This is a genomic window from Bacillus sp. THAF10, from assembly GCF_009363695.1.
GTDB lineage: Bacteria > Bacillota > Bacilli > Bacillales > Bacillaceae_I > Sutcliffiella_A.
This window is the reverse complement of sequence record NZ_CP045403.1, coordinates 3,403,187-3,460,857: the sequence shown is the minus strand read 5'-3', so window position 1 is coordinate 3,460,857 and position 57,671 is coordinate 3,403,187. Positions and strand designations below refer to the sequence as shown.

60 protein-coding genes, 1 tRNA gene and 1 riboswitch (1 of these 62 cut by a window edge) are annotated in these 57,671 nt (G+C 42.3%); of the genes, 52 read left to right on the top strand and 9 right to left on the bottom strand.

Annotation, left to right across the window (positions count from 1 at the left end):
• Positions 1-801, top strand: partial view of a GntP family permease gene (locus tag FIU87_RS17900; RefSeq protein ID WP_152445829.1) — the 3' portion only. Its footprint begins 543 nt before the window's first position; the window shows 801 of its 1,344 coding nt (coding positions 544-1,344); the start codon falls outside the window, past its left edge; its stop codon occupies positions 799-801.
• A 64-nt stretch (positions 802-865) separates the two neighbouring features.
• Positions 866-2,401, top strand: a complete 1,536-nt coding sequence (gntK, locus tag FIU87_RS17895; protein ID WP_152445828.1) for a gluconokinase — start codon at positions 866-868, stop codon at positions 2,399-2,401.
• A gap of 118 nt (positions 2,402-2,519) precedes the next feature.
• Here the strand turns inward: gntK and FIU87_RS21475 are convergent, their stop codons facing one another.
• Positions 2,520-2,855: a hypothetical protein gene (locus tag FIU87_RS21475; RefSeq protein WP_152445827.1), complete on the bottom strand. Its 336-nt coding sequence runs from the start codon at positions 2,853-2,855 to the stop codon at positions 2,520-2,522.
• A 149-nt stretch (positions 2,856-3,004) separates the two neighbouring features.
• Between FIU87_RS21475 and FIU87_RS17885 the strand changes: the two genes are divergently transcribed.
• The 5 genes from FIU87_RS17885 (at position 3,005) to FIU87_RS17865 (ending at position 6,825) form a co-directional block, all read left to right on the top strand.
• A complete protein-coding gene (locus FIU87_RS17885; RefSeq protein ID WP_152445826.1) occupies positions 3,005-4,576 on the top strand; it encodes a peptide chain release factor 3 in 1,572 nt (523 codons plus the stop codon).
• A gap of 150 nt (positions 4,577-4,726) precedes the next feature.
• Positions 4,727-5,158 (top strand): hypothetical protein, encoded by a 432-nt coding sequence (locus FIU87_RS17880; protein ID WP_152445825.1) that lies wholly within the window; start codon positions 4,727-4,729, stop codon positions 5,156-5,158.
• Between the two features lie 253 nt (positions 5,159-5,411).
• On the top strand, positions 5,412-5,969 hold the full coding sequence (locus FIU87_RS17875) for a sigma-70 family RNA polymerase sigma factor (protein WP_172971099.1): 558 nt from the start codon (positions 5,412-5,414) through the stop codon (positions 5,967-5,969).
• A complete protein-coding gene (locus tag FIU87_RS17870; protein WP_152445823.1) occupies positions 5,938-6,534 on the top strand; it encodes a hypothetical protein in 597 nt (198 codons plus the stop codon). Before FIU87_RS17875 ends, FIU87_RS17870 begins: the two co-directional genes overlap by 32 nt.
• 60 nt (positions 6,535-6,594) lie before the next feature.
• The gene (locus FIU87_RS17865) at positions 6,595-6,825 is read left to right on the top strand and encodes a DUF2198 family protein (protein ID WP_367643896.1); all 231 of its coding nucleotides are present in this window, start codon (positions 6,595-6,597) and stop codon (positions 6,823-6,825) included.
• Between the two features lie 403 nt (positions 6,826-7,228).
• Here FIU87_RS17865 and FIU87_RS17860 read toward each other — a convergent pair whose 3' ends face one another.
• The gene (locus FIU87_RS17860) at positions 7,229-7,684 is read right to left on the bottom strand and encodes a hypothetical protein (protein ID WP_216647497.1); all 456 of its coding nucleotides are present in this window, start codon (positions 7,682-7,684) and stop codon (positions 7,229-7,231) included.
• 255 nt (positions 7,685-7,939) lie between these two features.
• Here FIU87_RS17860 and uvrB point away from each other — a divergent pair, with 255 nt between their 5' ends.
• Both uvrB and uvrA read left to right on the top strand, forming a co-directional pair.
• Positions 7,940-9,922 (top strand): excinuclease ABC subunit UvrB, encoded by a 1,983-nt coding sequence (gene uvrB, locus FIU87_RS17855; protein ID WP_152445821.1) that lies wholly within the window; start codon positions 7,940-7,942, stop codon positions 9,920-9,922.
• Between the two features lie 7 nt (positions 9,923-9,929).
• Positions 9,930-12,806, top strand: coding sequence for an excinuclease ABC subunit UvrA (gene uvrA / locus FIU87_RS17850; protein ID WP_152445820.1), 2,877 nt, complete (start codon positions 9,930-9,932; stop codon positions 12,804-12,806).
• A 38-nt stretch (positions 12,807-12,844) separates the two neighbouring features.
• Here uvrA and FIU87_RS17845 read toward each other — a convergent pair whose 3' ends face one another.
• On the bottom strand, positions 12,845-13,249 hold the full coding sequence (locus FIU87_RS17845; protein WP_152445819.1) for a hypothetical protein: 405 nt from the start codon (positions 13,247-13,249) through the stop codon (positions 12,845-12,847).
• Between the two features lie 238 nt (positions 13,250-13,487).
• Between FIU87_RS17845 and FIU87_RS17840 the strand changes: the two genes are divergently transcribed.
• The 23 genes from FIU87_RS17840 to FIU87_RS17730 all read left to right on the top strand — a co-directional run bounded on the left by FIU87_RS17840 (position 13,488) and on the right by FIU87_RS17730 (position 32,950).
• On the top strand, positions 13,488-14,681 hold the full coding sequence (locus tag FIU87_RS17840; protein WP_152445818.1) for a DUF4097 family beta strand repeat-containing protein: 1,194 nt from the start codon (positions 13,488-13,490) through the stop codon (positions 14,679-14,681).
• Positions 14,678-14,878: a PspC domain-containing protein gene (locus tag FIU87_RS17835; RefSeq protein WP_152445817.1), complete on the top strand. Its 201-nt coding sequence runs from the start codon at positions 14,678-14,680 to the stop codon at positions 14,876-14,878. Before FIU87_RS17840 ends, FIU87_RS17835 begins: the two co-directional genes overlap by 4 nt.
• Positions 14,878-15,234 carry a phage holin family protein gene (locus FIU87_RS17830; RefSeq protein ID WP_152445816.1) on the top strand — a complete coding sequence of 119 codons (357 nt, stop codon included), beginning with the start codon at positions 14,878-14,880 and terminating at the stop codon, positions 15,232-15,234. Before FIU87_RS17835 ends, FIU87_RS17830 begins: the two co-directional genes overlap by 1 nt.
• Positions 15,235-15,515: 281 nt before the next feature.
• The gene (gene hprK / locus FIU87_RS17825) at positions 15,516-16,454 is read left to right on the top strand and encodes an HPr(Ser) kinase/phosphatase (RefSeq protein ID WP_152445815.1); all 939 of its coding nucleotides are present in this window, start codon (positions 15,516-15,518) and stop codon (positions 16,452-16,454) included.
• 23 nt (positions 16,455-16,477) lie between these two features.
• Positions 16,478-17,317 (top strand): prolipoprotein diacylglyceryl transferase, encoded by an 840-nt coding sequence (gene lgt / locus FIU87_RS17820; RefSeq protein ID WP_152445814.1) that lies wholly within the window; start codon positions 16,478-16,480, stop codon positions 17,315-17,317.
• A gap of 51 nt (positions 17,318-17,368) precedes the next feature.
• On the top strand, positions 17,369-18,313 hold the full coding sequence (locus FIU87_RS17815) for a nucleoside recognition domain-containing protein (RefSeq protein WP_152445813.1): 945 nt from the start codon (positions 17,369-17,371) through the stop codon (positions 18,311-18,313).
• Positions 18,303-18,953 carry a pyrophosphatase PpaX gene (gene ppaX / locus FIU87_RS17810; RefSeq protein ID WP_152445812.1) on the top strand — a complete coding sequence of 217 codons (651 nt, stop codon included), beginning with the start codon at positions 18,303-18,305 and terminating at the stop codon, positions 18,951-18,953. The genes FIU87_RS17815 and ppaX overlap by 11 nt, the downstream gene beginning before the upstream one ends.
• Complete coding sequence (locus FIU87_RS17805; protein WP_152445811.1) at positions 18,946-19,458, top strand: acyltransferase; 513 nt, start codon at positions 18,946-18,948, stop codon at positions 19,456-19,458. Before ppaX ends, FIU87_RS17805 begins: the two co-directional genes overlap by 8 nt.
• 224 nt (positions 19,459-19,682) lie before the next feature.
• Complete coding sequence (locus FIU87_RS17800; RefSeq protein ID WP_152445810.1) at positions 19,683-20,867, top strand: ATP phosphoribosyltransferase regulatory subunit; 1,185 nt, start codon at positions 19,683-19,685, stop codon at positions 20,865-20,867.
• Positions 20,864-21,493, top strand: coding sequence for an ATP phosphoribosyltransferase (hisG, locus tag FIU87_RS17795; RefSeq protein WP_152445809.1), 630 nt, complete (start codon positions 20,864-20,866; stop codon positions 21,491-21,493). The genes FIU87_RS17800 and hisG overlap by 4 nt, the downstream gene beginning before the upstream one ends.
• Positions 21,494-21,496: 3 nt before the next feature.
• The gene (gene hisD, locus FIU87_RS17790) at positions 21,497-22,774 is read left to right on the top strand and encodes a histidinol dehydrogenase (protein ID WP_152445808.1); all 1,278 of its coding nucleotides are present in this window, start codon (positions 21,497-21,499) and stop codon (positions 22,772-22,774) included.
• 12 nt (positions 22,775-22,786) lie between these two features.
• Positions 22,787-23,374, top strand: coding sequence for an imidazoleglycerol-phosphate dehydratase HisB (hisB, locus tag FIU87_RS21295; protein WP_152445807.1), 588 nt, complete (start codon positions 22,787-22,789; stop codon positions 23,372-23,374).
• Positions 23,375-24,007 (top strand): imidazole glycerol phosphate synthase subunit HisH, encoded by a 633-nt coding sequence (gene hisH, locus FIU87_RS21290; RefSeq protein ID WP_152445806.1) that lies wholly within the window; start codon positions 23,375-23,377, stop codon positions 24,005-24,007.
• Between the two features lies 1 nt (position 24,008).
• Positions 24,009-24,737 (top strand): 1-(5-phosphoribosyl)-5-[(5-phosphoribosylamino)methylideneamino]imidazole-4-carboxamide isomerase, encoded by a 729-nt coding sequence (hisA, locus tag FIU87_RS17775; RefSeq protein WP_152445805.1) that lies wholly within the window; start codon positions 24,009-24,011, stop codon positions 24,735-24,737.
• Complete coding sequence (gene hisF / locus FIU87_RS17770) at positions 24,738-25,496, top strand: imidazole glycerol phosphate synthase subunit HisF (protein ID WP_152445804.1); 759 nt, start codon at positions 24,738-24,740, stop codon at positions 25,494-25,496. It abuts the gene before it with no gap.
• Complete coding sequence (gene hisIE / locus FIU87_RS17765; protein ID WP_152445803.1) at positions 25,493-26,113, top strand: bifunctional phosphoribosyl-AMP cyclohydrolase/phosphoribosyl-ATP diphosphatase HisIE; 621 nt, start codon at positions 25,493-25,495, stop codon at positions 26,111-26,113. Before hisF ends, hisIE begins: the two co-directional genes overlap by 4 nt.
• A gap of 101 nt (positions 26,114-26,214) precedes the next feature.
• Complete coding sequence (locus FIU87_RS17760; protein WP_172971098.1) at positions 26,215-27,690, top strand: tetratricopeptide repeat protein; 1,476 nt, start codon at positions 26,215-26,217, stop codon at positions 27,688-27,690.
• Between the two features lie 184 nt (positions 27,691-27,874).
• Positions 27,875-28,834 (top strand): thioredoxin-disulfide reductase, encoded by a 960-nt coding sequence (trxB, locus tag FIU87_RS17755; protein ID WP_152445801.1) that lies wholly within the window; start codon positions 27,875-27,877, stop codon positions 28,832-28,834.
• A 427-nt stretch (positions 28,835-29,261) separates the two neighbouring features.
• A complete protein-coding gene (locus tag FIU87_RS17750) occupies positions 29,262-29,720 on the top strand; it encodes an 8-oxo-dGTP diphosphatase (RefSeq protein ID WP_152446644.1) in 459 nt (152 codons plus the stop codon).
• Positions 29,721-29,746: 26 nt separating this feature from the next.
• On the top strand, positions 29,747-30,637 hold the full coding sequence (gene rapZ, locus FIU87_RS17745) for an RNase adapter RapZ (protein WP_152445800.1): 891 nt from the start codon (positions 29,747-29,749) through the stop codon (positions 30,635-30,637).
• Positions 30,637-31,608, top strand: coding sequence for a gluconeogenesis factor YvcK family protein (gene yvcK / locus FIU87_RS17740; protein WP_152445799.1), 972 nt, complete (start codon positions 30,637-30,639; stop codon positions 31,606-31,608). The genes rapZ and yvcK overlap by 1 nt, the downstream gene beginning before the upstream one ends.
• A 61-nt stretch (positions 31,609-31,669) precedes the next feature.
• Positions 31,670-32,611 carry a DNA-binding protein WhiA gene (gene whiA / locus FIU87_RS17735; RefSeq protein ID WP_152445798.1) on the top strand — a complete coding sequence of 314 codons (942 nt, stop codon included), beginning with the start codon at positions 31,670-31,672 and terminating at the stop codon, positions 32,609-32,611.
• A gap of 81 nt (positions 32,612-32,692) precedes the next feature.
• On the top strand, positions 32,693-32,950 hold the full coding sequence (locus FIU87_RS17730) for an HPr family phosphocarrier protein (protein WP_152445797.1): 258 nt from the start codon (positions 32,693-32,695) through the stop codon (positions 32,948-32,950).
• Positions 32,951-32,991: 41 nt separating this feature from the next.
• Here the strand turns inward: FIU87_RS17730 and clpP are convergent, their stop codons facing one another.
• Positions 32,992-33,573 (bottom strand): ATP-dependent Clp endopeptidase proteolytic subunit ClpP, encoded by a 582-nt coding sequence (gene clpP / locus FIU87_RS17725; protein ID WP_152445796.1) that lies wholly within the window; start codon positions 33,571-33,573, stop codon positions 32,992-32,994.
• Positions 33,574-33,859: 286 nt separating this feature from the next.
• Here clpP and FIU87_RS17720 point away from each other — a divergent pair.
• The 12 genes from FIU87_RS17720 to eno all read left to right on the top strand — a co-directional run bounded on the left by FIU87_RS17720 (position 33,860) and on the right by eno (position 47,688).
• Positions 33,860-33,935 (top strand) — tRNA-Arg (locus FIU87_RS17720).
• Between the two features lie 712 nt (positions 33,936-34,647).
• Positions 34,648-35,586: a nuclease-related domain-containing protein gene (locus tag FIU87_RS17715; RefSeq protein WP_152445795.1), complete on the top strand. Its 939-nt coding sequence runs from the start codon at positions 34,648-34,650 to the stop codon at positions 35,584-35,586.
• 253 nt (positions 35,587-35,839) lie between these two features.
• A complete protein-coding gene (locus FIU87_RS17710) occupies positions 35,840-37,174 on the top strand; it encodes a copper amine oxidase (protein WP_253905457.1) in 1,335 nt (444 codons plus the stop codon).
• A 60-nt stretch (positions 37,175-37,234) separates the two neighbouring features.
• A complete protein-coding gene (locus tag FIU87_RS17705) occupies positions 37,235-38,164 on the top strand; it encodes a class F sortase (RefSeq protein ID WP_172971096.1) in 930 nt (309 codons plus the stop codon).
• Between the two features lie 362 nt (positions 38,165-38,526).
• Positions 38,527-39,861, top strand: a complete 1,335-nt coding sequence (gene rpoN, locus FIU87_RS17700; RefSeq protein WP_152445792.1) for an RNA polymerase factor sigma-54 — start codon at positions 38,527-38,529, stop codon at positions 39,859-39,861.
• Between the two features lie 18 nt (positions 39,862-39,879).
• Positions 39,880-40,122, top strand: coding sequence for a glutaredoxin family protein (locus FIU87_RS17695; protein WP_152445791.1), 243 nt, complete (start codon positions 39,880-39,882; stop codon positions 40,120-40,122).
• Between the two features lie 155 nt (positions 40,123-40,277).
• Positions 40,278-41,297, top strand: coding sequence for a sugar-binding transcriptional regulator (locus tag FIU87_RS17690; RefSeq protein WP_152445790.1), 1,020 nt, complete (start codon positions 40,278-40,280; stop codon positions 41,295-41,297).
• A gap of 239 nt (positions 41,298-41,536) precedes the next feature.
• Positions 41,537-42,544, top strand: coding sequence for a type I glyceraldehyde-3-phosphate dehydrogenase (gap, locus tag FIU87_RS17685; RefSeq protein ID WP_152445789.1), 1,008 nt, complete (start codon positions 41,537-41,539; stop codon positions 42,542-42,544).
• A gap of 130 nt (positions 42,545-42,674) precedes the next feature.
• Entirely contained in the window at positions 42,675-43,859 is a 1,185-nt protein-coding gene (gene pgk / locus FIU87_RS17680; protein ID WP_152445788.1) for a phosphoglycerate kinase, read from the top strand.
• Positions 43,860-43,883: 24 nt separating this feature from the next.
• Positions 43,884-44,645 (top strand): triose-phosphate isomerase, encoded by a 762-nt coding sequence (gene tpiA / locus FIU87_RS17675; RefSeq protein ID WP_152445787.1) that lies wholly within the window; start codon positions 43,884-43,886, stop codon positions 44,643-44,645.
• Positions 44,638-46,173, top strand: a complete 1,536-nt coding sequence (gene gpmI, locus FIU87_RS17670) for a 2,3-bisphosphoglycerate-independent phosphoglycerate mutase (RefSeq protein WP_152445786.1) — start codon at positions 44,638-44,640, stop codon at positions 46,171-46,173. The genes tpiA and gpmI overlap by 8 nt, the downstream gene beginning before the upstream one ends.
• A gap of 219 nt (positions 46,174-46,392) precedes the next feature.
• Positions 46,393-47,688, top strand: a complete 1,296-nt coding sequence (gene eno, locus FIU87_RS17665; protein ID WP_152445785.1) for a phosphopyruvate hydratase — start codon at positions 46,393-46,395, stop codon at positions 47,686-47,688.
• Between the two features lie 160 nt (positions 47,689-47,848).
• On the opposite strand, the gene FIU87_RS21285 is transcribed toward eno, so the two are convergent.
• Complete coding sequence (locus tag FIU87_RS21285; RefSeq protein ID WP_216647495.1) at positions 47,849-48,097, bottom strand: hypothetical protein; 249 nt, start codon at positions 48,095-48,097, stop codon at positions 47,849-47,851.
• Here FIU87_RS21285 and secG point away from each other — a divergent pair.
• Positions 48,096-48,326, top strand: coding sequence for a preprotein translocase subunit SecG (gene secG, locus FIU87_RS17660; protein WP_152445784.1), 231 nt, complete (start codon positions 48,096-48,098; stop codon positions 48,324-48,326). The genes FIU87_RS21285 and secG overlap by 2 nt on opposite strands.
• Positions 48,327-48,560: 234 nt before the next feature.
• Here the strand turns inward: secG and FIU87_RS17655 are convergent, their stop codons facing one another.
• Both FIU87_RS17655 and FIU87_RS17650 read right to left on the bottom strand, forming a co-directional pair.
• A complete protein-coding gene (locus FIU87_RS17655; protein WP_152445783.1) occupies positions 48,561-48,695 on the bottom strand; it encodes an anti-repressor SinI family protein in 135 nt (44 codons plus the stop codon).
• The gene (locus FIU87_RS17650) at positions 48,692-49,075 is read right to left on the bottom strand and encodes a helix-turn-helix domain-containing protein (RefSeq protein ID WP_152445782.1); all 384 of its coding nucleotides are present in this window, start codon (positions 49,073-49,075) and stop codon (positions 48,692-48,694) included. Before FIU87_RS17650 ends, FIU87_RS17655 begins: the two co-directional genes overlap by 4 nt.
• Before the next feature lie 231 nt (positions 49,076-49,306).
• On the opposite strand from FIU87_RS17650, the gene tapA reads away from it, so the two are divergent.
• The 5 genes from tapA to FIU87_RS17625 all read left to right on the top strand — a co-directional run bounded on the left by tapA (position 49,307) and on the right by FIU87_RS17625 (position 52,866).
• Entirely contained in the window at positions 49,307-50,134 is an 828-nt protein-coding gene (gene tapA / locus FIU87_RS17645; RefSeq protein ID WP_152445781.1) for an amyloid fiber anchoring/assembly protein TapA, read from the top strand.
• Positions 50,135-50,153: 19 nt separating this feature from the next.
• Positions 50,154-50,744, top strand: coding sequence for a signal peptidase I SipW (gene sipW / locus FIU87_RS17640; protein WP_253905455.1), 591 nt, complete (start codon positions 50,154-50,156; stop codon positions 50,742-50,744).
• Between the two features lie 78 nt (positions 50,745-50,822).
• Positions 50,823-51,332 (top strand): TasA family protein, encoded by a 510-nt coding sequence (locus tag FIU87_RS17635; protein WP_152445779.1) that lies wholly within the window; start codon positions 50,823-50,825, stop codon positions 51,330-51,332.
• Between the two features lie 54 nt (positions 51,333-51,386).
• The gene (locus tag FIU87_RS17630; protein WP_152445778.1) at positions 51,387-52,175 is read left to right on the top strand and encodes a TasA family protein; all 789 of its coding nucleotides are present in this window, start codon (positions 51,387-51,389) and stop codon (positions 52,173-52,175) included.
• Positions 52,176-52,251: 76 nt separating this feature from the next.
• Entirely contained in the window at positions 52,252-52,866 is a 615-nt protein-coding gene (locus FIU87_RS17625) for an LPXTG cell wall anchor domain-containing protein (protein ID WP_152445777.1), read from the top strand.
• Between the two features lie 435 nt (positions 52,867-53,301).
• On the opposite strand, the gene FIU87_RS17620 is transcribed toward FIU87_RS17625, so the two are convergent.
• Positions 53,302-53,637: a helix-turn-helix domain-containing protein gene (locus FIU87_RS17620; RefSeq protein WP_152445776.1), complete on the bottom strand. Its 336-nt coding sequence runs from the start codon at positions 53,635-53,637 to the stop codon at positions 53,302-53,304.
• Positions 53,638-53,728: 91 nt separating this feature from the next.
• Entirely contained in the window at positions 53,729-53,878 is a 150-nt protein-coding gene (locus tag FIU87_RS17615; RefSeq protein ID WP_253905454.1) for an anti-repressor SinI family protein, read from the bottom strand.
• A gap of 29 nt (positions 53,879-53,907) precedes the next feature.
• Positions 53,908-54,018: riboswitch (cyclic di-GMP riboswitch) on the bottom strand.
• A 447-nt stretch (positions 54,019-54,465) separates the two neighbouring features.
• Here FIU87_RS17615 and FIU87_RS17610 point away from each other — a divergent pair.
• Complete coding sequence (locus FIU87_RS17610; RefSeq protein WP_152445775.1) at positions 54,466-55,206, top strand: alpha/beta hydrolase; 741 nt, start codon at positions 54,466-54,468, stop codon at positions 55,204-55,206.
• A 42-nt stretch (positions 55,207-55,248) separates the two neighbouring features.
• Complete coding sequence (gene rnr, locus FIU87_RS17605; protein ID WP_152445774.1) at positions 55,249-57,606, top strand: ribonuclease R; 2,358 nt, start codon at positions 55,249-55,251, stop codon at positions 57,604-57,606.
• The last annotated feature ends 65 nt before the right edge of the window (positions 57,607-57,671 follow it).

The window sequence follows — 57,671 nt, the reverse complement described above, 5'->3', positions numbered from 1 at the left end:
GGTGTCATTGCAGGTATCCCGTCTATGATTCTAGCAGGACCCGTTTTCGGTAAATATATTGGCAAAAAGATTCACGTGATCGTACCTAAGTACATGGAAATGGAAGAAAAAGAATATAGCAAGGACCTTCCAGGCTTTGGACTCATTGCTTCTATTATTCTCGTACCTTTAGTGTTGATTTTAGTGAATACGTTTTCAACGGTTATCTATGAAGAGGGACATATTGTTCGAGAGATAACGACGTTTATAGGTCATCCATTTGTCGCCTTGACGATTGCGACCTTGCTGACCTTCTATTTCTTAGGAACAAAGCGCGGCTATACGAAACAGGATGTACAGGACATTGCGACAAAAGCGCTTGAGCCTGCAGGAATCATCATCCTTGTCACAGGTGCTGGTGGGGTGTTCAAACAGGTACTAATTGATTCTGGTGTTGGCGATGTGCTCGGTGAAATGATGGCAGGCTCTGCTCTTCCCCCAATCGTCCTAGCGTTCATCATAGCAGCAGCCGTTCGTGTTGCGCAAGGCTCTGCAACAGTTTCGATGGTAACAGCAGCTGGTTTAATTACACCTTTGATTGGCATCATGGAGCTAGACGGACCAGTTCTCGGACTAATCGTCATTTCGATTGCCTCCGGTGCAACGGTTCTCTCCCACGTAAACGATTCAGGATTCTGGCTTGTGAACAGATACTTTGGCCTTGATGTAAAAGACACACTCAAATCATGGACAGTGATGGAAACCATCATAGGACTTGTCGGTTTCGCGGTCGCAGTAACACTTGGTATTTTTATAGGATAAATGCTACATTGGGTCAAGGAGCTCGTTTCCTTGACCCGATATTTGTTTTGGATTGTGAGGAGGAATACAGATGACAACTTACATGCTTGGTGTGGATATAGGAACAACTAGTACAAAGGCAGTGCTTTTTACAAAGGCTGGTAAAGTAGTAAACCAGCATGCAGTGGAGTACCCGTTACATACGCCCGAAATGGGAGCTGCAGAACAGGATCCGGATGAGATTATGGATGCCGTAGCAGCTTCGATTCGAGAAGCGGTCGCAGGGATCGAAATTTCAGAGCTTTCGCATGTGAGCTTTAGTGCGGCGATGCATAGCCTGATTGCGGTGGATGCTGCCGGACGTCCTTTAACGAATAGTATCACATGGGCTGATCAACGGAGTGAAAAATGGGCAAAGAAAATCAAGAAAGAATGGGACGGACACGGGATATACTTACGTACCGGAACACCGATACACCCCATGTCCCCACTCGCAAAATTGGTTTGGCTCCGCAATGAACACTCGGAAATTTTTGAGACGGCCGATCGTTTTATTTCGATCAAAGAATACGTGTTTTATCAATTATTCGGAGAGTACGTAGTGGACCATTCAATTGCCTCTGCCACTGGATTGCTGAATTTGGAAAAGCTCGACTGGGATGAAGGTGCATTGCTGGTGGCTGGTGTGGCACCAGAGAAATTGTCGCTACTTGTGCCGACAACCGAAGTGATGACTGGATTGAAGCAGGAGTGGGCATCTCGGCTAGGCTTGTCTGCTTGCACTAAATTTGTTGTTGGTGCCAATGATGGCGTGCTTTCGAACCTGGGTGTGAATGCAGTTCAGCCAGGTGTAGTGGCGTTAACCATTGGGACGAGTGGTGCGATTCGTACGGTTACGAATCGACCGGTTACCGATCCCAAGGGGCGGACGTTTTGCTATGCGCTAACGGAAAATCATTGGGTAATCGGCGGTCCGGTAAATAACGGCGGCATGATTATGCGTTGGTTGCGCGATGAGTTATGTCAGGCTGAGGTGGAAGAGGCTTATCGGCTAGGTGTGGACCCATATGATGTGATGACGGCAAAAATAGCTAGTGTGCGTCCTGGAGCAGAAGGTGTGTTGTTCCACCCGTATTTGACTGGCGAGCGCGCGCCGCTATGGAATGGGAATGCCCGTGGGAGCTTTTTTGGTCTTGGCATTCACCATAAGCGCGAGCACATGATGCGCGCGGTGTTAGAAGGCATCAATTTAAACTTGTATACCGTGTTGCTAGCGTTGGAAGAGATCATTGGCATTCCAGAGAAAATACATGCCACTGGCGGATTTGCCCGTTCAGCGGTTTGGTGCCAGATGCTTGCGAATATTTTCAATCAGGAGGTCAGTATCCCTGAGAGCGTGGAGAGTTCTTGTTTAGGTGCAGCGGTGCTTGGCTTGTACGCGCTTGGTGAGATTGACTCCTTTGATGTAATGGGAGATATGGTGGGCACGACGAGTGGATATGAGCCAGATTTGGCTGAAGTGGAGGTTTATAAGGAGCTGACACCGCTATTTATCCGGTTAAGTCGCATGTTTGAGCAGGAATTTGATGCGGTGGTGGAGTTTCAGCGGAAACATAGGTAGTTTTGGTTGGTGAGGTTGGGTGAGTTAGGGTGGTTTGTTTGATAATTTAGCCAAGTTTTCATTTATTTGTCCACTTTAACAATAATTAAGCCACTTCTTGCATTTTTCTGTCCGCTTTTCAATTTTTCTGTCCACTTTTCAATTTTTTAAGCCATTTGAGGGGAGATAAAGGCCATTCGACACTAGACGACAAATTTCGCGCCTTGTATCCGTACTCATATAAAATTTCACCCGAGCCCCTCACCCAACTAAAAAGAACGACATTCTCCCTGGTTTCCTCACCATACCGAGATTGTCGTTCTTTTTTATATACCTTATTCAGTTTTTCCTGCTTAGTCTTCGTCGTTCGAGTTCTTAGATCCGCCATCGCGTATGCACTGCGGTCATTCTCTGGGTTGCGACGACCTTCACGAACAAGCTTTTCACGCAATTTTTTTGCTTTGCTTTTTGCCACTTTTATCACCTCTAACATATATTTACAAATAGTATACTCGATAACCGAAAAATTTGAAATAGGTTTCCAGCGAAATGACTATATTTTTCTCCCCTTAGTTTCTGCTATAATAACACTATTGTGTAATTTTTGAGAGGCAGGTACAAACAGTGAAACAAGAACTTTTAAATAAAGAAATAGACCGCCGCCGAACGTTTGCGATTATCTCGCATCCAGATGCGGGGAAAACAACGTTAACGGAGAAGCTGCTGTTATTTGGTAATGTCATAAGGTCAGCAGGTACCGTAAAAGGGAAAAAATCTGGAAAGTTTGCGACCTCTGACTGGATGGAGATTGAGAAAAAACGTGGAATTTCCGTTACTTCAAGTGTTATGAGCTTTGAATATATGGATAAACACATCAATATCCTTGATACGCCAGGCCACGAAGATTTCAGTGAAGATACGTACCGTACGTTAACTGCGGTCGATAGTGCGGTGATGATAATCGACTGCACCAAAGGGGTCGAGCCGCAGACGATTAAGCTTTTCAAGGTATGTCGTATGCGCGGGATTCCGATTTTCACGTTCATCAACAAGCTCGATCGTGAAGGAAAAGAGCCACTTGCGCTTCTCGAGGAAATTGAAGAGGTGCTTGGCATTGAATCGTATGCGATGAACTGGCCGGTGGGAATGGGGAAACGCTTCTTAGGTGTGTATGACCGTTATAATGAAGTGTTCATTCGCTACCAAGGGAAGGATGAGGAAGACCGTATTCCGTTTACTGAACTTGACGCTGTCGAGGAAATTTCCACTCATCCAACGTTCATTCAAGCCAAAGAGGATTTTGAGCTGCTTGAGGAAGCTGGCAATGATTTTGACATCGAAAAAGTAAAAAATGGCTTGCAAACACCAGTGTTTTTCGGAAGTGCGATTTCGAACTTCGGTGTGGAAATGTTCTTCCGTACGTTCCTTGACTTGGCAAGTGAGCCGCAGCCTCGTCAAACAGAAACAGACAAAGTGGAACCTGGGTCGCCTGAGTTCTCTGGATTTATTTTTAAAATCCAAGCAAACATGAATCCAGCGCACCGAGATCGTCTTGCATTTTTAAGAATCTGCTCTGGCGTGTTTGAGCGTGGCATGACAGTAACGGTTAGTCGTACTGGAAAGGCCATTAAGATGACTCAGTCCCAGCAATTCCTAGCATCGGATCGTGAAACGGTCGATCAGGCTTACCCTGGGGATATTATCGGAATTTATGATCCAGGCGTATACCAAATTGGGGATTCGTTGTTTGGTGGCAATCAGAATGTGGAGTTTGATGAAATCCCAACGTTTGCTCCTGAGCTTTTTGTAAAAGTGGAAGCGAAAAACGTAATGAAAGGGAAGCAATTCGGTAAAGGGATAACCCAGCTTGTGCAGGAGGGTGCAATTCAGCTGTTCCGTCAATATGGAACAGACGCGTACATTCTCGGTGCCGTTGGGCAGCTTCAGCTCGATGTGTTTGAGTACCGAATGAAGGGTGAGTACAACGTGGAAGTGGTATACACCATGATAGGCTCAAAAATTCCGCGCTGGCTCGAAAAGCAGGATGTGGACACTTCCCTATTTGACTCGCGAAATATTTTAGTGAAGGACCGTAACGAACAATATGTGGCGCTATTTGACAGCGACTTTGCGTTACGATGGTTTAAAGATAAAAACCCTGATGTGGGTCTAATTGATATAATGGCAGAAGAATAAGAGGTGCCCAAAGCTTACAAACGGTAAGTTTTGGGTATTTTTTAATGCAAAATACCTATTTTATCCGATAAATTCCGATTTGTCTAAAAATTATATGCCTTTGTTCCGATAATAATCAAAAAGCGCCAAAAGGGAACTAGGGGGAGTCTTGTGCCAGATCAAATAACTACGGATAATAAATGGATGCTCGAAAAGCTGTATCGGACCAGACAATATGTTGTCGGTTACATGTCTATCGTAAGTGTGAATGAAATGCCGGTCACGACTGGAAAAACAAAAATTTACTTAGAAGAATTAAGTGCAGAGAAGCTACGGTTTATTTGTCGAGTGCAAATTCCTGAAAATAGTAATGTAGTCCTGGGAATACGGTTTACCGTTGCTGGACAGGATCTAATCATGAAAGCATCCATACTCGGCATGCACGCCAATGCCAAAAAAAGAAAGTATACCTATTTAGTAGAATTACATAGAGAGACAGACAAAGATGAGCAGGATATTCTTACGCTTGTAAACAAAATCCAGCTGGCAAACAAGCAGAAGAAGTTGCGTAGCGTCACAGAGACTGCAGTGGAAATAGAATAGCATTTGAATGAAGCCACCTATTATGGGTGGTTTATTTTTTCTTAAAATGAAACCGACTCGTACTCCAAGCCGTCAAACAATAAAGCTCTTTTCTAAAAATTGTTGCTAAAAACCTAAGAAAAAGTCGACTTTAAGACTTACTCAGAAAAATTGCCATATGTTTAAATCTACCTCCATGACGGCTTTCATAACTATACGCAGTTGCAACAAAATTTTGCGAAAACAGCCAACAATAAAAAAAGGGAGGGAGCTAATGGGGAGGGAAAAGGAAATGTCAGAGGACAAGCGGGAAGAAATGGTTGTCTGGGCCATGGATCAGTTCGGGGAAGAAATCAAGCGCCTCATTTTCACCTATGTCCGCAATCATAGTGTGGTGGATGACCTGTCTCAGGAGGTGTTTGTAAAGGTTTACAAAAACCTGCCCCTTTTTAGAGGCGATAGCACAATGAAAACGTGGATATATCGAATTGCCATTAACACTTGTAAGGACTACTTAAGTAGCTTGAAGCACCGTGTTCAACAGCTTGTACAACCGCTTCTCTCGGTTGGAACACTGCCAGAGGAAATGGTGGTGCAAACAGAAGAACGCAGACAGCTTGCACAAGTGGTGATGCTTCTACCGCTAAAATATAGAGAAGTACTTATATTACATTATTATCGAGATTTTTCCGTAGAAGAGATTTCAGATTTGCTCACCTTAAATTCAAATACTGTAAAAACCCGTTTACGAAGAGGTCGCGAAAAAATAAAAGAATACATGGTGGAAGGAGGAAACAGCTATGAACAGGAATCCAGAAAGCGAACACTTTAAAAAGCAATTGGATGACTATATTTCCCCCAACTCCTTGTTTACACAAATAGATCGCCAGCGTATCTTAGAACGAATTGAAGGCGCAAAAAGGCGCAAGAAGTGGTGGGGAAAACCGCGGCTTGTTCTAAGTTTTCTTCTTCTTCTTATTTTTTCAGGTGCAGTCTATGGATTTTTAAAGCCGGCTGAACAAGAGCTAGCCAGCCACCCTTCCGCTAAGGAAATGATAGACAGCCTCTATGTAGGAATGAGTCAGGAAGAGGTTTGGACGCGGCTTGGAACTGACTACTCAGAAGTGGAAGGTGCCATGGACAGCGAGCCTATTTATGATATTCATCGCTACGATTATCCGTTAGAGGAAGGCTATCAGTTTATTACAGACATGGATGGATTTGATGTGGAAGGCTTTAAATCTGGGAAGATGGGGATGCAGGTGTTTGTAGATTACGATGACAATCATCTTGTCGCAGGCTATGCCGTTGTCTATAAAAAAGAAAATGGAGAAACGGTCATTTACGATGTTTTTGGAGATAAGGTCCAAGAAATCGTGGCTATTCCAGTAGATTGATGCTGTGAAAAACTGCTATACTAGCACTAGTAGAATTTTCGGTACTGTGGAAATGAGGTAGTGGGTTTGTTAGTAAAAGTGTTATTAGCAGTTTTTGTACCAGCCTTGTTAGTTGTGCTGTTCACCCGGGTTACCTATAGCCTGTATGTGGGAACAGGGTTGGCTGTGGCATTGTTGGTGGTTTCTATTTACAAAGGTCACGGCAACGAATGGTACATTATTTTAGTGGATATCGTGTCACTTGCCATTGGATTTTGGTACGCACGGCGGATGGTAGGGAAATTTAAGTGAAAAAAGCAGCCGCGGGGCTGCTTTTTTGGTGGGAAAATCCCGGATAAGCTGGGTGAGCAGGGGGATTGGATGACTTTGGGTGGTTATTGCATCACTATCCGGAGTTATTGCATCACTTTCTGGAGTTATTGCATCACTATCCGGGGTTATTGCAACACTTTCCCAAGTTATTGCGACACTCTCCCGAGTTATTGCGACACTTTCCCGAGTTATTGCGACACTTTCCCGAGTTATTGTGACACTTTTCGGAGTTATTGTAACACTTTCCCGAGTTATTGTGACACTTTTCGGAGTTATTGCAACACTTTCTCGAGGTATTGTGACACTTCCCAGGTTTATTGCGACACTTCCCCATCTACCCCCATCTACCACACCTACCTCACTCACTCCTCATCCATCTACCTCACTCTCCACCAACAACCCCCCGCGCCTTTTCCTGGTAAGCCTCCAGCTCCGCGAGCTCTTCAGCAGTCGTTTCCTCCACCTGCGCCGGACGCACCACCCACACAGGATCCTTTCCGAACGTCTCGCCGTAACCGATCAGCACGCCACGAAAGGTCAACACATCACCTACAGCAACCTTTTCCTCAAACTCCTCCGAAAAAGTAACGAGAATAGAGGGTAGCAGAGGCTCACCTAGCTCTATCGTCGTTTCGCTGTCCACCCTTACCACCGTTGCCGTCCAACGCACAGATTTATCCTTGTTTTCCTTAATAAAATCATGCACATATTCCCCATCTATCTCACTGTAGGTTAACTGACCACCATCACCAGCATCCACAAAAGCTCGATCATCCAAATAGTCAAAAGCTAACTCAACATCTGGAATTTCCCCTGCACAGCCAACCAATCCGAGCACTAAACACCAACAAAAAGCTACCAACAAAAACTTTTTCATGACAAATCCTCCAAAAATCGGTTTCCGAACCTAAAATACTGACAATGATAACAATATAGAATGAACCTATAAATCGCAACATAAGCGGGTATAGACAAACAAGTAACCGAAAAAAATGAAAAACCGAATATAAGTTCGCATATTTCTTGTTTTACAGTAGGAATGTGGTAGAATATTGGTAGAAAACAGTTGAACGGAAATGGAGGCTTTTTGTGGATGGAACAGTTTGAATTAGTGTCCGGTTATCAGCCGGGCGGGGATCAGCCAACCGCCATTGCAGAGATAGTGGAAGGCATCAATAATGGAAAAAAGCATCAAACACTGCTTGGAGCCACTGGTACAGGAAAAACCTTTACCGTTTCCAACGTGATAAAGGCTGTCAACAAACCGACACTAATCATTGCCCATAACAAAACGTTGGCAGGCCAGTTGTATAGCGAGTTTAAAGAGTTTTTTCCTAACAATGCAGTAGAATACTTTGTCAGTTACTATGATTACTATCAACCAGAGGCCTATGTTCCCTCTACCGATACATTTATTGAAAAGGATGCAAGCATAAACGATGAAATTGATAAGCTGCGCCACTCGGCAACGGCAGCTCTTTTTGAGCGAAACGATGTTATTATCATTGCCAGTGTATCCTGCATCTATGGTTTAGGGTCACCGGAAGAATATCGTGACCTTGTCGTTTCTCTTCGTCCAGGCATGGAAAAGGAACGTAATGTTCTTCTCCGTGACCTAGTAGATATTCAATATGCGAGAAATGATATTGATTTTAAGCGTGGAACGTTCCGTGTTCGAGGTGATGTGGTCGAGATTTTCCCGGCATCACGTGATGAACACTGCATTCGAGTGGAATTTTTCGGAGATGAGATAGACAGAATCAGAGAGGTGGATGCCTTAACAGGAGAAATTCTTGGCGACCGCACGCATGTCTCCATTTTCCCTGCTTCCCACTTCGTTACCCGTGAGGAAAAAATGAAAAAAGCGATTGTGAACATTCAGGCGGAGTTAGAAGAGCGTTTAGAAGAACTTCGAGAAGCGGGTCAGCTCTTAGAAGCGCAGCGCCTCGAACAGCGCACACGCTATGACCTGGAAATGATGGCAGAGATGGGTTTTTGCTCAGGAATTGAGAACTATTCCAGACATTTAACGCTACGACCGGCAGGCTCTACTCCTTACACATTGATAGATTTCTTCCCAAAGGATTTCCTGCTGGTAATAGATGAGTCGCATGTGACCTTGCCACAAGTGAGAGGAATGTTTAATGGGGACCAGGCACGAAAGCAGGTGCTTGTCGATCACGGCTTCCGTCTTCCTTCTGCTAAAGACAACCGTCCACTCCGTTTTGAGGAGTTTGAAGAAAAGGCTGGACAGAGTCTGTATGTTTCTGCAACTCCAGGACCTTATGAACTGGAGCACTCACCGAAAATGGTGGAGCAAATCATTCGTCCAACAGGCTTGCTTGATCCAACAGTGGATGTTCGTCCAATAAAAGGGCAAATTGACGACCTGATTGGGGAAATTCACGAGCGGACGAAAAAGAACGAAAGAGTGCTTGTCACTACCCTTACAAAAAAAATGTCCGAGGATCTTACAGCCTACCTTAAAGAACTTGGCATTAAAGTAGCGTATTTGCATTCTGAAATCAAAACGCTAGAGAGAATTGAGATTATCCGAGAGCTGCGTCTTGGAAAGCATGATGTGCTCATTGGAATCAACCTCTTGAGGGAAGGACTTGATATTCCAGAGGTCTCGCTTGTTGCTATTTTAGATGCAGACAAAGAGGGCTTCCTGCGTTCTGAACGCTCCCTCATCCAAACAATAGGGCGGGCAGCGCGTAATGCAAATGGCCAGGTTATCATGTATGCAGATAAAATAACAAAATCAATGGAAATTGCTTTATCGGAGACAAAACGACGCCGCGAGATTCAAGAGGCGTTCAACTTAAAGCATGGAATCACACCAAAGACCATTCAGAAAAAGGTACCGGAACTTATCCGTGCTACCTTAGTAGCAGAGGATGAAGGTGGATATGAAGGAAAGGTTCCATCACCATTGCGACCAAAGAACAAAAAAGAAAGAGAAAAGCTCATAGAAAGCATGGAGCAGGAGATGAAGGATGCAGCCAAGGCGCTGGATTTCGAGCGAGCAGCCGAGCTTCGTGACCTCATCTTAGAGCTAAAAGCGGAAGGATGAAATCGGAATGGCTATGGATAAAATCATTGTAAAAGGGGCCAGAGCCCATAATCTGAAAAATATTGATGTAACGATACCCCGCGATAAACTCGTGGTACTGACAGGGCTTTCGGGATCGGGGAAAAGTTCCCTTGCCTTTGATACTATTTATGCAGAAGGACAGCGTAGGTATGTCGAGTCCCTCTCCGCCTACGCACGACAATTCCTTGGTCAAATGGATAAGCCCGATGTGGATTCTATTGAGGGTCTCTCACCTGCCATTTCCATTGATCAAAAAACGACGAGTCGTAATCCCCGTTCAACAGTCGGGACGGTAACGGAAATCTATGATTATCTTCGTCTGCTTTTTGCCAGAGTTGGCCGACCAACCTGCCCAAAGCATGGAATTGAAATTTCCTCCCAAACGATTGAACAAATGGTCGACCGCATCATGGAATATCCAGAGCGGACGAAGCTTCAAATTTTAGCTCCTGTTGTTCAAGGTCGAAAAGGAACGCATGTGAAAACAATAGAGGATATTAAAAAGCAAGGCTATGTCCGTTTACGTGTGAATGGTGAAATGGTCGAAGTAACCGATGAAATCGAACTCGAAAAAAACAAGAAGCATTCCATTGAAGTCGTTATTGACCGAATCGTCGTAAAAGATGGCGTTGCGACCCGTCTTTCTGATTCCCTGGAGACAGCCCTCCGTTTAGGCGAAGGCAAAGTGGTGGTGGATATCATTGGAGAGGAAGAGCTTTTATTCAGTGAGCATCATGCTTGTCCCCAATGTGGATTTTCCATTGGCGAACTAGAGCCAAGAATGTTTTCTTTTAACAGCCCTTATGGTGCATGCCAAAAATGTGACGGCCTTGGTACAAAGCTTGAAGTGGATATTGACCTTGTCATCCCTAACAAGAAGTTAAGTTTAAAACAACATGCACTAGCACCGTGGGAGCCATCGAGCTCACAATATTATCCACAGATGCTTGAAGCTGTTTGCAATCACTATGGAATTGATATGAATATCCCTGTGGATGAAATTCCGAAGCATCTCCTCGATAAAGTTCTTTATGGAAGTGGAAAGGAAGAAGTATACTTCCGCTATGAAAATGACTTTGGTCAGGTTCGTGAAAGCTATATTAAGTTTGAGGGAGTTATCCCCAATGTGGAAAGACGTTATAGAGAAACAAGCTCTGATTACATAAGAGAGCAGATGGAAAAATATATGGCACAGCAGCCATGTCCAGCATGTAAAGGCAACCGTCTGAAGCTGGAAAGCTTATCTGTCCTTATCAACGGAGAGCATATCGGAAATGTGACGAAGTATTCGATTGTCGAGGCGATCGATTTCTTTGACAAACTAGATCTATCAGAAAAAGAACGAAAAATTGCTAACATGATCCTTCGAGAAATCCAAGAGCGTCTAGGCTTCTTAAATAATGTGGGACTTGATTATTTAACATTAAGCCGAGCAGCAGGAACGCTCTCTGGAGGAGAAGCACAGCGTATCCGTCTTGCGACTCAAATTGGTTCTCGTTTAACAGGTGTCCTCTATATTCTGGATGAGCCTTCCATTGGACTTCATCAACGAGACAATGACCGTCTTATTCAGACATTAAAAAGCATGCGTGATATTGGCAACACCCTTATTGTCGTGGAGCATGATGAAGACACGATGATGGCTGCTGACTATTTGCTGGATATTGGACCTGGAGCTGGCGTGCACGGAGGCCAAGTCATCTCTGCCGGAACACCAGAAGAGGTGATGAATGATCCAAAATCCCTGACAGGCCAATATCTATCAGGTAAAAAATTCATTCCACTACCAACAGAACGGAAAATCGTAGAGGATCGTCATCTTGAGATTATTGGAGCAAACGAAAACAACCTGAAAAATGTGGATGTGAAAATTCCGCTAGGCTGTTTTGTGGCGGTAACTGGGGTATCTGGATCTGGAAAAAGTACGTTAATCAATGAAATATTGCATAAGAGCCTGGCTCAGCGCCTTCATAATGCGAAAACAAAGCCAGGTGAACATAAAGAAATTCGTGGAACCGATTATCTGGATAAGGTCATTGATATTGATCAATCGCCAATTGGCCGAACGCCAAGGTCCAATCCAGCCACCTATACAGGGGTGTTTGATGACATTCGTGATGTGTTTGCTTCTACAAATGAGGCAAAGGTTCGTGGCTACAAAAAAGGTCGCTTTAGTTTTAACGTCAAAGGCGGTCGCTGTGAAGCCTGCCGTGGTGATGGAATTATTAAAATTGAAATGCATTTCCTGCCAGATGTATATGTTCCTTGTGAGGTTTGTCATGGCAAGCGCTATAACCGTGAAACGCTCGAGGTGCAATATAAGGGCAAGAACATTGATGATATTTTAAAAATGACTGTAGAGGATGCAGTGAGCTTCTTTGAAAACATTCCAAAAATTAGCCGCAAGCTGCAAACCATTTATGATGTTGGTCTTGGCTATATTACGCTAGGTCAGCCGGCAACCACGCTCTCAGGTGGAGAAGCCCAGCGTGTGAAGCTAGCTTCTGAGTTGCACCGTCGTTCAACTGGTCGTTCGCTCTACATTCTCGATGAACCAACGACAGGTCTTCATGTGGATGATATTGCAAGACTACTTAAGGTGCTGCAGCGTCTTGTGGAGAATGGGGATACCGTACTAGTCATTGAGCATAATCTGGATGTGATTAAAGCGGTGGATTACATGGTCGACCTTGGTCCAGAAGGTGGGGACAAAGGTGGTACCATTATCGCAACGGGTACACCGGAGGAAGTGATAGAAGTGGAAGCTTCCTATACTGGTCAATACCTACGTCCCATTCTATTGCGAGATAGAGACCGAATGGAGCTAAAGGTACAAGAAAAAGAAAAGGTTAGTAAAGCATAAAAAAGGATGAGGGTTTCTTATATGAACCCTCATCCTTTTTATCTTGTCTCTTGTTCTTTTACTTTCTCTTCGATAATATCCTGTAAAAATCGCACATCCATTTGGTAGGTTTTATCTCGGAAGCGAATTTCTCCCGTATTTTCATTCAATTGTCCCTTTAAATGAAAGGAAGCACTCTGAATTGTATATTCTTTGGTGTCTTGATCATAAACAAAGTCTGCTTGGTCAATTTCATTCATCACAACTGGTCGAATCGTATTTTCTGCAAATTCAGAGGAGGACTCTGTAAAATCCGGCCCGAGAATTCCGAAAAAGAGCAATGCAACAATTACTAACCCTATGACGAGCAATTTGGATAATATGCTTTTTAAGAAAGGTATAATGACAAACAGAACAACGAGCACAATAATAATCGTTAGTAAATGGTCCATAATAAAATCCATCGTATCACTCCTTCCTCACAATCTATTTCCATGATGCACTTTCATTATACCATGCGCGATTTTCCTGCTTCAAAAAAATCACTCTAAGACCTGAGGCTTATGTAAGAATAAAGAAATTTACGGCGGGGGTCTGACCTAAAAATCTTCTGGTTATGGCACAATAGAAAGAGAGGGTTTGAAACTTTTTTGTGGAATAATCGTATACAAATTATAGTCAAACAAAGAGGAGGAAACGGGAATGGAAGAACGCAAACGAATTTTGAAGCTGGTAGAAGAAGGCAAGTTGACAGCAGAGGAAGGAATCATTTTATTAGAAAGTCTGGAGAAAAATAGTGAAGAGAGCAGACAAAAGCAGGATGAGCTTGTGACTGAATTAACGAAGAATGCAAGGGGTTCACAAGAAGCAGAGGATAACCTGTTTAAAGCATTATCCACTAAAATGTTTTCCGGCTCCCATGCTAAAGGTGGTAGTTCCTTTGATAAATCTAAATTCGATTCTTACAGCAAACAGGCCTCCTCTTTTAAAAATAATATTTTGGATTTCGTCGGAAGTGCGCTTCAAAAAATTAAGGACTTAGATCTTGATTTTAATTTCGGACCATCCATTTCCATTCAGCACGCATTTCAGCAATCAGATGTGCACCTAGAGCACATCGATTTGGATGTCGCAAACGGATCAGTGAAGGTCGTACCGTGGAATGAGAATGATGTAAAGATTGATTGCGAAGCGAAGGTGTATGAAGAGGATACGCAAGATGCTGCGAGAAAAGCATTTTTAAGCGAAGTACTATTCTCGATAGAAGCTGGCAAGCTCCGGTTCTCCGTACAAAAGAAGCATATCAAGGTTAATGCTACTGTATATGTTCCTGAGAGAGACTATGAGCAGTTAAATGTTCGCATGTTTAATGGCCCCATTAGCGGGGAAGGATTACATGTAAAGTCGATGAAGCTTAAATCAGCAAATGGCTCCATTGCTTGGGAGAGATTGCAAAGTGATTCGATGGAAGTGGAAACAGCTAACGGTCATATCAAGCTTATAGATTGTAATGCCAAAGAAATTGAGGCTGAAACAATCAATGGCATGCTAAAGGTTAAAGGAGATGTCGAAAAGCTGGAACTGCAAAGTTTCAACGGCAACATTGTCACTGAGCTTACGGGTGATGCTGCTCGTTCCATTTCAACAAAAACGAAAACCGGAAGCGTCGATCTTTTCCTTTCAACAGCGAATGCCATCGAGGCAGAGCTCAAGAGTAATCTCGGAAACTTTTCTTGTGAAATACCTGGGATGAATGTGGTGGAGGAGAAAAACGAAGTGGTCCAAAAAGCCCTTCATTTTAAAGTGAAAAAAGAGGATGCTCCTTTAACGTATATCATGGCTGAAACAACAACAGGCTCTATTCTAATTAAACCATACGAGGTGAAAGCAGAATGAAACGTCTTATCCGTTCCAAATACGACCGTAAACTAGCGGGTGTACTTGGAGGTTTATCAAAATATTTAGGAGTGGATTCTACCCTCCTTCGTGTAATTTTTATTATTTTATTATTTCCAACAGGTGTGATGCCTTTAATCATTACGTACTTTGTATTGATGTTCCTTATGCCAAATGAAGAAGCTGAGATTCGCTAATGAAGTGGCTGCTTAGTATTCTTATAAATGCGTTAGTATTAATTGTGATAGCAGGTTATTTTGATTCTTTTGAGCTAAGTGGGATGGGCGCTGCGATAGTTGCGAGTTTGATTTTGGCGGTGTTAAATACGATTGTCAAACCGATTCTAGTTGTGTTGACATTGCCAGTTACAATTTTAAGTTTAGGGCTTTTCTTATTTGTGATTAATGCAATCACGCTGATGCTCACGTCTTGGCTTATGGGGGACAGCTTTAACATTGATGGCTTTGGCATGGCAATACTCGCAGCCATCCTTATCTCCCTTCTAAATTTGCTAATTCAAAAAGTGATTGTCGAGCCACTGCAGAAAAAATAATGGAATGCTTGTAAGTACGGGTCTGATGTTTATTCAGTCCCGTTTTTTTGTGAGGTGATGAATTTAAGATAGGTTTGTTCGTTTAGAGAGAAAAGCTCGTCCCAACTGAAGAATAGCGCCCCTCTAATCATCTTTCAAGTCAACGCCCTTCTCCCACTAAAAAATCCGTTTCTGCAATTCAATCCACCTCCTAAGTTCTCCACACTTAATAAAAAAGACAAATAGTGCTAAAATGAGAACAGATTAATTTTAGTATGGTAAGAATAAAGGAGGGCTTGACGTTGCCAAAGGTTCGGACGAAAGATTTGATTGAGAAATTTCAATTTCAAGTAATAGCCGGGGAAGAGGGAATTAACCGTCCGATCGCGACGAGTGATATTTCTCGTCCAGGAATAGAAATGGCAGGCTATTTTACATATTATCCAGCTGAGCGCATTCAGCTGCTTGGAAAAACGGAGCTTTCTTTTTTTGAAAGGCTGACGCCAAGAGAAAAAAGAGATCGTATGAGTCAGCTTTGTACCGATATCACACCAGGCATTATCGTTTCACGCGATATGGAAGTGCCTAAGGAATTGTTGGAAGCAGCGGAATACGAAAGTGTACCACTCATGAGATCGCCAATGAAAACCACAAGGCTTTCCTCGCATCTGACCAATTATTTAGAAGGAAAGCTTGCACCAACAACGGCTGTACATGGGGTGCTTGTCGATATTTACGGTGTTGGTGTGTTGATTACCGGAAAAAGTGGGGTTGGTAAAAGTGAAACCGCACTTGAGCTGGTCAAAAGAGGGCATCGTCTTGTAGCTGATGACTGTGTAGAAATTAGGCAAGAGGATCAAGATACGTTGATAGGGAATTCTCCAGAGTTAATTGAGCATCTTTTAGAAATCAGAGGTCTTGGCATTATAAATGTGATGACCTTGTTCGGTGCTGGTGCGGTGCGGAGCTATAAGCGGATTACGCTTGTCATCAACCTTGAGCTGTGGGATAAAAACAAGCAGTACGACCGAGTGGGGTTGGACGAGGAAACGATGAAAATCATTGATACGGATGTGACAAGGCTGACGGTTCCGGTCCGCCCTGGACGAAACCTTGCTGTAATCATTGAAGTAGCAGCGATGAATTTCCGACTGAAACGAATGGGAATGAATGCTGCAGAGCAATTTTCCAATCGTCTGTCAGGTGTAATTAATAGTGAAAATGAGCAAGAAGACATCTAAATAGAATATGGAGTGTGGGGAATATGTTTTTTGGTAACATCCAGCCGCTGGATCCTATCCTGATTGACTGGCCGATCACTATTTATTGGTACGGTGCCATTATTGGGACTGGAGCATTGCTTGGCTTATGGCTAGCCACGAGAGAAGGAGAGAGAAGAGGGCTTAATAAGGATATTTTTATTGACCTTGTTCTATTTGCTATCCCGATAGCTATCATCTGTGCACGTCTTTATTATGTTATTTTTCAATGGGATCATTACTCTCAAAACCCAGGGGATATCATCAAGATCTGGGAGGGTGGCCTTGCCATTCATGGTGGGTTAATTGGAGCCGTTGTGACAGGAGCTGTGTTTGCAAAAGTTCGAGATGTTTCGTTTTGGAAACTTGCAGATATTGCTGCGCCAAGTATTATCCTTGGGCAGGCAGTTGGTCGCTGGGGGAATTTCATGAATCAAGAGGCACATGGCGGACCTGTGACGAGGGAGTTTCTTGAGGGATTGTATTTGCCAGAATTTATCGTGAATCAAATGTACATAGATGGAACGTATTATCATCCTACCTTCTTGTATGAATCTCTTTGGAATCTAGCAGGGGTTGTAATCCTGCTACTACTAAGAAAAGTAAATCTTAGACGTGGAGAGCTATTCTTAAGCTATGTTATATGGTATTCCGTTGGTCGCTTTTTTGTCGAAGGGTTGCGTACGGACAGCTTGATGCTTACGGAAACATTGCGAATTGCGCAGGTTATTTCCATAGCGTTAGTTCTTTTAGCGATTGCATTGATTGTCATTAGAAGAGTGCTAGGCTATGCTAATCAGCGGTATTTGGATCACGAAGCATCTCCAACTAAATCAGCAAAGTAAGAGCCTCCACGTTGCTCACTTTGTTCGACAGCTTCGGGAGGGGAAAGTAGAATGCTACAAACGTTCAAAAGAGGGCTGAAGGTAGGATTGCAAACCACATGGACACTCGGAAAAGTCATTTTTCCGGTGACTTTGTTAGTCGGCATCCTTCAGCATACACCTGTACTTCAATATATCATTCGCGCGATTGAACCAATCATGGGAATATTTGGCCTTTCCGGGGAAGCGGCCATCCCGCTTGTAATTGGGAATTTTCTAAATCTCTATGCGGGAATAGGTGCGATCCTCACCCTGGATCTCACCGTCAAAGAGGTCTTTATTTTAGCTGTGATGCTCTCTTTTTCTCATAACCTTCTGGTCGAGTCGACAGTTGCTGCAAAGGTTGGCTTGAAGATATGGGTGATCCTTGCTGTCAGACTTGGGCTAGCCTTTGTTTCTGCCTTGCTCATTAATCTTGCCTGGAAGGGTGGAGGGGAGCTTGCTCAGTACGGAATGGTCGCTAAATCAGAAGAAGTGGTGACTGGCTTTGTCCCTATTCTTTTAGACGCCACACAGCGTGGATTAATGGGAATCATACAGCTAGCGATCATTGTCATTCCACTCATGATTTTAGTTCAGTACATGAAAGAACTTGGCTGGCTTGATGTGTTTTCAAGATGGATGGGACCATTTACTAGAATGCTTGGAATGAAAGAAAATACCTCAACGACCATGGCTGCTGGGCTGTTAATTGGGCTCGCTTATGGAGCAGGAGTTATGATTCAGGCGGCAAAAGAGGATAATGTAAGTAAGCGGGATTTAACGTTAGCGTTTATTTTTCTCGTTGCCTGTCATGCTGTGGTAGAGGACACGTTAATATTTATTCCGCTTGGCATACCGGTTTGGCCGTTATTAGTGATAAGAATTTTGACGGCAATCATACTGACAATGTTCATTGCGTATGTGTGGAAGCGGATGGATTTTGCAAAAGGAAAGGAAGCTACCTATGACCATTAATACCGTATTATTTGATCTTGATGGAACACTTATTGATACGAACGATTTAATCATTGAGTCATTTTTGCATACATTGGATTATTATTATCCAAATCAATATGCGCGCGAGGACGTGTTAACTTTTCTCGGGCCGCCACTGTATGATACCTTTGTAAAAATGGACGAAACAAAAGTGGATGAGATGGTTAGCTATTACCGAGCGTTCAACATGGCAAAGCATGATGAGCTTGTAAAAGAGTTTGATGGTGTTTTTGAAACGGTGAAACTTCTTCATGAAAAGGGCTTAAAGCTTGGGATTGTGACTACAAAAATGCGCCAAACAGTTGTGATGGGGTTAAAGCTGACAGGGCTAGATCAATTTTTCGATGTGGTCGTTTGCTTAGATGATGTGAAAAATGCCAAGCCTGATCCAGAGCCGATTCATCTTGCGCTTCAACAGCTAGGATCTCAACCAGCTGAAGCAATTATGGTTGGAGATAACTATCACGATATACTGGCAGGAAAAAATGCTGGAACAAAAACAGCTGCTGTAAGCTGGACGATAAAAGGGATTGATTTTCTGCAGTCCTTTGAACCGGATTATTTGCTAACCCATATGAAGGACATCTTGCCTGTAGTTGGAGTGAATCAAGGTGAGTAGAAGGACGACCCGTTACGCTGTAGAAGGAGCAAACTCACTTTGGCATGTGTATAAAACGGTGCCGTTTTTCAAAGTCGTGAAAAATTTTCTGGTGATTCAAGTTTCGAGATATACCCCATTTCTTGGGATGAAAAATTGGCTTTATCGGAATTTCCTCAAGATGAAGATAGGAGACCAAACCTCGTTTGCTTTGATGGTCATGCTGGATGTCATGTTTCCGGAAAAAATTAGTGTTGGAAAAAACACGGTTATTGGCTACAACACCACTATTCTAGCTCATGAATATTTAGTCAAGGAGTATCGTCTAGGTGAAGTGAAGATTGGGAGCGAGGTCATGATTGGAGCTAACACGACGATTCTTCCTGGAGTGGTGATCGGGGATGGTGCGGTGGTGTCGGCTGGAACGCTAGTACATAAAGATGTGCCTGAGGGTGTGTTTGTTGGCGGAAATCCGATGAGGGTGATTTATACAAAAGAAGAGATGCAGGAGCGTTTGAAGCTTTAATAGGAGACACTTTATCCACTGTGGATAAAGTGTCTTTTTTTATCTAAAGCTATTTAAGGGTATGGTAACATGTTGGGTTGCTTTCCGTAAATTTGCTCCGTGTGCCTAGGCCACTGCTGAAGAGTTTGTATATTATCCTTGACCTTGAACATCTGTTTTGTTAGTATGTTACCATATTAGCGAACTAAAGGATTTCAGATTATTTTAAAAAGGTGGGTATCCACATGTCAAAACTGTTTATGTTTGAAAAACCACTAGGAATGCGGGATACGCTTCCTTCATTATATGAAGCAAAAAAAGCATTAAAAGATACGATTACAACCGAGATTGGGAATTGGGGCTATCGGTTTATGGAAACCCCAACGCTAGAATATTATGAAACGGTTGGTGATGCTTCCGCCATTTTAGATCAGCAGCTATTTAAACTACTAGATCAACAAGGTCACACACTTGTGTTACGACCGGATATGACAGCGCCAATTGCTAGGGTTGCTGCTTCTAAGCTTGTAGATTCTGACTACCCACAGCGCCTTGCCTATTCCGCTAATGTGTTCAGAGCTCAGCAAAACGAAGCCGGAAGACCAGCAGAATTTGAACAAATAGGCGTGGAGTGTATTGGAGATCGTTCCATTAGCGCGGATGCGGAAATGATTGCATTGCTTGTTGAGCTCCTAGAGCAGTCTGGAATGTCTACCTACAAGGTTGCTATCGGACATATTGGCTTTTTGCAGGAGATGTTTCTTGATATTGTCGGCACAGAGGAAAGAGCGGCAATTCTACGACGCTATCTTTATGAAAAAAATTACGTAGGGTATCGGGAGCACGTGAAGGCTCTATCTTTATCCTCCATTGATAAAAAACGACTTTTGGATTTGTTAAAGCTAAGAGGGGACATCTCTAGTATTCAGCAGGCAAAGGAAGTGCTCGACGGTTCCTCTGGGAAAAAAGCGTTAGAAGAATTAGAGCAGCTTTGGACAATCCTTGAAGCTTATGGAGTAACACACGCAGTAAAGCTAGATTTAAATATTGTCAGCCATATGAGCTACTACACAGGCATTGTTTTTGAGGCTTATGCAGGAAATATCGGCTTTCCAATTGGGAATGGAGGCAGGTACGACAAGCTTTTTGAAAAGTTTAACCGTGAAAAATCAGCCACTGGTTTTGGCATTCACCTAGATCGATTATTAGAAGCTAGAGGAGTAGAAAAAGCCGAGCAGGTTATCCATGGTGTTTTGTTTAGTCAGGAAAGAAAAAATGAGGCTATTGCGTTTGCCACACAAAAAAGAAAAGTAGGGGAAAAGGTAATCTTACAGGATATTGTCGGGGTAGAAGATGTGGATGCTTTTACAGCAGCATTTCAAGAGGTGAGCTTTTTCCTTGGAAAAGCAAGAAAGGAGATTCAGTCATGAACAATCTTACTATTGCGATGCCAAAGGGAAGAATTTTTGAAGAAGCAGCCGCACTACTGGTAAAAGCAGGCTATGATATTCCACCAGATTTAGAAGACTCCAGAAAGCTTATTATTGATGTGCCGGGCGAAAGCATGCGGTTTATTTTAGCCAAGCCGATGGATGTTACCACATATGTCGAGCATGGTGTTGCGGATATTGGGATTGCAGGAAAGGACGTCATGCTAGAAGAGGAACGGGATGTGTATGAGGTTCTAGATTTGAAAATTAGTGCATGTTACTTGGCAGTTGCAGGGCTTCCTGGAACGGAAATGAAGGATGTTGCACCGAAAATTGCCACCAAATATCCCAATATCGCTTCTAGCTACTATCGAGAGCAAGGCGAACAGGTGGAGATAGTGAAACTGAACGGCTCGATTGAGCTTGCACCACTCATTGGATTATCTGATCGAATTGTCGATATTGTATCCACAGGTCGGACTTTAAAAGAAAATGGCTTAGTAGAGTTTGAACGGATTGTGAATATCACCTCACGTCTCATTGTGAATCCTGTGAGTTACCGGTTAAAGGATGAGCAAATTGATGAGCTCGTGTCACGGTTAGCAAGGGTTGTTGGGGAGGAATAAGCGATGAAGATAGAAAAAGTCGAAGAAACGGTGAGTTTACGCCGCTCGCTTGATCAAGGAACAGAGGAACAACGAAAAGCGGTCCTAGCTGTAATGGACTCGGTAAAAAAAGACGGCGATCGCGCCCTATTCGCTTACACAGAAAAGTGGGATGGTGCACGGTTATCCACACTTAAAGTAACAAAAGCAGAGATAAAAGATGCATATGAGGCTGTTTCTCCACAGATTATTCACATTATTCAGGATGCTGCGGAAAATATTCGGGATTATCACCAAAAACAGCGTAAGGAATCGTGGTTATCCACAAAGCAGGATGGCACAATTCTTGGACAGCAAGTAACAGCACTTGATGCAGTCGGAGTCTATGTGCCAGGCGGCAAGGCGGCCTATCCATCGTCTGTGTTAATGAACGTTATTCCAGCACAGGTTGCCGGCGTAGAACGAGTGGCCATGGTAAGTCCACCGGATGCAGATGGGGTGCTACCACCAGCAGTGCTTGTGGCAGCAGATATACTTGGTGTGGAAGAAATCTACAAGGTTGGCGGAGCCCAGGCAATTGCTGCGCTCGCCTATGGAACAGAAACAATCGCACCTGTGGATAAAATAGTGGGACCTGGAAATATTTTTGTGGCACTTGCTAAAAAAGAAGTCTATGGACTTGTGGATATTGATAGCATTGCCGGACCAAGCGAAATTGTGGTCCTTGCAGACGATTGTGCAGTACCGAATGAGGTTGCTGCGGATTTACTATCACAAGCAGAGCATGATGAACGCGCATCCTGCGTGTTGGTAACAACCTCGGTTCAGCTAGCTGAAGAAGTGGCAAGGGAAGTGGAGAGTCAGCTTGCAGGTCTTCCTCGTGAAAGGATTGCTCGCGCTTCTATCGATTCCTACGGGAAAATTTTCGTCACAAGCTCCTTAAAAGAAGCGATTCGCGTTGTCAATGAGCTTGCTCCCGAGCATTTAGAGGTGATGACCTCAGAGCCTATGACACTATTACCATATATTAAGCACGCAGGGGCGATCTTTTTAGGAAGATACAGCTCGGAGCCTGTTGGGGATTATTTTGCAGGACCAAATCATGTGTTGCCGACCAACGGAACAGCGAGGTTTTCTAGTGGATTATCTGTGGATGAATTTATGAAAAAATCGAGCATCATCATGTACAGCGAACAAGCATTAAAGGAAAATGTGGATAAAATCGCCGCTTTTGCCCGTTTAGAAGGACTAGAAGCACATGCACGGGCAGTAGAAGCACGTTTTACTAACAAGCAAAAGTGAGGAGCGTTTCAGATGACGAGGATGGCAAGTATTGATAGAAAAACGAAGGAAACACAGATAGAGCTTACGCTAGCATTGGATGGAGAGGGAACGGCACAGCTCGAGACACCGGTGCCATTTATGACCCATATGCTCGACCTTTTCACCAAGCATGGTCAATTTAATCTTACTGTACAGGCAAACGGAGATGTGGATATTGATGATCACCACACAACAGAAGATATTGGTATTTCCCTTGGACAGGCGCTAAAGGATGCCCTTGGGGATAAAGTGGGGATAAAAAGATACGGAAATGCATTTGTGCCAATGGATGAGGCGCTTGCACAGGTGGTAGTCGATTTGAGCAATCGACCGCATCTTGAAATGCGTGCGGAATTTCCAAGTCAAAAGGTGGGAACCTTTGATACCGAGCTAGTTCATGAATTTTTGTGGAAGCTTGCGCTTGAAGCTCGCATGAATCTGCACGTAATCGTTCATTACGGAACGAATACGCATCATATTATTGAAGCGATTTTTAAAGCGCTTGGCAGAGCGTTGGATGAAGCAACCATGATTGATCCAAGAATTAAGGGAGTACCGTCAACGAAGGGAATGTTATAGATGATTGGCATCATTGATTACGGAATGGGGAATTTGTACAGTGTCAGCAAGGCATTGGAACGAATCGGTGCAGATTACCTTCTTTCTAACGACAAAGACGTGCTTTTTGAAACAGACGCTCTTCTCCTTCCGGGTGTGGGATCGTTTAGAGATGCCATGGCCATTTTACAGGAAACAGGCCTGGATGCATTTATCAAGGACGAAGCGAGCCGCGGAAAAAAAATTCTAGGCATCTGTCTTGGCATGCAGCTTTTATATGAAGAAAGTGATGAAAATGGACCAACAAAGGGCTTGTCGCTATTAAAAGGAAAGGTAAAGCGTTTTTCTGGAGTTTCCAAACAGGGAGCCTCCTACAAAGTTCCGCATATGGGCTGGAACCTGCTTGCATTTCAACAACCATCCCCAGTTTTACTAGGTGTCCCAGAAGATTATGTGTATTTTGTTCATTCTTACTATGTGGATCAATACGATAAAAATGAGCTGCTGGCAAGCAGTAGCTATCATGAAGAAGTACCCGCGGTTGTGGGGCGAGGAAATGTTTTTGGAACGCAATTTCATCCCGAAAAAAGCAGCAGTACCGGAATGGCCATTCTAGAAAACTTCGTCAAGTTGGTAAAGGAAGAGGAGAGATAATATGAGTTTTATCATCTATCCGGCAATAGATATGCGTAGAGGTAAATGTGTTCGTCTTTTGCAGGGGGACTATACGAAAGAAACGATATATGGGGACTCACCTTATGAGATGGCAGAGCAATTTGCCAAGCAAGGAGCAGAGTGGATCCATATGGTGGATTTGGATGGGGCGAAAGAAGGCAGGCCTGTAAATGACAGCTTTGTCCTTGACGTTGCGCGCAAATTACCAGTAAAGGTGCAAATTGGTGGAGGGATTCGAACAGCCTCCGATGTCGAGTACTATTTGTCACAGGGAGTGGACCGAGTTATCCTAGGAAGTGCTGCAATTAACAATCCTGCCTTTGTCTGTGAGATGCTGAGGAAATATGGAGAAAAAATTGCCATAGGTTTAGATGCAAAAGATGGCTTTGTCGCAACAGAGGGCTGGGTGGAAACATCCACTTTCAAGGCGACTGAATTAGGAAAAGAACTAGCTGAAGCAGGCGCGAAAACCTTTATTTTCACTGATATCGCAACAGATGGAATGCTTTCTGGACCAAATATTGAAGCAACTGCAGAGCTTGCCAGGGCTACCGGTGCAGAAGTCATCGCCTCAGGTGGAGTGAGTTCTCTTGAAGATTTAAAAGCGTTGCGACAATACGTAGATACAGGGGTAGCTGGCTCCATTGTCGGTAAAGCTATTTACACCAATAAAATAAATCTTGAACAAGCGTTGATTGAGGTGAAATAAATGCTCGCAAAACGAATCATCCCGTGCTTAGATGTCAAGGATGGACGGGTGGTAAAAGGCATTCAGTTTTTAGGACTAAGGGATGCTGGCGATCCTGTTGAATTATCTAAGTTTTACGATCAAGAAGGAGCAGACGAGCTCGTGTTTCTTGATATTTCGGCTTCTCATGAAGGACGAGAAACGATGGTGGATGTGGTGGAACAGGTTGCCGCCACCCTTGCCATTCCGTTTACCGTTGGAGGGGGAATTAACAAGCTGGCCGATATGAAAAGGATGCTGAGGGCAGGTGCGGATAAAGTCTCCTTAAATACCGCTGCTTTACTAAATCCTGCGTTGATTAAAGAAGGAGCAGACTACTTTGGTTCACAATGCATCGTAGTGGCTATGGATGCAAAATATGATGAAACGCTTGGCTCGTGGCGAGTGTTTACACATGGTGGTAGAAGAGAAACGGAATGGGAAGCTGTCGCTTGGGCAAAAGAAGCCGAAAAGCTTGGTGCCGGCGAGATTTTACTTACGAGCATGGATAGTGATGGTGAAAAGAACGGCTTTAACCTCTCGCTAACGAAAGCCGTAAGTGAAGCAGTGGGTATTCCTGTTATCGCTTCTGGGGGAGCTGGAGCTGCCGAACACTTTTTAGAGGCATTTGAGGAAGGAGCGGCAGATGCTGCACTTGCTGCGTCCATCTTCCACTACAAAGAAACATCGGTAAAAGAAGTGAAGAGCTACTTAAAGGAAAAAGGAGTGCAGGTTCGATGATCAGACTAGAAGAAGTGACGTTCGATGAAAAAGGACTTGTGCCTGCCATTGTTCAGGATGCAACAACCAAAGAGGTGTTAACACTTGCCTACATGAATGGTGAGTCGCTGGTGAAAACCGTTGAAACCCGTGAGACCTGGTTTTGGAGCCGTTCTCGCCAAGAGCTTTGGCATAAAGGTGCGACATCTGGAAACACTCAAAGCGTGGTAGGGATGCGCTATGATTGTGATCAGGATGCAGTGCTTGTGCTAGTGGAACCAAAAGGACCAGCCTGTCATAAAGGGGAAACGAGCTGTTTTCATGAAGTTGTGCTAGAAACGAAGCAACCGACATCCTCTTCCATCTTAGCCCGCTTGGAGGCAGTGATAGCATCAAGGGCACAAGAGATGCCTGAGAGCTCCTATACAACCTACCTATTTAAAGAAGGTGTCGATAAGATTCTCAAGAAGGTCGGAGAAGAGGCATCAGAGGTAATTATCGCTGCGAAAAACCGGGACAAGAGTGAGCTAACTTGGGAGGTTGCGGATCTATTATTCCATGTGATGGTGTTGTTAAACGAGCAGGACGTTAAGCTTGAAGAAGTATTGGCTGTGCTAGAAGAACGACATGCCAAGTAAAGGCAGTCTTTCCTTTACGAAATTGAAAAAAATCCCTCCTGTCTTTCAAGGCCTCCGTATGTTATACTACCAAGGTTAAGAAAGAACTGATGGAGGCTAAAATGGGAAAATACTCAAATGTAAAACCTGAAGCAAAGGTCATCCCATTTGCGCAAAATGGTGATTATTTTTATCAAAAAGGCATCCGCGCTTATCGAAAGCGGGATTTATATAAAGCGAGAAAATGGCTGCAACGCGCTGAAGCGATGAAGCCTGATAATGCATCGATCCTATGTCAGTTAGCAATCGTACTGACAGAGCTTGGTGAATATCAGCGCTCCAATGATTATCTTCAAAACATTGTGAATGGGCTTGCTCCTGACATGTATGATTGTCATTATTTTATGGCTAATAATTATGCCTTTCTTGGATTATTTCAAGAGGCTAGAAAGCATGCTGAAGCATACTTAGAAAAAGAACCAGACGGAGAGTTTCTAGAGGATACCGAAGATTTACTTGATCTCCTTGAAATTGAAGTGGACGACATGACCGACTTAGAAGATGATCAGGATCAACTTATCGTTATGCAGGAGAATGCAAAGGGCCTTTTAGAGACTGGGCAATTTGACGAAGCAATTAAGCTGTTAAAGCAAATAATTGCTGAATATCCGCAATTCTGGTCTGCCTATAACAACCTGGCATTGGCACATTTCTATAAAGGAAATTCACAAAAAGCATCTCAGGTAATCGAGGAAATTCTTGAGAAAAACCCAGGCAATCTCCATGCGCTATGTAACCTGCTCGTTTTTTACTACCGAGAAGGTCGATGGGAAGAGGTCGATGCGCTTGCCGATCGTTTGGAGAAGGTAAAACCAATATTAATGGAACACCGCTATAAGCTTGGTGCGACACTTGGGATGATTGGCAGATATGAAGTGGCTTATAAATGGCTCCGTTCCTTGCAAAAGAATGGGTTCCAAGGAGACAGCACGTTTTATTACTGGCTTTCTATTTCTGCCTATTATGTGGAAAAGCAAACCGTGGCAGAACAAGCTTGGGATAAGTTGGTTGAACTTGACCCAGAAAAAAAAGGGACGCACCCATGGCGTGAAGAAGAAGCTGAATCTGTTTCAGATAAAGTTGGAGAGATTTTAACCTATATTTTCTTTACTAGTGTATCAAAGAATGACAAGGATCGTGAACGCGCCTTTTCTTTTATGCAAAGAGAAATGGATACGCTTGAACAGCCTCCGGTGATTCAGGAGTACATGGAATATGCTGCACATAAGAAAAAGAATGCTCCTACATTAGTTAAAAATGGGTATGCCATTGCTCAGCTTTATTTTAGTAAAACACTGAAGCAACCGCTTATGATGGATTGGCATACTTTTCTCGTGCGAGTACATCAAAGTGATGCAGAAGTTAGCTTTAAAAACCAAAAAGCAATTGCAGCAGCATTTGCCTATCGTTGGTATAAAGAGTCAAGCACTACGATGAGTCAAAAAGAAGCGGCAGCGCTTTTTGATGTTTCCGTCAGCACGGTTCAAAAATACAGCAAAGAACTAGAAGCGATTGATTCCCAACTTGATGAACAATAAACCGAAGCCTTTGGGGTTTCGGTTTTTTGTTTATTGCTGAGCAGAAAAGTAGACTGAAAACCATCTGTTATATAGGATAGTAACTGGGAATACTTTAAGATAGATATTCCGAAAATCTAACTTAGATGAATAAAGGGTTTTTCATTATAGGAACAAGAAACCTTGTCAAAAAGGAGTGTACAACATGACGGAAGAAAAAATCTATGATGTCATAATTATTGGAGCTGGTCCTGCAGGGATGACTGCAGCCGTGTATACATCTCGTGCGAATTTAAGTACTTTGATGATTGAGCGTGGGATGCCGGGTGGTCAAATGGCAAACACAGAAGAGGTAGAAAACTACCCAGGATTTGACCATATCCTCGGGCCAGAGCTTTCCACAAAAATGTTTGAGCATGCGAAAAAATTTGGAGCGGAGTATGCTTACGGTGATGTGAAGGAAGTAACGGACGGGAAAGAATATAAGACAGTAAATGCTGGAAGCAAATCGTATAAAGCACGTACGATCATCATTTCTAGTGGTGCAGAGTATAAGAAAATCGGAGCTCCTGGTGAAAAAGAGCTTGGCGGTCGCGGTGTCTCCTACTGTGCAGTTTGTGACGGAGCATTTTTCAAAAACAAAGAGCTAGTCGTTGTTGGTGGTGGAGACTCAGCAGTAGAGGAAGGCGTGTACCTAACCCGCTTTGCTTCAAAGGTTACCATTGTTCACCGTCGTGATGAGTTACGAGCACAAAAAATTCTACAACAGCGTGCCTTTGATAATGACAAAATTGATTTCATCTGGAGTCACACAATTAAAGAAATCAATGAAAAGGACGGAAAGGTTGGAAGTGTTACGCTTGTAAGCACGGAAGATGGCAAGGAAAGAGAATTCACAACAGATGGTGTCTTCATCTATGTTGGAATGCTTCCGTTGACAAAGCCATTTTTAAACCTTGGAATTACTAATGACATGGGCTACATTGAGACCAATGAAAAAATGGAAACAAAAATTCCAGGTATCTACGCTGCTGGAGATATTCGCGAAAAAACACTTCGTCAAATTGTTACAGCAACCGGAGATGGAAGTATTGCTGCTCAAAGTGCACAGCACTATGTAGAAGAGCTTCTAGAGGAATTAAAAGCAAAAACTTCCCAAAAATAGGTATGTCGAACTATAAAAAAAGCTGTCGAAACATCCCTTTAACCAAAACGTAACTACCCTTTAACCGGTCTGTAACAGCACTGAAACAATTATCGGTTATTATATAAATAGTAATTGACCCCCTTTTATAAATATAGTGGATGACACGGGTTTCCCTTTTTCCCGTGTCCTTTTTTTATGCTTTTTTACAACAAATCCGATAGGAATAAAAGGATTAATGTCGAATTTGTATAATATGAGAAAGAAGGCTACAATACTTTAAAAGCGCTTACAAGAATTCTGAAATCGGTACCTTATAGAAGTGTTCAGTAATTTGTAGAACTTTCTTGTGTCTAAAAGCGTCTTTTTCCTGTAAAATGAAAAAAGACACACTAGGCTCCGTTTGTAATTATAGATATATTTTTTATGCATAAAAGGGGTTGTAATGATGCAAAGAGTAACAAACTGTGTTTTAACAAAAGACGATCAGGTCCTCCTTTTACAAAAGCCGAGAAGAGGCTGGTGGGTTGCTCCGGGGGGAAAAATGGAGCAAGGGGAATCCATCAAGGACTCGGTTGTACGAGAGTATCGCGAAGAAACAGGCATATACTTAAAAAATCCAGCTCTTAAGGGAGTTTTCACTTTTATCATAAAAGATGGGAATGACATTGTATCAGAGTGGATGATGTTTACCTTTCTTGCAACAGAGTTCGATGGCCAAAATGTATCAGAATCTGAAGAGGGAAAACTCGAGTGGCATAAGCAGGAGGAAGTAGGGAAGCTTCCAATGGCACCGGGTGATTATCATATTCTCGATTATCTGATGAAGGGCTCTGGGATGATTTATGGAACGTTTACGTATACACCAGATTTTGAGCTTCTATCCTATCGTCTTGATCCGAATTGAACGAAAAGTAGAGGGAGTGGAACACCATGAGTACAGGTACAAGTAGTGATGTAGAATTAGTAATTATCACAGGAATGAGTGGTGCAGGCAAAACGGTTGCCATTCAAAGCTTAGAAGATCTAGGTTTTTTCTGTGTAGATAACCTGCCGCCGACTTTGCTGCCAAAGTTTTTGGAGCTTATGGAAGAGTCCGGCAATAAAATGAATAAAGTAGCATTGGTGATGGATTTACGCGGACGGGAGTTTTTTGATAGTCTGTTTGAAGCACTTGATGACATTTCTGAGCTTTCTTGGGTCACTCCACAAATTCTGTTTCTAGATGCCAAGGATTCCGTTCTAGTAAGCAGATATAAGGAAACACGAAGATCCCACCCACTAGCAAAAACGGGTCTCCCACTTGAAGGAATTGAGCATGAGCGTGAATTACTCGAAGAAATGAAGGGCCGTGCACAATTGATTTTGGATACTTCCAACTTGAAACCACGCGAGCTTAGAGATAAAATCCTCAAACAATTTGCTACTCACTCCAAACAAACCTTTAAATTGAATGTCGTTTCCTTTGGCTTTAAATATGGTCTCCCGATAGATGCTGACTTGGTGTTTGATGTGCGTTTCCTGCCAAACCCACATTATATTGATCATATGCGACCAATGACAGGTTTGGATGAAGAGGTTTCCTCGTATGTCCTAAAATGGTCGGAAACACAAAAGTTTATTGAAAAGCTGACAGAACTATTGAGCTTCATGCTTCCGTATTACAAGCGAGAAGGCAAAAGTCAATTAGTGTTGGCAATCGGTTGTACAGGAGGGCAGCATCGCTCTGTTACGCTTGCAGAGTACTTTGCCAAGCATTTTAAGGATGAATATGATACACTCCTTACACACCGAGATATTGAAAAGCGAAAGGGAAAACGCTAATGAAACGACCAAAGTTGCCGAAAATAGTGATTATAGGCGGAGGTACAGGCCTTCCTGTCCTATTGCGAGGCTTAAAACATTATGATGTAGAAATCACCGCAGTCGTTACAGTAGCAGATGATGGCGGAAGCTCAGGACGATTGCGTGACGAGCTTCATATTCCTCCTCCTGGGGATGTTCGAAATGTCCTGGCCGCCTTATCTGATGTAGAGCCTTTGATAGAGGACCTTTTTCAGCACCGTTTCGCAACCGGAAATGGCCTTTCTGGTCACTCCTTAGGAAACCTTTTACTGGCGGCTATGACCACCATTACAGGTGATTTCGTCCATGCGATTCGGGAAATGAGCAAGGTGCTAAATGTCAGAGGAAAGGTCCTGCCAGCTGCAAACCAAAGCGTGGTACTAAATGCAGAAATGGAAGACGGTTCAGTAGTCACTGGCGAATCAAAAATCCCTACAACAGGTCAAAAAATAAAGCGAGTATTCCTCACTCCAGAAAATGTGGAGCCATTAATGGAATCTGTTGAAGAGATTCAAAAGGCCGATTTGATTATTGTAGGACCAGGGAGTCTATACACAAGCATTTTACCTAATTTGCTTGTTCCGAAAATTGGAGAGGCTGTTTGTAACTCTAGCGCCAAGAAAGTATATATTTGCAACGTCATGACCCAAGCTGGTGAAACCTTGGACTACACCGCAAGTGATCACGTCAAAGCATTAAATAAGCACCTTGGCTGTAGCTTTATTGATACGATATTAGTGAACGACGAAGGCATTCCAGATGAAATTGCACTTCGCTATAAAAAAGAGTCTGCAACACCTGTAGTTTATGATATTGCGGCCTTATCCTCGTTGGGACTTGAAATTGTCCATGATAAAATTATCCGCTATGAGGATGGCGTCATTCGTCATGATACTCAAAAGGTCGCTGCCCTGCTATACTCCATGCTCAATGTGGATGCTTCCTACTAAGCTAGCGGGCCGTTTTATCCCTGCAGACACCAAATAACCTTTTACATTGGGGGTGAAAACGATGTCCTATGCGTCTGAAACCAAAAAAGAACTAACAACGATTGAAACAAAAGATTGTTGTGTAAAGTCCGAACTTGCGGCGCTCATCCGGATGAATGGCTCCTTATCCTTTTCTAATAGGAAATTGATATTAGATATTCAAACGGAAAATGCCGCCATTGCTCGCAGAATCTATACATTAACAAAGAGAATCTATAATGTAACAGTGGAGCTTTTGGTTCGTAAAAAAATGCGCTTGAAGAAAAATAACGTCTATATCGTCCGTTATGCTGAACAAGCACATTATATATTAGATGAACTAAAGATCTTAAAGGATGGCTTTACCTTTGTTCGTGACATTTCCGGAGAGTTAATCTCTAAAAAATGTTGTAAACGCTCTTATTTACGAGGTGCCTTCTTAGCAGGGGGCTCAGTCAACAATCCAGAGACTTCCTCCTATCATCTTGAAATATTTTCTTTGTACCATGAACATAATGAATCTTTATGTGAACTCATGAATACCTTTCATCTAAATGGTAAAACATTAGAACGGAAAAAAGGTTACATCACTTACTTAAAGGAAGCAGAAAAAATTGCCGAGTTCTTAAGTATCATTGGTGCACACCAGGCGCTATTAAAATTCGAGGATATCCGAATTGTCCGGGACATGAGAAACTCTGTAAACCGTCTAGTCAACTGTGAAACCGCAAACCTAAACAAAACAATTGGTGCGGCCATCAGACAGGTGGAAAATATCCGCTATATTGACAACACGGTAGGGTTACAGATTCTCCCTGATAAACTAAGGGAAATTGCCGAGCTCCGCGTCACCTATCAAGATGTTACATTAAAAGAGCTTGGGGAAATGGTGTCTGGAGGAGCGATTAGCAAATCTGGAATTAACCACAGACTACGGAAAATCGATGAAATTGCCGAAAAATTGCGTGCAGGTGAAACTGTTTAAACAATATCTTTTTCTATGAAAAACGTAGCAGCAACAACTTTTGCGAAAATAGCCAATTAAATATAAATAGGAGGAATACTAATGGTACAAAAACAAGTAGACGTTCGTTTGAAAACCGGCCTGCAAGCTCGCCCAGCAGCGCTTTTCGTTCAAGAAGCTAATCGCTTCTCCAGTGAGGTCTTTTTAGAAAAAGACGGCAAAAAAGTTAACGCAAAAAGCATTATGGGCTTAATGAGTTTAGCGATTGGCTCTGGTTCCACCATCACGTTAATTGCAGAGGGTAAGGATGAAGAGGAAGCAATCACTGCGCTAACGGAGTATGTCCAACAAGAAGGATAAGAAAAAAGAGCACCCGAGGAGGGATGCTCTTTTTTTGTAGGTTAGTTATTTTTGATCACTTTGTCGATTAATCCGTATTCTAAAGCGCGGTCTGCCGTCATGAAGTTGTCGCGGTCTGTGTCGCGAGAGATTACTTCAATTGGTTGACCAGTGTTTTCAGAAAGGATTGTATTTAATTTTTCACGAAGGAATAAGATGCGTTTAGCCGCAATCTCAATTTCCGTTGCTTGCCCTTGTGCGCCTCCAAGCGGTTGGTGAATCATCACTTCGCTGTTTGGAAGAGCAAAACGCTTGCCCTTTGCACCTGCTGATAATAAGAATGCACCCATAGAAGCGGCCATTCCCACACACATTGTGCTAACGTCAGGCTTAATGAAATTCATCGTATCATAGATTGCCATTCCAGCAGTGATGGATCCACCCGGACTGTTAATATATAGGGAAATATCCTTTTCTGGATCTTCTGCTGCTAGGAACAATAGCTGAGACACAATGGAGTTAGCGACGTTATCATCAATCGCACTACCTAGCATAATGATGCGGTCTTTTAATAAGCGGGAGTAAATGTCGTAAGCGCGCTCCCCACGGCTTGTTTGTTCAATAACTGTAGGAATTAAGTTCATTTCACTTTTCCTCCTTAATGAATGTTAGTAGAGAAGGTTCATATGTAAAAATGGGTAAAAACACTGCTTGAACCTGCTCCATTTATTAATCTTTATGTACTCTTATCATACATACAAGGTCAAGAATGGTCAAATAAAAACCATCGCAAATACCCCCATTTTTCCCCATGTAATTAATCATATCCACTTCGTGTTAGGATTAAACTTCTCTGGGGAATTCAGGGCGTTGCGGCTCTCGACAAGGGCGGGATTATCTGGTATATTAATAAAGTCCGATTTTCAAGAAGCGCTCGTAGCTCAGGGGATAGAGCATTGGTTTCCGGTACCAAGAGTCGGGGGTTCGAATCCCTCCGAGCGCGCCATTTTTCTGGAAGAACTTACTTTTGAAAAGACCTTATTGTTCATGATACGATATAAATTGTAACGGACAAGCGCCGTTATATCCCTTATTACTACCCACCCAGTGTCGGCGCACTGGGTTTTTGTTTTGTCTTTTTTGGGGAGGTGCTTGGGGGAACAAGAGGGGCGCGGGCGGACAAAGGTGCGCGGGCGAACCAGAGGGGCGTGGTCGGACAAGGGATGCGGTGACCGATGTGCGAACGAACAAAGGGGCGCGGGCGCACAAGGTGTCGCGAACGAACAAAGAAGCTTTGGCGGACAAGAGGGTACTGACGAACCAGAGGGGCTTGGCCGGACAATGAGGCGCGGGGGGACAAGAGGTCGCGGACGAATTAGGAGGCACGGTCGAACAGGAAGCCCGAAGGAACAGAGAGGGCGCGGCGAAAAATTGAACCCAAACGAACAAGAATTTGTTTCGGTTCCCGAAGTGTCACAATAAACTTGAAAAGTGTCACAATAACTCCAAAGAGTGTCACAATAACTTCAAAAAGTGTTGCAATCCTTACTGAAAAACTGTCAGATACTATATGCACCCAAAAAAATCCAAAGATTCCGCTCCAAAAAAGAAGGAATTCTGTAGATTTATGTCAAATAGTATAATCACCAAAGATAAGAGGTGATTTTTTGATAAAAAAACATAGAAATACCCCCTTGAGAGTCCAAATTCTCAGGGCAATGAAGAGGAGAGTTCATCCTCAGCACCCAAAATACGAAGATATCCTTACAGAACTTGGAATCAAAGAAGCAGGAATCTATGGAGAACAAGCATTAGACTACTATCTGAAGCTTCTACCAGACACCTTCCCTTATTTCATCTTCCATGACTTACGACTCCCCTACAAGGACACTCATTTCCAAATGGATACCCTAATCCTATTTACCAATTTCTATCTAATACTAGAGGTCAAAAACCTCCGCGGTACCATTTTCTTCGATCCCAAAAATCATCAACTAATCCAAGAAGTAGAAGACCACCCAGCCAAAGTATACCTAGACCCCATTCTGCAAGTGAGCAACCAAGCATATAAACTGATGGAGTGGTTTAAAAATAAAAGCCTCACCAAACTACCAGGTGAAAAGTTAGTAGTGTTAACCCATCCAAAAGTACTGGTGAAAGTACTCTCATCTTCATACCTAATAGAAAAACACGTAATAAAAAGTCCAGCTTTGAACCAAAAACTATTACCTTTTTTTAAAAAACATCCAACTACCCTTTTGGATAAAAAGCTCCACAATAAAGTTTCTAGGATGTTGTTAAAGGATCATACTCCGATTAGTAGTTCTCCTATAGAACAATACGATGTGTTAAAAGCAGACCTTTTAACGGGAGTGCTTTGCCCAAACTGCTCACCAGTTAAAACAACAGTAATGAAAAGAATACGTGGAAAATGGCAATGTCCTCACTGTTACCTAATTTCAAAAGACGCTCATAGTGAAGCACTCAAGGACTATGCATTGTTAATCAGCCATGAAATTACCATGAATGAACTAAAATGGTTTTTGCGTCTTGAAGATAGGCATACCATCAGAAGACTCCTAAAAGACCTAAACATCACCGGATCCGGTCACACCAAATCCCACATCTACAACCTCACCTCACTCCTACCACAATAACCAAAAAAATTCTTTCAAAGGGCTGTTTTCGTAATTTTGCTACTGCGTAGTTAAGCAACACGTAATCGACGTTGCTGTCGTGCTCTTTTCGTGGAGATATGGAACTGGAACTTTTCTTCAGGAAAAAGTTTTAAAGCCGACTTTTTCCTAGTTTGAAGCAACAATCTTTTAGCAAAGAGTTTATCAAAAAAGTGATCCAACACTCCATCTCCTCCGTTAGGTAAGTAATGACAAGGAGAGGATGAGCAAATTGATGAAAAAACTATTCGCATTAATCATGGCACTGACATTACTTGTACCAACGTTTGCTTCAGCAAATGCCACAGTTAAAACTCCGGCAGCAGACTTGAGAGCAACTCTCGATCACCTTTTATCCGAGCACTTTGTATTAGCGGTAGCCTCCATGCAAAAAGCATATGATGACGCAGAGGATGCAGAGCATGTACAAGCAGCCCTGGACCAAAATGCGGCTGACATGAAAACCGCAGTAGAATCCATTTATGGGGCTGAAGGTGCAGAGCAATTTAATAATATTTTCGCAGCACATAACAATTACACCGATGACCTTGTAATGGCAGCAAAAAATAATGACGAGGAAGCACGGAAAGCTGCCGAAGCGGAAATAGAAGAGTTTGTAGTAGAGTTCTCCACCTTCCTTGATGGAGCAACCGGTGGAAACCTTCCACAAAAAGCAGCAGAAGAAGCAATTAGAGCACATGAAGCAGATGTACTTAACGTTTTTGATAGCTATGTAGCTGGGGATTATGAAGCAGCGTATATGGCGTATCGTGAAGGATTTGCAAGAATGTTTGATATTGGAAAAGCGTTATCTGGCGCAATTGTTATGCAAATGCCTGATAAATTTGAAGGCTCCCAAGTAGACACGCCAGCATCCAATTTAAGAGCTACACTCAACAAATTAGCCGCCGAGCATACAGCTTATGCCACTATTGGGATGCAAAAAGGCTTTGATCAAGCAGAGGATGTTGATTTTATTAACTGGGCAGAGGACGCACATACGGCTGATTTTAAAGCGGCAATCGCTTCGATTTACGGAGAGGAAGGTGCAGCCCAGTTTGAACAGGTATGGCAACCAAACCACATTGACGCACAAAGTATGATTGTCGCAGCAACCTTGGAAAATGATGAAGCGAAAAGAGCAGAGGCAGAGGAACACTTGCAAACATTCGCGAAGGACTTTGGTGGCTTTTTAGGTGCTGCAACGGAAGAAAACCTTCCATCAAAAGCGGCAACAGAAGCGGTTTGGGCACATGAGGAGTTGGTATTGAAGTCATATGACCACTACACAGCAGCGGAGTACAAGGCTGCTTATGACAGCTTCCGTGAAAGCTATGCGTTCATGTTTGGAATTGGCGAAACGTTAGGTGGAGCCATTGTCGCACAGCATCCTGATAAATTTGGGGGCGAAAATACCTCCATGCCAAGTGAAATGCCGAATACCGGAATGGGTGGCGGCAGCACGAATAGCATGCCAACAGCCTGGATTGCAGTGGCATTAGGAGCGGTCTTGGTAGCAGCAACCTTCCTTGTAGTCCGCCGTAAAATCAACGTTTCTGACAAAGCATAGTCGATAAATAGGGAGAGAGGATAACTCTCTTCCTTTTCCTGTAGTTAGGAGTGAATGGTGATGCTAAATAAAACAATCATAAATATCATAATGTTAAGTTCCTTGTTTCTTGCGATGGGCTGTGAAGCGGGCTTTATTGATACTGGTTTAGAAAAAGAGCAGCGAACAAAAGAGGAAACCACGATCGCTTCTGAAGAACAACAAGGGGCGATTGACCTGAAAAATGAATTTGTCCAACTAAAGCAAAAGGAAAAAGAACAGGAGCTTGGTATTGTTCCTGCCAACTTGCGCATCCCGGCGATTAAGGTAGAAGCGTCCGTCATGAAGGTTGGCCTTTTAGATAATGGCCAAATGGGTGTCCCGGATAATGAAGAGGATGTTGCTTGGTTTGAGCCGGGGACAAAGCCTGGTAACACAGGAAATGCGGTGCTTGCTGCACATGTCGACTCACGCGAAGGTCCTGCGGTTTTTTGGGACTTGAAAAAAATGGAGCCAGGTCAAGAGGTTTTTGTCACGGATGAAGATGGTACCGAGCTGACTTTTGTTGTGAAAAGAGTCGAGCGATACCCTCGAGATGAAGCGCCTATTAAAGAAATTTTCGGAAATGCTAACAGCAAAAACCTCAACCTGATTACCTGTACTGGCACCTTCGACAGAGCCAATGGGGGTCATGAAGAAAGGCTTGTCGTTTATACGGAGCTGAAGGAAGATAAGGTACCAGAGAACATAGAAAAACCATCCTCCCCGACCAATGTTGTGGTTCATGATGGGTATGTTACCTTTCATGCTGTCAGAGAAGTGGATATTGTCGGATATCGCGTGTACCGAGCTGGAGAGGACGGAGCGTTTGACCTTGTCACAAGCATTTCTTCTCATCAACGAAAGAGTTACACAGACAGTGAGGCTCGTAACTATACCTACTATGTAACGGCAATCAATAAACAGGGCGGAGAGTCCGAGCCCTCAGAAATAACTAAATATCGGGACTGATGAGAGAGCGGAGAAATCTGCTCTTTTTTGTTGTTTAGGAAATTATAAAAAATATGTCTGTGGATATCTTGAACAAAAGTAGCAACGTCCAGCTCCATGCCGCTGCAACTAGACAAAGTTTGTACGTCGCAAAACGGGCGCATTGCGCTTTTGTTCCTTTGCTAGGGCTGACAGAATCTAAAATAGAGCTAAATCCCACATATTATGTTCAAATAAGCTATTTTTCTAGCATTTTCTCAGCAAGACTCTCATAAACTAAACGACCATACCTAATTCCAGATATTAAGGATTACATATTCACTGAAAGTTAGGTAGAATGGTAAATACAGATTAGAACAAAAGGTCGGAGGAGGGTACGTAGTATGAGGCAGTCTGTAGGTTTATTTCAGGAGCAGACGTTGAAGCTTGCGATGACACAGGAGCTCAAACAAGCGATCGCGTTATTGCAATATTCACAGCTTGAGCTTGTGGAGTTTTTAAAAGAGCAATCCATGGAGAATCCGCTAATCGAGCTAACGGAGCCGACAACGATACGTGAGCTTGCCTCCTCCCGAGTACAGCGTTTAAAGCCCAAAAAAAATGGAACTACCACCAAACAAACATTTTCTATAGAAAATTTCAGTAAGTACGGGCAAACCTTACATCAATATATGGAACAGCAGCTATTAGAAAGCGGCCTCTCAAAAGATGACCAGCAATCTTTGAAAAGAATTATTCCATACATTGATCCCAATGGATATATAAAAGAAGAAGGAACCGTGATTGCGCAACAGTTGAAATGGGAGAAAGAAAAGGTAGAACACGCACTGGATACTATTAAAACGATGGAGCCTGCCGGAATAGGAGCTTCCAATCTCCAGGAATGTCTGCTCTTACAATTACAACGGTTGCCTCTACGAAATGAAACCGCTGAACAGATGATAAAGGAAGACTTTAAACTTTTTGCCGAAAAAGCCTGGAAAACGCTTGTGAGAAAATACGGTATTAGCTTAAAGGAAATACAAAGTATTCATGATGAAGTAGTAAAGCTAGATCCGAGGCCAGGTAACAAATATGAAACGATTGAACGGCCAAAATATATTACTCCGGATTTATTAGTGCAACGACACCAAAACGAGTTTGTTGTTTCCTTAAATGAAGAAATGGTTCCTCATCTTTCCATTAACAAGGAGTATGAGGCTACATTGAAGGAACAAAGGGAGCTGGAAAGCTATTTGCAGGAAAAGCTCCAGCAGTGCCAATGGATTGTCAAAAGCATGGAGCATCGAAAGCATACACTAGTCAAAGTGATGGAAGAGATTGTTACAGCACAACAGACTTTCTTTTTTAATGGACCGTCATTTTTGAAACCGCTCACATTAAAGGATATCGCAACTCGTCTAGAGATTCACGAATCAACAGTAAGCAGAGCAACCAAAGACAAATATGTCCAAACACCATATGGACTTTTTGAATTAAAGCACTTTTTTAGCCAAGCCTTGGCAGGTCAATACGAGGAAGAAACCTCCACAAAGCAGGTGCAGCAGCTAGTGGAGGAACTGGTGAAAAAAGAAGACAAGAAAAAGCCGCTATCCGATCAGCAGCTGACAAATCTTCTCCAAAAAGAGTATAGTATAGCTATCTCTAGGAGAACGGTAGCGAAATATCGTGATATCTTGAATATTCCAAGCTCTTCTATGAGAAAACGTTATGAATAAAGAAAGGCAGATGTATCAATGATTCTTACGTTCTACACGAAAGTGGATTGTCCACTGTGTGATAAAGCAAAACGAAAATTACAAGAACTGCAACAGGACCTGAATTTTACAATAGAAGAAAAAGATATCTATCAGGATGACGCGCTTCTTGAAAAATATCAACTGATGATTCCGGTGGTCGAGCATGAAGGAGAAATGCTTGCATATGGGCAAGTCGTGAAAGAAGAAGTAAGAAAGCGTTTACTTGAAAAAATCCGCTAAACCCTAGTTGCATAAGGGTTTAACCTCTGTTACAATCAAAATTGTAGCAGGGGTGATTTTTTTTACCGCTACTGGGACACAATATGTCACAGTGGGACATTTTAAGTCCAACTAGACACCCAAAGGTAAAATTTGCACTCTAAAGGGGTTGCTATATGAAGCAAATCATTGAAGTACAGAAGAAATTATTACCTGACCTTCTTTCCATTATGCAAAAACGATACGAAATCCTGCGTTACATAAGGTTGATGCAGCCGATTGGAAGAAGAAGCTTATCAGGTAGTCTGGGACTTAGTGAGCGTGTGCTACGTAGTGAGGTTGATTTTCTCAAAGCTCAAAACCTTATTCTTATGAGTGTTGCTGGCATGACGTTAACGAATGAAGGCCAGTATCTCATTAAGGACCTAGAGGAAATTATGAAAGAAGTTTCCGGTTTAAAGCTACTTGAAGCGGGAATAGAAGAAAAGTTAGGGATACAACAAGTGGTTGTCGTTCCTGGTGACAGTGACCAGTCTCCTTGGGTAAAAAAGGAGCTTGGACGTGCATGTGTCAGTACGATGCGAGCACGATTCCAACACCACAACATCATCGCAGTGGCAGGTGGAACGACCGTTTCATCGGTTGCCGAAATGATGAAGCCGGATACGAAAAATCGCAACCTGTTATTTGTCCCGGCTCGTGGAGGCCTTGGAGAAAAAGTACAAAACCAGGCGAACACGATCTGTGCCACAATGGCAGAAAAAGCATCTGGAAACTACCGGCTGCTGCATATTCCGGACTCCTTAAGTCATGAATCCTACCAGACGATGATTGAAGAACCGTCTATAAAAGAAGTGATTTCACTCATCAAAAATTCTAGTATGGTTATTCATGGAATTGGAGACGCTAAAACAATGGCAGAGCGCCGTAAAACAGCTCCGGAAAATATGCGCATGATAGAAAGTGCACACGCAGTCGCAGAAGCATTTGGGTACTATTTTAATGAAGCAGGAGAAGTGGTACACAAAGTGCAAACAGTAGGAATGCAGCTAGCTGATTTGGAAAAGATAGAAAGTGTTATCGCCGTTGCCGGTGGCGCATCCAAAGCAAAGGCAATTCAGGCCTACCTAAAGAAAGCTCCTCAAACCATCCTTATCACGGACGAAGGAGCAGCAAAAGAGTTAATTAGGGAGTAATCCCTTCTATAATAGGCTTTGTTTAGTTAGAATGTTAGCCTTAACATTCTCAGCAGTTGATTGGAGCAAAAGGCGTAGACTCCAGCGGGAATGAAGCGATTGACTGGAGACCCCACAGGCTTTAGCCGAGGAGGCTCCAGCATCGCCCCGCAGGACGCGGAGCCATTTTGCGGAAATCAACTGCGACCTTAACACAGCCCCAAAAATATATTTCTTAGAATACTAAGGAGGAACTTAAAATGGCAGTAAAAATTGGTATTAACGGATTTGGACGTATTGGACGTAACGTATTCCGCGCAGCACTTAAAAATGCGGACGTAGAAGTAGTAGCAGTAAACGACTTAACAGATGCTAACATGTTAGCACACCTTTTAAAATATGACAGCGTACACGGCAAACTAGCTGCTGACGTGAAAGTAGACGGCGACAACCTAGTTGTTGACGGCAAAACAATCAAAGTAACAGCTGAGCGCGACCCAGCGAAATTATCTTGGGGTGAGCTTGGAGTAGAGGTAGTAGTAGAATCTACTGGTTTCTTCACAAAGCGTGCAGACGCTGCGAAGCACTTAGAAGCTGGCGCAAAGAAAGTAATCATCTCTGCACCTGCATCTGACGAAGATATTACAATCGTAATGGGTGTTAACGAAGACAAGTACGATGCAGCAAACCACAACGTAATCTCTAACGCATCTTGTACAACAAACTGCTTAGCACCATTCGCGAAAGTTCTGAACGACAAGTTCGGAATCAAGCGTGGAATGATGACAACTGTTCACTCTTACACAAACGACCAACAGATCTTAGACTTACCACACAAAGATTACCGTCGTGCGCGTGCAGCAGCGGAAAACATCATCCCAACAACTACTGGAGCGGCAAAAGCAGTTTCTCTAGTATTGCCTGAGCTAAAAGGTAAATTAAATGGTGGTGCAATGCGTGTACCAACTCCAAACGTTTCTCTTGTTGACCTTGTTGCAGAGCTTGACAAAGATGTAACGGCAGAAGAAGTAAACGCAGCATTCCAAGCAGCAGCTGAAGGCGAACTTAAAGGAATCCTAGGCTACTCTGAGGAGCCACTTGTTTCTGGTGACTATAATGGTAACCCAGAGTCTTCTACTATCGACGCATTATCTACGATGGTAATGGAAGGCAACATGGTGAAAGTTATCTCTTGGTATGATAACGAGAGCGGCTATTCTCACCGTGTAGTAGACCTTGCGAAGTACATCGCTTCTAAAGGACTATAATTTTTACTATATTATTTGGATTTCACAACCAAAGCATTCTATAATAAGAGGGGGATTGGGGAACACACCCTCTCCCTCTTTTCATGTTTTAAAATAACTACATTTCCTCATAAAAGGAGGCCGTTTTCAGATGAATAAGAAAAGCATTCGTGACATCGACGTGAAAGGTCAACGCGTTTTTTGCCGAGTAGATTTTAACGTACCGATGAAGGATGGACAAGTAACAGACGAAACGCGTATCCGTGCTGCCTTGCCAACGATCAAGCACTTGGTAGATAACGGTGCAAAAGTACTTCTTGCTAGTCACTTAGGACGTCCAAAGGGGCAGGTTGTAGAAGAACTACGCCTAACTGCGGTAGCCTCCCGTCTGCAGGAGCTTCTTGGAAAAGAAGTAAAAAAAGCAGATGAAGCTTACGGTGAATCCGTAAAAGCGATCGTAGATGACATGAGCGAAGGAGATGTTCTTTTATTAGAGAACGTTCGCTTCTATCCTGGTGAGGAGAAAAATGACCCTGAGCTAGCAAAAGCATTCGCTGAGCTTGCTGATGTGTATGTGAACGACGCATTTGGCGCTGCTCACCGTGCTCACGCTTCTACAGAAGGAATTGCCCAGCACTTGCCGGCAGTAGCAGGCCTCTTAATGGAAAAAGAACTTGAGGTTCTTGGAAAAGCACTTTCCAACCCAGAACGCCCATTTACCGCAATTATCGGTGGGGCAAAGGTTAAAGATAAAATCGGTGTAATTGAAAATCTCTTAAATAAAGTGGACAACCTAATCATCGGCGGTGGACTTGCTTACACGTTCATCAAAGCACAAGGCCACGATGTTGGAAAATCCCTATTAGAAGAAGATAAAATTGATTTAGCAAAAAGCTTCATCGAACAAGCAAAAGCAAAAGGCGTAAACATGTACATGCCTGTTGACGTCATCGTTGCAGATGATTTCTCCAACGACGCCAACACACAAATTGTCGCTGTTGACAGCATTCCAAGTGACTGGGAAGGTCTTGATTGTGGACCAAAATCCCGTGAAATTTATGCAGATGTGATCAAAAACTCCAAACTTGTTATTTGGAATGGACCAATGGGAGTATTTGAACTAGATGCATTTGCAGGCGGAACAAAAGCTGTTGCAGAAGCCTTAGCAGAAGCTACCGATACATACTCTGTCATCGGTGGAGGAGACTCTGCAGCTGCGGTTGAAAAATTCAAGCTTGCAGACAAAATGAGCCATATCTCAACTGGTGGCGGCGCATCTCTTGAATTCATGGAAGGAAAAGAACTTCCAGGAGTTGTCGCTCTAAACGATAAGTAAACCCAACCCGAAAGGATGGATACCATGCGTAAACCTATTATTGCAGGTAACTGGAAAATGCACAAAACACTCCCTGAGGCTACAAGCTTCATAGAAGAGGTAAAAGGATTAATTCCTTCTGCAGAACAAATTGATTCTGTTGTATGTGCACCCTCCCTTTTCCTAGAGCGTCTTGTTTCAAATACAGAAGGCCGTGACCTTAAAATCGGTGCCCAAAACATGCACTTTGAAGACAATGGTGCCTTTACTGGCGAAGTGAGCCCGGTTGCCTTAAAAGACATCGGTGTTTCCTACGTCATCATTGGTCACTCTGAGCGCCGTGAAATGTTTGCAGAAACAGATGAAACGGTAAATAAAAAAGTTCTTTCTGCATTTAAACATGGTATAACACCAATTGTTTGCTGCGGAGAAACGTTAGAAGAGCGTGAGGCTGGCAAAACGAATGACATCGTTGGCGATCAAATGAAAAAAGCGTTAACAGGACTTACTGCAGAGCAAGTTAAAACAACTGTTATTGCATACGAGCCAATTTGGGCAATTGGAACAGGAAAATCCTCTACAGCCGAAGATGCAAATGAAGTATGTGCGCACATTCGTAGCGTAGTAGCTTCCGAATTTGACCAAGCTTCAGCAGACGCTGTTCGTATTCAATATGGCGGCTCTGTAAAACCAGCAAACATCGCAGAATACATGGCACAATCAGACATCGATGGCGCCCTTGTTGGTGGTGCAAGCTTAGAGCACCAATCCTTCCTACAGCTTTTGGAGGCAGGTAAGAATGAGTAAAAAACCAGTAGCATTAATCATCTTAGATGGCTTTGCAATTCGCGGCGAAACAACAGGTAACGCTGTCGCACAAGCCAACAAACCGAACTTTGATAAGTTTTGGAGCACTTTTCCACACGCTCAATTAACGGCAAGTGGGGAATCCGTCGGTCTTCCAGAAGGTCAGATGGGGAATTCTGAGGTTGGACACTTAAACATCGGTGCTGGCCGTATCGTATACCAAAGCTTAACACGTGTGAATGTGGCCATTCGTGAAGGTGATTTTTTTGAAAATGAAACCTTCCTAAATGCCATCACACATGCAAAAGAAAAAGGCAAAAACCTTCATATTTTTGGTTTGCTTTCAGATGGCGGTGTTCATAGTCATATCCAGCATCTTTTTGCTCTGTTGAACCTTGCAAAAAGAGAAGGTCTTGACCGTGTATATATCCACGGATTCCTAGATGGCCGTGATGTGGCACCAAAATCTGCACCTGAGTTTATTGAGCAGTTGAATGATAAAATTCAAGAGCTAGGAATTGGAGAGATTGCGACCATTTCCGGTCGTTACTACTCTATGGACCGTGACAAGCGCTGGGATCGGGTAGAAAAGTCCTACCGTGCAATGGTATACGGTGATGGCCCAACCTACAGCAACGCAATGGAGTGTGTGAATGACTCCTATAACAATGGAATCTTTGATGAGTTTGTGATTCCTTCTGTCATGACGAAGGAAGACGGTAGTCCAGTTGCTACGATTCAAGAGGACGATGCGGTTATTTTTTATAACTTCCGTCCTGACCGTGCAATTCAAATTTCCAACACATTTACTAACAAGGATTTCCGTGCGTTTGATCGTGGACCAAAGCATCCGAGCAATCTGCAATTCGTCTGCTTGACACATTTCAGTGAAACCGTAGACGGCTATGTGGCATTTAAACCAGTGGGAATGGATAACACACTTGGTGAAGTACTTTCCCAACAAGGCTTAAAACAACTACGTATTGCAGAAACAGAAAAATATCCACACGTGACATTCTTTATGAGTGGCGGACGTGAGGAGCCATTTGAAGGAGAAGAACGACTCTTAATAGATTCTCCAAAAGTTGCAACTTATGATCTAAAGCCAGAAATGAGTGCCTACGAAGTAACAGACGCACTCTTAGCTGAAATTGCTGCTGATAAGCACGATGCTATCATCTTAAACTTTGCTAACCCTGATATGGTCGGGCACTCCGGAATGCTTGAGCCAACAATTAAGGCGGTAGAAGTGACAGATGAATGCCTCGGGAAAGTGGTCAACGCGATTCTTGAAAAAGACGGCGTTGCAATCATCACAGCAGATCACGGTAACGCCGATGAAGTGGTCACCACAGAAGGCAACCCAATGACTGCTCACACCACTAATCCAGTACCAGTTATTGTCACAAAGAACGGTGTGGACTTGCGCACCGATGGAATCCTTGGTGACTTGGCTCCAACTGTGCTAGACTTACTAGGGGTAGCAAAACCCGTAGAAATGACAGGAAATTCTTTAATAAAGAAATAGGCTTTGTTGAAGGTGACTAGTTAGGTATAAATGTTTTCAGCTGTTGATTGTAGCAAAGGCGGAGACTCTTCTCGGGAATGAAGCGATAGACTGGAGACCCCACAGGCGTAGCCGAGGAGGCTCACTACTCGCCCCGCGGACGCGGAGCCATTTGCGGAAATCAATAGCGTGTTTCAACGTAATACAAAAATAACATTCAACTCAAAGGAGAGTTTAAACATGCCAATTATCTCTGATGTTTATGCACGCGAAGTCCTTGACTCCCGTGGTAACCCAACAATCGAAGTAGAAGTATACACAGAATCCGGCGCATTTGGCCGCGCACTAGTACCAAGTGGAGCTTCCACAGGGGAATACGAAGCAGTAGAACTTCGTGACGGCGACAAATCCCGTTACCTTGGTAAAGGTGTTCAACAAGCAGTCGAAAACGTAAACGAAATCATCGCTCCTGAGCTAGTAGGTCTTTACGACGTACTGGAGCAAGTAGCAGTGGACGAAGCACTTATCGAGCTTGACGGTACAGAAAACAAAGGGAAGCTAGGTGCAAACGCAATCCTTGGTATCTCCATGGCAGTAGCGCGTGCAGCAGCAGACTACCTTGATATTCCGTTATACCAATACCTTGGAGGCTTCAACTCCAAAACTCTTCCAGTACCAATGATGAACATCATCAACGGTGGAGAGCACGCAGACAACAACGTTGATATCCAAGAATTCATGGTTATGCCAGTTGGTGCGGAAAACTTCAAAGAAGCACTTCGCATGGGTGCAGAAATTTTCCACGCACTGAAAAAAGTACTTGGTGACAAAGGCTTAAACACTGCTGTAGGTGATGAAGGTGGATTCGCGCCAAACCTAGGATCTAACGAAGAAGCACTTCAAACCATCATTGAAGCAATCGAAAAAGCAGGCTACAAACCAGGTGAAGAAGTTATGCTTGCAATGGACGCAGCAGCTTCTGAGTTCTACAACAAAGAAGACGGCAAATACCACCTTAAAGGTGAAGGCGTTGTTTACACTTCTGCTGAAATGGTGGACTTCTACGAGAAGATGGCCGACAAGTACCCAATCATCTCTATCGAAGACGGTCTTGACGAGAACGACTGGGAAGGCTTCAAGCTTCTAACAGAGCGTATCGGCAAAAAAGTTCAGCTAGTTGGGGACGATCTATTCGTAACAAACACAAAGAAATTGGCTGAAGGTATCGAGCGCAAAATCGGTAACTCCATCCTAATCAAAGTGAACCAAATTGGTACACTAACAGAAACATTCGAAGCAATCGAAATGGCTAAACGCGCTGGCTACACTGCAGTAATCTCTCACCGCTCTGGTGAAACAGAAGACAGCACAATCGCTGACATCGCAGTAGCTACAAACGCAGGCCAAATCAAAACAGGTGCACCATCCCGTACGGACCGCGTAGCGAAGTACAACCAACTTCTTCGCATTGAAGACCAGCTTGGTACAACAGCACGCTACGACGGCTTAAAATCTTTCTACAACTTGAAAAAGTAATGACTTTTTAGAGGACCCGACTTCGGTTGGGTCTTTTTTTTGATATTTTAGGGGGTTGAGAGGAGTGTGGGACGAGGAATTCAGGGTTGCGATTTGATAATTAATCCACTTTTTGAATAATTAATCCAACTTATACATAATTAAGCCACTTTTCGAATAATTAATCCAACTTATACATAATTAAGCCACTTTTTAAATAATTGATCCATTTCAAACAATATAAATGCCATTCGACAAAGTAAAACAAATTTCGTGCAACATCATCGTTCCGCCACAAGCTGATTCGCACCCCTGACATCTCTTCCAACACACCAGGATTTTCTACCAACTTCTCCTTGTTCCCTCTGACAGTTTGTGGTACATTTAATGTATTGACATATGTGCGTTTCGCAGGAGGTGTAGTATACATGACGCTTTTCTTAACAATTTTACTTATTATCGTTGCAATTGCACTTATCACAGTAGTACTACTTCAATCAGGTAAAAGTGCAGGACTCTCCGGAGCCATCTCTGGTGGGGCAGAATCTCTTTTTGGAAAACAAAAAGCACGCGGACTGGATCTAATCCTACACCGTACAACAGTTGTACTTGGAGTGTTATTCTTCATTCTGACAGTTACAATTGCATACTTTGCGTAATAATAAACAAGGGAAGCCACGGTGCTTCTCTTTTTTTATACCAAAAGGCAGTATTCGCAAAGTTTGTTCCTCTGCGAATAATAATAACTTTGCGTTGCTTTCGTGCTCTTTTCGTAGAAGGAGAACGAAATAGGAGGCAATATTGTTTGTATTATTGGAAAAAGTCCCAATGCCGTCTTTTCACTTGTTAATAGCAACGTCCATTTTAAAAAGAGCACAACAAAAAAGCTTTGGTCATTTTACGACCAAAACTTCTTTGTTACTAGGACTAGATTCTTGGAGGAAGGCTCTCACTTCATCAATGGAAATTCCATAAGCTTTTGCTATTTGCATCAGTTCTACCCATTCCGTATCCAATTCCTTGTTCAAGCCTCATCTTCCTCCCTTTTATTAAATTGAAACTGTTGTCGTTTGGATCCCTGCCACTTCTGAAATTCCATGTACTCCTTGAAATGGATGAAATCCTCCTTACTCATTCCTTCTGCAATTGCCCGCTGTACCAGGTCTCTCCACTCATCGTCCATCACCTGAACTTTTGGCTTATCGAGAAGATTTGTGCCATTAAGCAAATAATCCAGATCCGTACCAAGCGTAGTTGCTATCTTATTCAAAAACTGGAGAGAGGGGTTTGTCTGGATGTTTCTCTCCAAATAACTCAAATAAGACTTCGATACACCTGCCAGCTCAGAGAGTTCGCTCAAAGAATACCCCTTACTCTTCCTCAACCGTTTTAACCGCTCACCAAGCATACTTTTCCCCTTACCATCTTATGACGTATGTTCATTATATAGCACAATCTATTCTTTATAAAAAACGAAATAGTGAGAAAATTGAAGATAATGAGAGAGAACTCAAACAAAATGTTCTTAATTAAGAAAAAATGAACAAATTTTAAGTTTTTCACTAAGAAAAAAGTGGTTTATACTTCGTATTGTGAAGTTCTTAAAAAAGAACATAAAACATAAGGGTTCACACGTTGATTGGAGGGAATTCTTATCAGATATCCGAGAATTAAGAAATATAGAAAAGATTTGTCTTTAACTATATTAATGAAAAGTGCAATAATTATTTATTTGTCATTATTACTAACGACATTTTCCACCAACAATACAGTAAGTATGCTGAATGATCATACAAACTCATCGGCTCATTTTCAAGCTCAATGGGTTGAAGAGATTAAATGGGATAAAAGTTCTTTAGAATTTAAAGGGCAAGGTGGGAATTGTTCACAGATTTATGCGGTGATTAAAAATGGTAAAAACTCAAATGATATGAAGCAACCTCTAATCTATAAAGTATTTTACATAGCAGAAGGGAGTCCGAAATCTGGAACTGAAGTTTTTGCAGGTCAGGTGGAGGAATTAAGAAGTGGTAAAGAAATTAAATTAATCTTTAATGAACCTATAGTAGGTAGCTACATGTTTAAGGCTTATCAAAGTAAGGGTCATCCTGGAAAAGGGGAGCTCTGGAGTAAAGTGATTAAGGTGAAGAATTGTACTGAAAATACTAAGGAAGACGATGAAGAAGAAAATACAAAGGACAAGGAAACAAATGAAATGACACCTAAAGATTCACAAAACAATGAAGAACAAGAAGTTAATGAGGAAGATAAGGAAGCTACTGAAGCAAAAGATCAAGAAGAATCAGATAGTCAACAAAATGATGAGAAGGAACCTGAATCTACAGATTCAACAGATTCAACAGATGATGAATCTAGTGAAGAAATAAGTGACGAGGAAGAAGAACCAACAGATGCCTCTAATGAAAACCAAGATAATTCAAGTGTGGAAACTGAGGATGAAGAATAACTAAAAAAGTTATAGGTAGGTGAGAAATTTGAACGTAAATTCAATTAAAAAAGGAATAAACTTTTTAATTTCTACAGTCTTAATAATTCTGATTCTCCTAATAGTATTTTTCATCGTATCATCAAAACTCTCTGGTGGAGGGCCTAAAGTTTTTGGAAAAGAGCTGTTAACAGTTCTATCCGGATCTATGGAACCTGATATTAAAACTGGATCCATAATTGCAATTACACCAGCGGAGAATCCCGATAGTTATAAAGTTGGGGATGTCATTACTTTTAGGTCAAATGATAATCCAAACATTCTTATTACTCATCGAATAATGGATGTTCAAACAATAGATTCAAACATCCATTATGTAACGAAAGGTGATAATAACGATGCTAATGATATAACTCCGGTTCCTTCAATGAATGTAGTAGGGAAATATGCAGATTTCACCATTCCATTTTTAGGATATATTCTTGATTTCGTAAAATCGAAAATTGGCACAGTGTTAATGGTTATTGTTCCTGGAGTACTATTCATTGTTTATGCAGTAGTTTCTGTCTGGAAGGCGATTGCTAATATGGAGGATCCAAAAACAGAAACCTCTGATAACCCTAAGGTTTGAATATTCTCATAAACTATGAGAATTCAAATATATTTTTGCAACACCTCTACATAAGAGGATATAAAAGGAGGAAGAGAAATGAGTATTAAGAAAAAGATTGGCGGAGCAGTACTAGCAACAGCTCTTGGCGCGGCACTTATTAGTGGGGGATCTTATGCACTATTCACAGATACTGCTGAGAACACAGGAAACACGTTTACTACTGGTGGGGTAACGATTGAGGATATCGGATCTACTTTAAAATCTACTCATTTCTTTGATGATTTAGCACCAGGAGATGCAGAGAGTTGGACTGTTACTATTGAAAATAAGAATAATTTAGATGCATGGGTAAAAGTAGTAGATGGTGCTGAAGCATATGATATGACTGGAGATTTATTTAAAGGGGAACATGGACTTGAAATTTCAGAAAACACTCAAGTTGTTAAGATACCTGCAGGACAGTCAAGAACATTTGATTTTTCTTATAATTTTCCTAAAGAAGCAGGAAATGTATACCAAGGTGCAAAAGGGGAGTTGACTATTAATTTCCAAGCGGTACAAGTAAGAAATAATGATGGAGATAGTGGTCCTACTAGTTGGGAGTAATCCTAAGTAAATATCTTGCAATAAATAAAATCATATTATCGGAGGTTTAAATAGATGCTTACAAAGAAAAAAATGGCTACTATAGCCGCTACTGGTATGTTGTCTGTCGGTTTGTTAGTTGGTGGAGCGTCGTATGCTTTATTTACAGATACAGAAGAAAACAGTGGGAATAGTTTTGAGGCAGGAACATTAACTCTTTCTGAACACCGTCATGATATTCCAATTGAAGGACCAATGTTCTATAAGGATAATGGTCCTAAAGGGGAAATGGGTACTGGGCTTTGGGCGCCACTTGATTCACATACTAGAGCAATGTTTATTAAAAACACTGGTACATTAGATGGGAAGCTGGTTAGTGTATCAGCGAAAGCAAAGGATGGATTAAATTCCAATGATGTAACAAATTTTGCAGATCAAGCGTTAGTGACAATTGCTGTTTATGAAAATCCTAATGGTGTTGTTTTCGATGACTCTAAATTTGAAGCAGCTAATAGACAATTTGACTCTCTATTTAAAACTTTAATGAGCAATAAATGGACGAAATGGCTTGCTAGAATGGGGCAAGCTGAAGCAGCTGAAAATATTAGAAAAGAAATACTTAATTGGAAATTTGATGTAGACGGTTCTGGTAATAGCATTAGAGTGACAGATGTGTATGTAGGATCATTAAAGGGGTTATTGGATGGTGAGCCTGTTTTTCCTCACCTAGTTTTAAAATCAGGTGAAACAGCACACTTAGGCTATACAGTAACATTAACAAATCATGAGAATAATAATTTTATTAAGAATAAAACCCTTGAATTTGAATTTAAATCTCACTTCGAACAAGCTCGTAACAATTAATATTCATAAGAATAGACCGCCCAACGCGGTCTATTCTTAAATTACACCTCAATTCTAAAATTGGGAGGTGCTTTTAATGAAATTTATAAAGTTATATTTAATGACAATTTTGTGTCTTGGAGCCCTTTCCGCAGTGTATTTACCTGTTTATCAAACAGAAGCTACTCCAACTTCAGAAATAATTCGTATATCTACCTCACCATCTAATAGCTTTATTACTTTTTCTAATATGGCACCTGGAGATAGAACCACAAAACCTCTGAGAATTATGAACAATGGGAATGTCGATTTCAATTACATCGCCAGTGCAATTTTAGAGAAAGGTGATCAAGAGCTGTTTGATAGCCTATTAATGACGATAACAGACCAGACTTCTACTTTGTATAAGGGCAAAATCCATGATTTGCAACAATTATCTTTGGGGAGTTTGCTGAGTCATAAAGATAAAGAGTTATTTTTTTCAGTGGAATTGCCTAGAGAAGCTGGAAATGAAGTGAAACACAAATCTGCAACAGTTGAATTTAGTTTTACTGCTATAGGGTTGACTGAGGTCAATGAAAACGGTAATGGAGTACAGTTACCTAACACAGCAAGTAACCTTTATAACAATATTCTTCTTGGAACTATTTTAGTTATTTTCGGATTGATAACTATATTTATATTTAGGAGAAGAAAAGTGGTAGACAATTAGACCTTGATGAATGTAGAGTCGAGGTCTTTACTTGTTTAGTGAATGATACAGAAAAACGAAAGCAGTTAACATGAATAAATTCAATTATTTGAAGTGAAACATTTTGTGGTTTTAACAAATACAGAAGAAAGAAACGTTAGAAAAAGCTATCCGAAAAATCATAAAAAGATAGCAAAAAATCAACACAAATCAAAGGAGGCCCCCCATGTTTACCAAAGTTTGTCCAACATGTTGTCAAAAATCTTTTAGCAGCTGCTCGACGTTTGAGTGGAACTGTCCGGTATGTTCAACAGATTTAACAGGGCAATATGCTGGTTTAGTGGAAGTGATTGATGTGAAAAAGAGGTTCCCGGTATCGAGACAGTTAAAAATTGTTATTAAGTCGTCTATCATTAATCAACAAATATAAAAATAATCGCTGATTGAGATCAGCGATTATTTGTTTTCTTGATTCATTTTCCATCTATTAAATTCTAAGAACTCTTTAAATTGATCCTTCGTAACGCCGGAGTCCATGGCTTCTTTTACAAGGGAGGCCCATTCTCGGTCGAGGTTTTCTTTAGCTTGTGCATCATTTTCGTCATGTAAAAGGGTGTTGACAGATACACCAAGCACAGAAGAGATTTTTTCTAGAAATTGAACGGAAGGATTAGATTGTAAGTTCCGTTCGATGGAACTAAGGTATGATTTAGCTACACCAGCGCGTTCGGCTAGTTCGGACATGGACAGCTTTCTTTGTTCTCTATATTTTTTTATTCGTTCACCAATCATGGTATTCACCTTCCTATCATGCTCATATTATAGCATATAACGAAGGGTTTGTTAGATATTTAGAACAAAAACATGTGAAAATTCGCAAAAATTAGAGCTTATCTGCAGAATGATTGCGATAAGTATGTAAGAATTCTCTAATTTCATCAGAAGTAATACCCATTTCTAATGCATTCGCAATTAGATCTACCCATTCTTTATCTAAATTTTCTGTCATTTCAATCGTCATGTTTTCCGCCATCCTTTTCCCTCCTAAAATACTTCGGTATTTCAGGCAGCCCAGCCATCTTAATTGGTAAAAGGTTTTACTATCACTTTTACGCAACCTTAGATCTGTAGACTTTGCGTCCTCACTTTTCAGTAAGTTTGCCTTTGGCTGTTTTTATGCTTTGTTCTTCCTATAACTTTGGTATTGCAACTATTGTCCTTTTTATTCCCTGGATTTATTATAAATTAACTATTTATGGAATGTTGCTGATTAATGTCGAAATGGTAAAATTATTTAAAAATAATTCTTTTAAGAATAATCCTGTATGATAAATAGGTTTTACGATTTTTTTATCGGAATTTGAATAGCATTATGGGGCAAAAAAGAAGTTGGTTTATTTTTTGAATAAAAACTATTTTTGTCGATTCCTTCCTACTAATCGTTCATTATAAAAACCTACCCCCTTAAAAGTAAACACTGCTACGAAGGAGGTTTACAAGTATTTCGAAAAGCTATTCTCTTGCTACTGTGATAAAATAATCCTTTGAAGTTTTCCTATCTGATATAAAATATAAAGTTGCATATATTATAGACATTGAACGAAAGGGAGTTCGATTAGGATGAAAGTGAAATTGCCAAAACCATTTACCTTTGAGGGTGGAGACCGTGCGGTATTGATGTTACATGGATTTACCGGAAATTCTGCGGATGTGCGGATGATGGGACGTTACCTTGAGAAAAGAGGTTATACTTGTCATGCTCCACAATATAAGGGACATGGGGTACCGCCAGAGGAATTAGTACATACTGGTCCTGAGGATTGGTGGAAGGATGTAATGGAGGCATATCAATACTTAAAGGACATGGGACATGAAAGCATCGCGGTTGTGGGATTATCGCTTGGTGGAGTTTTCTCCTTAAAGTTAGGTTATACGATGCCGGTGAAGGGTATTGTGCCTATGTGTGCTCCGATGTACATTAAGAGCGAGGAGATAATGTACAAAGGGGTGCTTGAGTATGCTCGTGAATTTAAACGTCGCGAAGGAAAAAGTGCCGAGCAGATTGAACAAGAGATGAAGGAATTCGAGAAAACGCCGATGAATACTTTGAAGGCCCTGCAGGAGTTAATCGCAGAGGTGCGGAATAATGTAGACATGATCTATTCGCCGACCTTTGTTGTCCAAGCCCGTCACGACAATATGATAAATACAGATAGCGCGAACATCATCTACAATGAAGTGGAATCACCAACCAAGGAAATCAAGTGGTATGAAGAGTCAGGACATGTTATTACCCTTGATAAAGAACGCGAACAACTCCACGAGGATGTTTTTCAGTTTTTAGAGTCATTAGATTGGTAATACTAGTAGAAAGAAACCCATCAAAAGGGGAGGGATATCCTAATGGATGAACAAATTCAGCAGCATGTTGACAGGCTGCTCGCTTATATGAAGGAAGAAGCTTACAAGCCACTCACTACACAAGAGCTAGAAAAAGCTTTTGGAATCAAGGACTCAGAGGAATTTAAGGATTTTGTCAAAGCACTCGTCCATATGGAAGACAATGGACTTGTCGTGCGCACACGTAGCAACCGCTATGGTGTACCGGAGCGAATGAATCTGATTAAAGGTAAGGTAATCGGACACTCCAAGGGCTTTGCGTTTGTGATGCCAGAAGAGGCCGATATGGATGATATCTTTATTCCACCAAATGAACTTCACAATGCCATGCATGGAGACATTGTGCTCGTCCGTGTTAGTAGAAAGGCAACGGGAGATTCTCGTCAAGAAGGAACCGTCATTCGTATTATTGAGCGGGCCGTCAAACAAATTGTGGGTACATATACCGAAAGTAAGAACTTTGGATTTGTAATTGCCGATGACAAAAAAATTGCCAATGACATTTTTATTCCAAAAAGTGCAACAAACGGAGCGGTAGAAGGTCATAAGGTGGTTGTTAAGCTTGTTACGTATCCAGAAGGACGGTTGAGTGCTGAGGGAGAAGTTATTCAAATTCTTGGTCATAAAAATGATCCAGGTGTCGATATTCTTTCCGTTATCCATAAGCATGGCTTGCCTCAGGAGTTTCCAAAAGAGGTGCTAGACCAAGCGAATAGTGTGCCTGATGAAATAGATGAGAGTGACCTTGGTGACCGCCGTGATCTTCGTGATCAGGTGATTGTGACAATTGATGGCGCAGACGCGAAGGACCTTGATGATGCTGTTACGGTTACGAAGCTCGACAACGGCAATTACAAGCTAGGTGTTCACATTGCCGATGTAACTCATTACGTGACAGAAGGATCGCCTATTGATAAGGAAGCGATGGAGCGGGGGACAAGTTGTTATCTTGTAGACCGAGTAATTCCGATGATTCCACATCGCCTTTCTAATGGAATCTGTTCGTTGAATCCGAAAGTAAATCGTTTAACGATGTCATGCGAAATGGAGCTTAACTCATCTGGTGAAGTGGTGAAGCATGAAATTTTCCACAGTGTGATTAAAACAACAGAGCGAATGACGTATTCTGATGTGAATAAGATCTTGGTGGATAAGGACGAAGAGGTTATCTCTCGTTATGAGTCGTTAGTTCCGATGTTCCAATTGATGGAGGAGCTTGCTGCTGTTCTTCGTAAAAAAAGAATGCAGCGTGGTGCAATTGATTTTGATTTTAAGGAATCCAAAGTGATTGTGGATGAAGAGGGGACACCAAAGGATGTTGTGCTACGTGAGCGTTCTGTGGCAGAGCGTCTGATTGAAGAATTTATGCTTGTTGCAAACGAAACTGTAGCGGAGCATTTCCACTGGATGAATGTGCCGTTCATTTATCGTATTCATGAGGATCCAAAGGAAGAAAAGCTACAGCGCTTCTTCGAATTTATCACAAACTTCGGTTATGTGGTAAAGGGGAAAGGAAATGAGATTCATCCTCGTGCCTTACAGGAAGTAATTGAAGCGGTTCAAGGAAAACCAGAAGAAATGGTGGTATCCACCGTCATGCTTCGTTCTATGAAGCAAGCGAAATATGATGAAGAAAGCATTGGACACTTTGGTTTGTCCACTGAATTTTATACACATTTCACCTCGCCAATCCGTCGTTATCCGGATTTAATTGTCCACAGGCTGATTCGCACGTATCTTTTAGAAAAGAAGATTGATGCGAAGACACAGGAAAAGTGGAGTGATAAGCTGCCAGAAATCGCAGAGCATTCCTCGAACATGGAGCGCCGTGCCGTGGATGCCGAGCGTGAAACGGATGAATTGAAAAAGTCTGAGTACATGCTTGATAAAATTGGCGAAGAGTACGATGGCATCATCAGCTCTGTCACGAACTTTGGTATGTTCGTGGAGCTTCCAAACACGATTGAAGGACTTGTACATGTCAGCTATCTAACAGATGACTATTATCGTTATGATGAGCGTCATTATGCGATGATTGGCGAACGCACAGGGAAGGTCTATCGTATTGGGGATGAGATTACGGTTCGCGTCATCAACGTGAATAAGGATGAGCGTTCCATTGACTTTGAAGTGGTAGGGATGAAAGGGACTCGTCGCCCTGAAAAACAAACAGCTCCTCGTGTCATTCAAAGCGACCGAAAAAGGCCAGCAAAGGGTCGCAGTCAAAAGCGCAAGTCGGAAAGTGACATTGATGATTACACCTTTGAGGTAGGCTGGACTACCCAAAACCCGAACAAAAAGAAAAAGAAGAAAAAATTCTTTGAAAACGCACCAAAGCAAAAGCGTAAAAAGAAAAAATGATCATCTTCGGAGCCTCCACAGCTTGAGGCTCTTCTTTTTATAGACCATTTTCCAATTTCGTGTTT

What these genes read in the sequence shown, in the direction of transcription:
- FIU87_RS17875 (WP_172971099.1), top strand. Translation starts at nt 5,412, where the DNA reads ATGGGGAGGGAAAAGGAAATGTCAGAGGACAAGCGGGAAGAAATGGTT.
- FIU87_RS17870 (WP_152445823.1), top strand. Translation starts at nt 5,938, where the DNA reads ATGAACAGGAATCCAGAAAGCGAACACTTTAAAAAGCAATTGGATGAC.
- uvrB (WP_152445821.1), top strand. Translation starts at nt 7,940, where the DNA reads ATGGAACAGTTTGAATTAGTGTCCGGTTATCAGCCGGGCGGGGATCAG.
- uvrA (WP_152445820.1), top strand. Translation starts at nt 9,930, where the DNA reads ATGGCTATGGATAAAATCATTGTAAAAGGGGCCAGAGCCCATAATCTG.
- FIU87_RS17845 (WP_152445819.1), bottom strand. Translation starts at nt 13,249, where the DNA reads ATGGATTTTATTATGGACCATTTACTAACGATTATTATTGTGCTCGTT.
- FIU87_RS17840 (WP_152445818.1), top strand. Translation starts at nt 13,488, where the DNA reads ATGGAAGAACGCAAACGAATTTTGAAGCTGGTAGAAGAAGGCAAGTTG.
- FIU87_RS17835 (WP_152445817.1), top strand. Translation starts at nt 14,678, where the DNA reads ATGAAACGTCTTATCCGTTCCAAATACGACCGTAAACTAGCGGGTGTA.
- FIU87_RS17830 (WP_152445816.1), top strand. Translation starts at nt 14,878, where the DNA reads ATGAAGTGGCTGCTTAGTATTCTTATAAATGCGTTAGTATTAATTGTG.
- lgt (WP_152445814.1), top strand. Translation starts at nt 16,478, where the DNA reads ATGTTTTTTGGTAACATCCAGCCGCTGGATCCTATCCTGATTGACTGG.
- FIU87_RS17815 (WP_152445813.1), top strand. Translation starts at nt 17,369, where the DNA reads ATGCTACAAACGTTCAAAAGAGGGCTGAAGGTAGGATTGCAAACCACA.
- ppaX (WP_152445812.1), top strand. Translation starts at nt 18,303, where the DNA reads ATGACCATTAATACCGTATTATTTGATCTTGATGGAACACTTATTGAT.
- FIU87_RS17800 (WP_152445810.1), top strand. Translation starts at nt 19,683, where the DNA reads ATGTCAAAACTGTTTATGTTTGAAAAACCACTAGGAATGCGGGATACG.
- hisG (WP_152445809.1), top strand. Translation starts at nt 20,864, where the DNA reads ATGAACAATCTTACTATTGCGATGCCAAAGGGAAGAATTTTTGAAGAA.
- hisD (WP_152445808.1), top strand. Translation starts at nt 21,497, where the DNA reads ATGAAGATAGAAAAAGTCGAAGAAACGGTGAGTTTACGCCGCTCGCTT.
- hisB (WP_152445807.1), top strand. Translation starts at nt 22,787, where the DNA reads ATGACGAGGATGGCAAGTATTGATAGAAAAACGAAGGAAACACAGATA.
- hisH (WP_152445806.1), top strand. Translation starts at nt 23,375, where the DNA reads ATGATTGGCATCATTGATTACGGAATGGGGAATTTGTACAGTGTCAGC.
- hisA (WP_152445805.1), top strand. Translation starts at nt 24,009, where the DNA reads ATGAGTTTTATCATCTATCCGGCAATAGATATGCGTAGAGGTAAATGT.
- hisF (WP_152445804.1), top strand. Translation starts at nt 24,738, where the DNA reads ATGCTCGCAAAACGAATCATCCCGTGCTTAGATGTCAAGGATGGACGG.
- hisIE (WP_152445803.1), top strand. Translation starts at nt 25,493, where the DNA reads ATGATCAGACTAGAAGAAGTGACGTTCGATGAAAAAGGACTTGTGCCT.
- FIU87_RS17760 (WP_172971098.1), top strand. Translation starts at nt 26,215, where the DNA reads ATGGGAAAATACTCAAATGTAAAACCTGAAGCAAAGGTCATCCCATTT.
- trxB (WP_152445801.1), top strand. Translation starts at nt 27,875, where the DNA reads ATGACGGAAGAAAAAATCTATGATGTCATAATTATTGGAGCTGGTCCT.
- FIU87_RS17750 (WP_152446644.1), top strand. Translation starts at nt 29,262, where the DNA reads ATGCAAAGAGTAACAAACTGTGTTTTAACAAAAGACGATCAGGTCCTC.
- rapZ (WP_152445800.1), top strand. Translation starts at nt 29,747, where the DNA reads ATGAGTACAGGTACAAGTAGTGATGTAGAATTAGTAATTATCACAGGA.
- yvcK (WP_152445799.1), top strand. Translation starts at nt 30,637, where the DNA reads ATGAAACGACCAAAGTTGCCGAAAATAGTGATTATAGGCGGAGGTACA.
- whiA (WP_152445798.1), top strand. Translation starts at nt 31,670, where the DNA reads ATGTCCTATGCGTCTGAAACCAAAAAAGAACTAACAACGATTGAAACA.
- FIU87_RS17730 (WP_152445797.1), top strand. Translation starts at nt 32,693, where the DNA reads ATGGTACAAAAACAAGTAGACGTTCGTTTGAAAACCGGCCTGCAAGCT.
- clpP (WP_152445796.1), bottom strand. Translation starts at nt 33,573, where the DNA reads ATGAACTTAATTCCTACAGTTATTGAACAAACAAGCCGTGGGGAGCGC.
- FIU87_RS17715 (WP_152445795.1), top strand. Translation starts at nt 34,648, where the DNA reads ATGAAGAGGAGAGTTCATCCTCAGCACCCAAAATACGAAGATATCCTT.
- FIU87_RS17710 (WP_253905457.1), top strand. Translation starts at nt 35,840, where the DNA reads ATGAAAAAACTATTCGCATTAATCATGGCACTGACATTACTTGTACCA.
- FIU87_RS17705 (WP_172971096.1), top strand. Translation starts at nt 37,235, where the DNA reads ATGCTAAATAAAACAATCATAAATATCATAATGTTAAGTTCCTTGTTT.
- rpoN (WP_152445792.1), top strand. Translation starts at nt 38,527, where the DNA reads ATGAGGCAGTCTGTAGGTTTATTTCAGGAGCAGACGTTGAAGCTTGCG.
- FIU87_RS17695 (WP_152445791.1), top strand. Translation starts at nt 39,880, where the DNA reads ATGATTCTTACGTTCTACACGAAAGTGGATTGTCCACTGTGTGATAAA.
- FIU87_RS17690 (WP_152445790.1), top strand. Translation starts at nt 40,278, where the DNA reads ATGAAGCAAATCATTGAAGTACAGAAGAAATTATTACCTGACCTTCTT.
- gap (WP_152445789.1), top strand. Translation starts at nt 41,537, where the DNA reads ATGGCAGTAAAAATTGGTATTAACGGATTTGGACGTATTGGACGTAAC.
- pgk (WP_152445788.1), top strand. Translation starts at nt 42,675, where the DNA reads ATGAATAAGAAAAGCATTCGTGACATCGACGTGAAAGGTCAACGCGTT.
- tpiA (WP_152445787.1), top strand. Translation starts at nt 43,884, where the DNA reads ATGCGTAAACCTATTATTGCAGGTAACTGGAAAATGCACAAAACACTC.
- gpmI (WP_152445786.1), top strand. Translation starts at nt 44,638, where the DNA reads ATGAGTAAAAAACCAGTAGCATTAATCATCTTAGATGGCTTTGCAATT.
- eno (WP_152445785.1), top strand. Translation starts at nt 46,393, where the DNA reads ATGCCAATTATCTCTGATGTTTATGCACGCGAAGTCCTTGACTCCCGT.
- secG (WP_152445784.1), top strand. Translation starts at nt 48,096, where the DNA reads ATGACGCTTTTCTTAACAATTTTACTTATTATCGTTGCAATTGCACTT.
- FIU87_RS21285 (WP_216647495.1), bottom strand. Translation starts at nt 48,097, where the DNA reads ATGTATACTACACCTCCTGCGAAACGCACATATGTCAATACATTAAAT.
- FIU87_RS17650 (WP_152445782.1), bottom strand. Translation starts at nt 49,075, where the DNA reads ATGCTTGGTGAGCGGTTAAAACGGTTGAGGAAGAGTAAGGGGTATTCT.
- FIU87_RS17635 (WP_152445779.1), top strand. Translation starts at nt 50,823, where the DNA reads ATGAGTATTAAGAAAAAGATTGGCGGAGCAGTACTAGCAACAGCTCTT.
- FIU87_RS17630 (WP_152445778.1), top strand. Translation starts at nt 51,387, where the DNA reads ATGCTTACAAAGAAAAAAATGGCTACTATAGCCGCTACTGGTATGTTG.
- FIU87_RS17625 (WP_152445777.1), top strand. Translation starts at nt 52,252, where the DNA reads ATGAAATTTATAAAGTTATATTTAATGACAATTTTGTGTCTTGGAGCC.
- FIU87_RS17620 (WP_152445776.1), bottom strand. Translation starts at nt 53,637, where the DNA reads ATGATTGGTGAACGAATAAAAAAATATAGAGAACAAAGAAAGCTGTCC.
- FIU87_RS17615 (WP_253905454.1), bottom strand. Translation starts at nt 53,878, where the DNA reads ATGGCGGAAAACATGACGATTGAAATGACAGAAAATTTAGATAAAGAA.
- FIU87_RS17610 (WP_152445775.1), top strand. Translation starts at nt 54,466, where the DNA reads ATGAAAGTGAAATTGCCAAAACCATTTACCTTTGAGGGTGGAGACCGT.
- rnr (WP_152445774.1), top strand. Translation starts at nt 55,249, where the DNA reads ATGGATGAACAAATTCAGCAGCATGTTGACAGGCTGCTCGCTTATATG.